The sequence below is a fragment of the Halalkalibacter alkaliphilus genome, from assembly GCF_023555415.1.
Lineage (GTDB): Bacteria > Bacillota > Bacilli > Bacillales > Bacillaceae_D > Halalkalibacter > Halalkalibacter alkaliphilus.
The window spans coordinates 1-57,671 of the sequence record NZ_JAKRYL010000022.1; the positions used below are offsets into that span (position 1 = coordinate 1).

Consider the following 57,671-nt stretch of genomic DNA (forward strand, 5'->3'; position numbering starts at 1 on the left):
GCGCATTGCTCAAAACAAAAGAAAAAAAGAAAAGCACTTTTTTTCTTTTGTTTTGAAACATCTTTTCTATTTATTTCGTAATACAATAGTGTAGGTATCGTTTTGTTGGGATTAGGGCTCATAATTATAGATGAGGAGTGAGTTTGTTGGAAGAACGTAAGATGGTTTTGAAGATGATTGAAGATGGAAAGATTACAGCTGAAGAAGGAGTTAAATTGCTAGAGGCGATGGAAAAAGGCGAATCGGGCACGGGGAATAAGAGAGAAGAATCAGCAAGGGAAGTTTCGACAAAGGTTGATTGGGATGAGGGAGAGCAATATCGTCAGCGCGCAAGGCAAGCGGCACATTCAACGGCAAACTTGTTTACCTCCTTTATTGAAAGCACGATCCAAAAAATTAAAGATGTCGATTTAGATTTTAATTTTGGGTCGTCAATTGAAGTCGATCACATTTTTCAGCATCGTGATATTTCTCCCAAATCACTAGATGTTTCGCTTGAAAATGGCTCGATTACATTTAAGCCTTGGGATGAATCAGATGTTAGAGTGGAGTGTAAAGCAAAGGTATATCGGGTAAAGGATAGTGATGAGGCACGTCGCGTCTTTTTACAAGAGTCATCGTTTCGGGTAGATGAGCGTAAGTTGCTTTTCCATACGAAAACGAAGTCCATTAAAGTCCAAACAACGGTGTATGTACCAAAAGAGTCGTTTGATCATATTAAGCTGTATACATTTAATGGTCAGGTCGAAGGTGCGTCATTTGAAACAGACACACTTGACGTTAACGCGATCAATGGTCCTCTTGCGTTTTCTTCTGTTAAAGCAAAAAAAGCGATGGCTGAAACAGTAAATGGACCGATTGAATACAAGCAAGTTGAAATCGATGTTTTTGATGCAAAAACGATTCATGGTGGCATTAGTTTACTAGGAAAGGTGCAGGACTTTGATGCAGAAACAGTAAATGGCTCAATCACGTATCATCTTGATCAGTTAACGGAATCAGGCTATGCGGATTTGAAGGCGACGACCGGCAGCATTCATCTGTTTATTCCGAAAGAAAACCGGATTGAAGGGAAGTTGAAAACAAACGTAGGTGGGTTTACGATTGACATGGGTGATTACGAAATGCTAGAAGAAAAGAAAGAGTTCGCCCAAAAATCATTGAGTTTTATTGGAAATCAACACTCGTCACCACGTGTGAAGGTGAATGCATTAACAAATACAGGGTCAGTTCTTGTGAAAGATCAGGAATAAGAACGAAATAAGGAAGGCGGAATATGATGTTTTGTCTTCCTTTATCTTAAAAAGAAAGAGGTGAGAATCAATGAAACGTTTGTTTAGGACACAATATGATCGCAAAATCGCAGGGATATGTGGTGGACTAGCACAGTATTTTTCAGTTGATCCAACGATCATTCGTTTACTAGCTGTGATTTTGTTTTTCGTTACAGGGTTTTTCCCGTTCATCATTGGCTACATCATCGCCATTTTCATAATTCCGAATGAAGAGGATGTGAGAGACTGATGAGGTGGATTATTGGGTTAATTATCAATGCTTTAATTTTGATGGGGATTGCGTATTTATTTGATGGCTTTTATGTGTCAGGCTTTGTAGCTGCCTTCATTGCCAGTTTGCTCTTATCGATCGTTAATGCTATTGTCCGCCCGGTTCTTGTTGTGCTAACATTACCGATTACTGTCCTCACACTTGGTCTTTTCTTATTTGTAATTAGTGCGATCACACTCATGTTTACGGCTGCTTTAATGGGAAGTGCTTTTGTAATTGATGGTTTCGGAATGGCTATCATAGCAGCTATTTTGATCGCAATTATCCAAACATTTGTCGTAAAACCAATGCGGAAAAAATAAGATTTGATTGTAGTTGCAAATTGCTAGTAGCATGTAAAGCACAAGCGTCCTTCATTACCCAATGAAGGACGCTTTGCATGTAACACGAGATCGAAAAAGAGCATCATGACCTTGATGAAGGACGCTTTGCATGTACAACAAAGGTGAAAAGTCCTTCATGCCTCCGATGAAGACCGTTCCCCATTAAAAACACTCCAGAAAAAGCCTTCATAAAAAATAACATTTAGTTTCAAACAAGTATAGCAGTGTAAGTACTTAGGAGATTTAGCCGAATATTGTGCAATGATCTCATACTTTAATTGGTTCACCGTGATGGCCTGACTATAAAAAAATTGTAGAAGTATGAAATGCTATCCGGTAAAACATGCTAAAATGGAAAAGGTATTCACTCCATTTAGTTAGCATAGAGATGTGAAGGTGGGATTAGCGCAGTGGCAAAAGTTACAGCAAATACTTTATTAGAGCGTTTTAACTTAGAATTAATCGCTGGAGAAGAAGGAATTTATCGCCCGATTACGACAAGTGATCTTTCTAGACCAGGGATCGAAATGGCAGGATATTTTACCTATTATCCAGCAAAACGTTTGCAACTTTTAGGTCGAACGGAGCTTTCATTCTTCGAGCATTTAAAGCAACATGAAAGAGAAGAAAGAATGTTAAAGCTATGTACATATGATACACCAGGAATTATCATTTCACGTGATTTGGAAGTACCTCCTGAGTTGGTTGATGCGGCAGAAAAAGTCGGGGTGCCTTTGATGAGATCAAGCATGGCAACAACGCGTTTAAGTAGTAGCATTACAACCTTCTTAGATAGTGAACTTGCACCTATGACCGCAGTTCATGGGGTCCTTGTCGATATTTATGGGATTGGTGTTTTGATTACAGGAAATAGCGGTGTCGGAAAAAGTGAAACAGCGCTCGATTTAGTTCGCCGTGGACACCGTCTTGTAGCGGATGATTCCGTTGAGATTCGTCAAGAGAATGAAGGGACTCTTGTTGGGCGTTCACCTGACTTGATTCAACATTTACTCGAAATCCGCGGATTAGGTATCATTAATGTGATGACATTATTTGGTGCAGGGGCTGTTCGTCCACACAAACGCATTGTTCTATGTATTAACTTAGAGCTTTGGGATCAGAAGAAAGCATATGATCGTCTAGGATTAGAAGAAGAGAAAATGAAAATTATTGATTCAGAGATCACGAAATTAACTGTACCTGTAAGACCTGGACGAAACTTGGCCGTTATTATTGAAGTCGCAGCAATGAATTTTCGATTAAAACGTCTTGGCTTTGATGCGGCTCAAGAGTTCTCGGAACGATTAACAGATGTCATTGAAGAGGGCGATCACGACGAATTTCGTTAAGAGTGTGGTATAATGGCGGCGTGTTCGATTATGAACGCGCCTTGTTTTGATATGTTAAAAGGGAGAGTGGAAACGTGGAAGAGACGATACAACCATATAGCAGGATTTTCCTGGAATTTGGCCCGTTTACGATCTATTGGTATGGGGCGTTAATTGGATTAGGTGTGTTTTTGGGGTACTTAATCGCAACGAGAGAAGCGGTGAAACGTGGCTATCCGAAAGAAACGTATGCTGATTTGCTTTTATTTGCTTTGCCAATTGCGATCTTATCAGCAAGACTTTATTATGTCATTTTCCGCTGGGAGCAATTTGCGGATAACCCGATTCGAATGTTTTATATTTGGGAAGGTGGCCTTTCGATTCACGGCGGGGTCATTGGGGGAATGCTGACAGCCTATTTCTTCTGTAAAAAACGCGGCTATTCATTCTGGCAAATTGCCGATATTACCGCACCGAGTTTGTTATTAGCTCAAGCAATTGGACGCTGGGGTAATTTCATGAACCAAGAAGTCTATGGTGGTCCGGTAACAAGAGAGTTTTTAGAAGGCTTAATGCTACCAGATTTTATTATCAATCAAATGTACATTAACGGTACATATTATCATCCAACATTTCTATACGAGTCGATCTGGAACTTGCTTGGCTTTTTCTTACTGATCTATTTAAGAAGGTTCAACCTAAAACAAGGTGAAATCTTCATGACGTACTTAGTATACTATTCATTTGCGCGATTCTTCCTTGAGATGATTCGTCTAGATTACTTACTAATTGGCGGCGTTCTAAAAACAGCACAAGTGGCATCAATTATTCTAATTGCCTTTGCTGTTATCTTTACAATCTACCGTCGAAAACAACCAAATACACCAAACTACCATGACCCGGCTATTACAGCCCAAACGAAAAAAATAACAAAAAAAACAAAGAAAAAGAAATAGTATAAAAAGGCGCACTTCCTTTTTATACTATTTCGAAGCCGCCGTAATGTCTTAAGCTTTTTGAGCGAACTTCTCAAAAAGCACACGGCGAGTGAAGCCACTGCAAAACATGTTCGCACAAATAAAAGGAAAAGGCGCACTTCCTTTTTATACTATTTCGAGAAGCGAGAAGATTTTAACCTTAACTCATTAGTTTTTTTATTATTGATTTGTTTATAAAAAACTTACCCACATAAAAATAGAACGGGAGTAAGTGGAGGGAGAGACCATTGGGGATGCTAAAACGCGGGCTTCTTGTCGGTTTACAGACGACATGGACGCTAGGAAAAATCATTTTTCCAATCACCTTAATCGTTACGATTTTAGGCTATACACCAGTCCTTGAATGGTTGGCGGGCTTATTAGCTCCAGTGATGGGGTGGATTGGATTACCTGGAGAGGCAGCAATTCCGCTTGTTCTTGGGAATGTCTTAAACTTGTACGCCGCCATTGGTGCGATATTAACGTTGGAACTTACGGTGAAAGAGGTATTCATTTTAGCGGTAATGCTCTCTTTCTCACATAATTTGTTTATTGAATCAGCGGTCGCAACAAAAGTGGGAATTCGAATGTCTGTCGTACTAGTTGTGCGAATCGGGCTGGCTCTTTTCTCGGCCTTCATGATCAATCTATTTTGGTCTGGTGGACAGGAAACAGCACAGTATGGGTTTGTTTCTACTACGGGTCAACCAGAAGTGAGTGGGTGGCTTGCCATTGCTTGGCAAGGAGTTACGAGTGCTACGCTTGGAATTCTCCAGCTTGCGATGATTGTGATCCCGCTAATGATTGTCGTTCAGATTATGAAAGAACGAAACTGGTTAAAACTAGTATCAAAAGCGATGGCTCCATTTACAAAAATGCTAGGAATCAAGGAAAATACGTCAACCACACTAGCATCTGGTCTGTTATTTGGTCTTGCATTTGGTGCTGGGGTTATGATTCAAGCCGCAAAAGAAGATGGAGTAGCAAAGAAAGATTTATACTTAGTCTTTATTTTCCTCGTGGCCTGTCATGCAGTCATCGAGGATACACTCATATTTATTCCACTAGGTATTCCGGTTTGGCCGCTATTAATTATTCGAGTCGTCACTGCGATTTTATTAACAATGGCCATTGCTTATATTTGGAACCGGTTAGAGAAAAAACAAGAGCTAGAACGAAAGGAAGCGACTTATGAACATTGATACACTATTATTTGACTTAGATGGAACGTTAATCAATACAAATGAGTTAATCATTGCCTCATTTCTTCATACGTTAGAGCAATACAAACCAGGTGAATACACGCGTGAGCATGCAATTGAGTTTATTGGGCCACCACTTCGAGATAGCTTTGAATCGGTTGATGCCACGCGTGTAGACGAAATGATACAAACATACCGTACGTTTAACCACGAAAAACATGATGAACTCGTAACCGAATATGAGGGCGTTTATGAAACGGTTGAACGCCTTCATAAAGAGGGCTACAAGCTAGCGATTGTCACGACAAAGATTAGGAAAACAGCCTTAATGGGGTTAAAGCTTACAGGACTTGATCAATTTTTTGATGTTGTGATTGGACTCGATGATGTGGAAAATGCCAAACCCCATCCAGAGCCTCTTGAAAAGGCGCTTGCAGCACTAGCTTCTTCTAAAGAATCAGCAATGATGATTGGAGACAGCCTTTTCGACGTGGAAGCTGGTAAGAATCTAGGTGTTCCAACAGCTGTTGTAGGTTGGTCGATCAAAGGGCCAGAGAAAATAAAGACATTTGAAGCAGATTATACGCTATCTAACATGCGTGACTTGTTAGCTATTGTCGGAGTGGAAAAGCAATGAGCAGAAAAACAGAGCGATACCCTGTAGAAGAGGCCAATTCGCTCTGGCAAATTTACAAGACCGTTCCTTTTTGGAAGGTTGTGAGAAATTTTATTGTGATTCAAATTGCTCGCTACACACCATGGATTAGCGTAAAAAATTGGTTATACCGGACGTTTCTCGGGATGAAAGTGGGCGATGAGACAGCGGTGGCATTAATGGTCATGATGGATATCATGTTTCCAGAACGGATTACAATTGGCCGTAACTCGATTATTGGCTACAACACAACGATTTTGGCACATGAGTATTTAATAAAAGAATACCGTCTTGGTGATGTCGTTATTGGCGATGAAGTGATGATCGGTGCGAATACGACAATTTTACCGGGAGTTACCATTGGTGATGGGGCAGTGGTCTCAGCTGGAACGCTTGTATATCGAGATGTTCCAGCTGGCGCTTTTGTCGGTGGTAATCCGATGAAAGTCATTCGAGAAAAGATGGATGACTAAGAGGGAGCTGTTGAGTAGAAAGGTGCTTGACAGCTTTTTTCGTTACGAACAGAACTCTTCCGTAATAAAAGTAAGTGAATTTGTCTAGACTTACCTACAAATTCTGTAAATCTTTTTAGTTGCTGTTGATAATAAACCGTCTGGATGGTATAGTTAGGGCTGAAATTTTATTACAAAGGAGAGTCAGATGAGCAGAACTTCTAGAAAAGTAGAGATTCTTCACGCTGCGTCTAAAATTGTCAGTGAAAAGGGAATATTCAATTTAACATTAGAGGCTGTGGCGTTAGAAGCAGGGATTAGTAAAGGTGGTCTGCTCTATCATTTCCCCTCAAAAGAAGAACTTGTTAAAGGGATGGTTGAGCATTTAGCAAACAATTATCGCGAAAAAATCGCTGGTAACGCGGAGATGGACCCGGTAGAAAAGGGGAAATGGATCCGTGCCTATGTTGATGTAACATTTAATCAAGTATATGCCAATAAGGACATGCATTCCGGTTTGTTAGCAGCAAAAGCGGTCAATTCTGAGTTACTAGACCCAATCCGTGACCTTTATGCAGAATGGCAAGAATCGATTGAAGATGATGGGATCGATCCTGTTAAAGCAACAATCATTCGTCTAGCGACCGATGGGATTTGGTTAGCTGAGCTTTTTGATATCTACCACATTGGTGATGAAAAGAAAGAGACTGTTTATAAGACGTTGAAAGAATGGGTAAATGAATAATGTGAGCAAGAAAAGTCCTTCATAAGGCAGATGAAGGACAAACTCCCCCTAAGAGGATCAAGGAAAAGTCCTTCATAAGGCAGATGAAGGACAAACTCCCCCTAAGAGGATCAAGGAAAAGTCCTTCATAAGGCAGATGAAGGACAAACTCCCCCTAAGAAGAGCAAGGAAAAGTCCGTCATGAGGCAGATGAAGGACGAAACCCTCCTAAGAAGAGTAGAGAAAAGTCCTTCATAGGCAGATGAAGGACAAACTCCCCCTAAGAAGAGCAAGGAAAAGTCCGTCATGAGACCGCAGAAGTCCTCCTCCCCCTTAAATAGTGTTCCAACAAAGAAACTTATAACAAGAACATAAATAATTTCCTACTAGGAGTACAAACTATTGATCAAGAAGTATACGTTTATATTAAATTACCTAGGATGAAAAAACATATGCATGTTCTTACTGCTATTATTAGCATCATAGCTGTTTTGATTTGGGGGGACTGGAGAAATTGGAAAAAGTATCATGCAACGTTGCTATTTTTTGCTCTTGGGAATTTAGTTTATAATTTCTTAACAGCAAATTACTTTTTGTGGCGTATGGATGCAGACTTCATTTCAAATCATACTCTTACGGAAATGCTTTATACATTTATCGTGTTTCCAGCTACAGGCTTGCTATTTTTAGGGAATTATCCTAAAGGTGTCATGAAACAAATCTTACATACATTACAATGGATTTTGATCTATGGCATTTGGGAATATGTTTTTACTGTAACAGGAAATATTAAGTACCAATATGGATGGACATTGGGATGGTCAATCTTTGCCCTCTTCCTTATGTTCCCGCTATTACGATTGCATTATAAACATCCGTTAGTTGCGTATGTAGTGTTTGCACTTGTTTGTGTAGGGTTTCTTTGGTTGTTTGATGTTCCTGTTCATTTGCCTGTTGAAGAGAGGCCAAATTATGGACAATAGAGTATGAATTTAGTCAAGGAGTGCCTCTTTGAAGACTTATAAAATGAAAGCAATCTACTCCAGATTAAGAAATAAACGCCCAGAGAGCTGCTCTCTGGGCGTTTTTATTAATTAGATTTTTAAAATTTTCACCGACAAGGGAGAAAACCTAATATGGCAGGAGGTGGAGTCGACAAAATCTCTCCTAATTCGACGAGCGAAAACCCTTACTTTTTAAAAGCACCCTTGCGTACATTACCGTCCAGATGGTATAGTTTCAATTGTGAATAAATAAACCGTCCGGATGGTTAAGTATTGAAATTGAGGATTGTACAAAGGTGACGATAGAGGAGGAGACATGATGCAAAAGAAAATTTTATTAACAGCGGCAGTGACAGGTGCGGGAGATACAACGAAAAAAAGTTCACATGTCCCTGTAACACCGAAAGAAATTGCTGAAGCTGCGATTGCATCAGCAAAGGCAGGAGCAACTGTTGCTCATGTTCATGCAAGAGATCCTGAAACAGAAGGAATTAGTCACAACGTTAATCACTACCGTGAAATTGTTGATCGAATTCGTGAGTCGGAGACAGATGTCATTATTAACATTACGTCAGGTGGAGGCGGCGACTTCATCCCTAGCTTAGCAACACCAGCTGCTGGAGGAGATGGAACGGACATGCAAACGCCAGAAGAACGTCACAAGCCTGTTGGGGAATTGCTTCCCGAAATGTGCACACTTGACTGCGGAAGCGTGAACTTTGGTGACATGATTTATTTGAGTCCAACCGATTGGCTGCGTCAACAAGCAAAATTAGTTCAAGAAAGCGGTGTGAAGCCAGAGTTAGAATGCTTTGACACAGGACATATTCGTTTTGCTAAACAACTAATTGAAGAAGGCTTAGTAGATGGTGACCCGATGTTCCAATTTTGTCTAGGGATTCCTTGGGGAGCAGATGCAGATGTCGAGACGATGTTGTATATGAAGAGTCGTCTTCCTGAAAATGCCCATTGGTCTGCATTTGGAATTGGCCGTATGCAAATGCCAATTATGCTTCAAACAGCGATGTTAGGTGGAAATGTACGAGTTGGATTAGAGGATAACTTGTATCTTGATAAAGGTGTATTTGCCAGAAACGATCAATTGGTTGAAAAAGCAGTGAACCTCATTTCTAGTAATGGCATTGGCATCATGACACCACAAGAGGCACGCAAACAGTACGGATTAAGAAACCCAAACGGAGGCGATAACAAATGACTAACATTCAACAAGAGTTCAAAAAACTAGCTGTCATCGGAACCGGAGTTATCGGAAATGGCTGGATTGCACGCTTTCTTGCACAAGGATACGATGTCGTGGCCTTTGATCCTGCTGAGGGAGCAGAGGCGAAAACGCGTAAGACCGTTTCACATGCTTGGTCGTCTTTAGAAAAATTGGGATTGGCACCTGGTGCGTCTAGGGAGCGCTTAACGTTTGTTCCTACGTTAGAAGAGGCAGTTAGTGATGCGGATTTAATTCAAGAAAATGTTCCGGAACGTGAAGAACTAAAGAAAAACGTATTAGCTAGCATCGATCAATTCGCAAAGCCAGAGGCAATTATCGGATCAAGTACATCAGGAATTATGCCTTCGGTGTTGCAGGAAGGGTTAACGCATCCAGAGCGATTCCTCGTTGCTCATCCATTTAATCCTGTATACATTTTACCGCTTGTTGAATTAGTCGGTGGTGAGGCAACAACACAAGCCGTTATAAAAAAAGCAGCTCAGTTCTATGAATTGATTCAAATGAAGCCATTGATCATTAACAAAGAAATCGAAGGTCACTTAGCTGACAGGCTCATGGAAGCACTTTGGCGTGAAGCGTTACACCTTGTCAATGACGGTGTCGCGACAACTGAGGAAGTCGATGCAGCCATTATTTATGGTGCAGGACTTCGTTGGGCACAAATGGGGCCGTTCTTAACGTTCCACTTAGCTGGAGGAGAAAAAGGGATGCGCCACATGCTAGAACAATTTGGTCCTGCTTTGAAACTTCCATGGACGAAATTAGAAGCGCCTGAACTAACAGATGAGTTGAAAGAAAAAGTGATCCAAGGCTGCGAAAGCCATGCCGGGGATGTGTCAATCTCTGAACTAGAGCAGAAGCGAAATGAATTTTTAGTAGAATTGCTAGATCTTGTTGAAAAATATTGGCCGGAATCTAACAATCTCGTAAAAAAATAAAAGACTGGAGGGAAAAGGATGTTACCGTCATTTAGCTACAAAGACCATGTCCGCAAAGAGTGGGTTGACTATAACGGCCACATGAATGATGCGGAGTATGCAAGAGTCTTTAGTTTATCTGTTGATTCTTTTATGGATTATATCGGCTTACATGAAGCAGCTCGCCAATCGCTAAACTACACGATTTTTACGTTAGAAACACATCTTTGTTATTTAAAAGAAGCACATGAGGGTGAAGAGCTAACGGTTGAGGTTCAGTTATTAGATGATGATGCGAAACGCCTGCACGTGTTTTTCATGATGAAAAATCGTGACGGTGCAGAGATTGCGACTAGTGAGCAGATGTTAATGGGGATGGATACAACGGAGGGGAGACCAGCTCCTTTCCCTCCTGAAGTCTCATCAATCATTGAAAAAATACGAAGTGCACATGAACATTTACAATCCCCAAAACAAGTAGGTAGACAGATCGGAATAAAGAAGCGATAGGCTATTACAGAGGAGAATGTTTATGAATAAGATTGAAGTAAATCATTTGACCAAGATCTTTGGTTCCCACCCAAAGCAAGGCTTAAAAAGCTTGAAAAGCGGAGAACAGAAGGCAGATATCCTTAAAAAAACGGGGATGACCGTTGGGGTCAATCAAGCCTCGTTCTCTGTGAAAGCGGGAGAAATATTCGTCATTATGGGTCTTTCAGGAAGTGGGAAGTCAACATTAATTCGTTTAGTAAATCGTCTCATTGAACCAACGGATGGGGAGATTCTCATCGATGGTGAAGACATTACCAAGATGGATAAAAAGACTCTTATAGAAACAAGACGTCAAAAATTAGCGATGGTATTTCAGCAATTTGGATTGTTACCCCATCGGACAGTATTAACGAATGTTGCCTATGGGTTAGAAATTCAAGGGGTAGACAAAGCCGAACGTGAAGAGAAGGCTTTAAAGTCAATTGAGGATGTTGGACTAAAAGGGTATGAAGAAAGCTTACCAAGCCAATTAAGTGGTGGAATGCAGCAACGTGTAGGACTTGCTCGCGCATTAGCAAATGACTCAGATATATTGCTAATGGACGAAGCATTCAGTGCTCTTGATCCTTTAATTCGTAAGGAAATGCAAGATGAGCTCCTTCATCTTCAAAATAAGCTCGGCAAAACCATCCTCTTTATTACCCATGATCTAGACGAAGCGTTAAAGCTTGGCGATCGAATTGCCATTATGAAGGACGGACAGATCGTTCAAGTGGGGACAGCTGAGGAGATTTTAGAAAATCCAGCTAATGAATATGTCTCAAATTTCGTGAAAGATGTCGACCGCTCGAAAGTCCTGGAAGCATCACATGTGATGAAAAAACCAGAAGTGTTAACGACGTACAAAGACGGCCCAAGAGTCGCTGTTAGGAAAATGGAAGAAGCCGGTGCGTCGAGTATTTTTGTTGTCGATAAACAGAAGAATTTCCAAGGCTTGTTGACAATTGATGATGCGATCAAAGCATACAAAGAGAATATTCCAATGGAGGACGTATTAATAAATTCTGCGGTACATTGTGCTGATCCTACGACACCTTTAAATGACCTGATTGGAATTGCGGCAGAAACGAAATATCCAATCGTTGTCGTTGAAGATGGAAAACTACTAGGAATCATTTCGCGTGTATCGATTCTCTCAGGTTTAGTTCTTGGAAAAGAAAAAGATGAGGTGGTATCAGCATGAATTACTTCTACTTCCCGTTAGAGGAATGGACCAATCGTTTTGTCGATGGTTGGCTGCTTCCTGTTATGAGTGGGTTCTTTAATAGCATAAGTACGGTGCTTCGTGCATTTGTCGATGCCGTAACAAATCTATTAATTACAGTCCCGCCAGAGCTTATTATGATTATTTTAGTTTTGTTATCTTGGAAAATAGCTGGTAAAGGAATTGCATTATTCGCATTAGTAGGCTGTTTGTATTTAGGGTCTGTTGATTTGTGGGAAGCTGCAATGCAAACGGTATCGATTGTCCTCGTATCAACTACTTTATCTGTATTGGTTGGAGTACCGCTTGGAATTTTAAGTGCAACAAATAAGGTAATGGAACAAATCACAAGACCAATCTTAGATTTTATGCAAACATTGCCTAGCTTTGTTTATTTAATCCCTGCGATTCTTTTATTCGGACTAGGTGGAGTGCCGGCAGTCATTGCAACGTTTGTTTTTGCTACGCCACCAGCTGTTCGAATGACGAATTTAGGAATTAGACAAGTACCGAGTGATGTCGTAGAGGCTTCAAAAGCGTTTGGTTCAACATCGCGACAGCTGCTATTTAAAGTACAACTACCACTAGCCCTGCCGACAATTATGGCTGGGGTGAATCAAACAATGATGCTCGCTCTCTCGATGGCTGTTATCGCCTCAATGATTGGAGCTCCAGGACTTGGTTCAACCGTGTTATCAGGGATCTCAACAGTTAATGTAGGTCTAGGTTTAACAGGTGGCTTAGGAATTGTTGTGCTAGCGATTATTTTAGACCGTATTACACAAGGATTAGCGAAAAAAGCATAAGAAAAAGGAGAGAAAATCTATGAAAAAGTTTTTACTAGGTTCAATGATGGCCGTATTTCTAGCAACAGCTGTTGGCTGTGCATCAGGCGAAACGAGCGGAGAAACAACCGAAGAAAATAGCAATGGGGAAACGATAACGTTTGGGGTAACACCTTGGACAAGTACAGTTCCTCCAACTCAAATTGCTAGTCTAATTTTACAAGATATGGGCTATGAAGTTGTGGAGACAAATGCCGATGTAGGAAATGTATTCATGGGGTTGTCTCGTGGTGACCTTGATGTCTTTATGGATGCATGGTTCCCAATGCACCAAGTTCATATGGAGAGATTCGAGGACACTGTTGTTGATACAGCTGTAAGTTATCCAGAAGCAGAAACAGGCTGGGTAGTACCAAATTACATGGAAGATATCAACTCTGTAGAAGACATCGTTGGCAATGAAGATTTATTCAATAACGAAATGTATGGAATTGAAGAAGGAACAAGTGCACAAGAGGAAACAAACGAAATGATTGAAGCATTAGGGTTGGATATTACACAAGTCAATTCATCTGAAGGTGGAATGTTAGCGCAAGCTCAACGCCAAATGCAGCAGGAAGAGCCAGTCATTTTCTTTGGCTGGAGACCGCACACGATGTTTAACAAATACGATATTAAAGTAATCGGTAACGACGCTGGTTTCTTTGAAACATCATCTGTTCATGTTGTAACAAATCATGAGCTGCAAGAAAAAGCTCCAGATGCCTTCGAATTTCTAAGCAACTGGAACATTTCCATTGATGATGTTGAAGAAATGATCGTACAAATTGAAGACGAAGGTCAAGATCCAGAAGAAGCAGCAAGAGAGTGGATTGACAACAACCAAGATAAAGTTAACGAAATGCTAGGTAACTAGTAAGGGGAGGCCTGAGTCGGTGAGACTCGGGTCTTTTTTTAAGCTGTTTTCGCATACTTTGTTGTTTTTATGGAGGAAGTGTTCACCACATGTTCGTTCCACCTGAGCTCCAGTCACTCGCACCCGCGGGGGTGGATGCAGTGAAATGGAACGAACACGTCACTTCAACCTAACCGATAAAAACAACAAAGTAAACAAAAATAGCTATTGAAAAATCAATGTATTTTCACCTCCTTACTATTAATTGTGAGATAATTCTATCAAAATGGTTGACGTTGTTCGGACCTCCATGTAAACTAACTATATACTTTATCTTATTAGCACATTAGCGAACTAAAGCAAAATAGACATTTTCTTGAAACAAAAACAGGTATTTTGACAAAAATCGCGAATGATAGGAAAGATAGAAAAAAAGATGTCGGAGAGCTGCACGAAAAAGCAGACAACGGAGAAGAACGAGGAGTGAAATCAATGTCTAAGCCACTTATGTTTGAGAAACCACTTGGAATGCGCGATACATTGCCAGAGATGTATGAGATGAAAAAGCAGGTACGTCAGCAATTGGAAACGGAAATGTCTGGATGGGGCTATCAAATGATTGAAACCCCGACGTTAGAATATTATGAAACGGTTGGTCTTGCGTCAGCGATTTTAGATCAACAGTTGTTTAAATTATTAGATCAACAAGGAAATACATTGGTTCTTCGCCCTGATATGACAGCACCTATTGCGAGATTGGTTGCTTCTAGTATGAAGGGAGAAGCGTATCCACTTAGGCTCTCCTATCAATCAACGGTTTTCAGAGCTCAGCAGCATGAGGCTGGAAAACCAGCAGAATTTGAGCAGCTTGGTGTGGAATTAATAGGAGACGGGACGGTTAGTGCCGATGGTGAAGTGATTGCGCTTATGGCATCAGCGTTAAAACGTGCAGGCTTGTCACACTTTAAAATTGCAATTGGCCATGTTGGCTATGTGAACGCGCTCTTAGAAGATATTGTTGGAGAGCGTGCAGATGAGCTGCGTCGTTTTTTATATGAAAAAAATTATGTTGGGTTCCGTGAACATGTGAAAAGCTTGCCGATCTCTTCCATTGATAAAGGGAGACTTCTTGGTCTTTTAAAGCTACGCGGCGGCAAAGGAACAGTGGAAGAAGCAGCGAAGCTTGTTTCTAACGAAGAAGGGTCAAAAGCGCTTGCTGAACTAACAGAGTTATGGCAAGTATTAGAGAGCTACGGCATTGAACAATATGTAAAATTAGATCTGAATTTAGTCCTTCATATGAGTTATTACACAGGAGCGGTATTTGAAGGCTATGGAAGCAATTTAGGTGTACCGCTTTGCAGTGGCGGACGTTATGATGAGCTACTTGGCAAATTTGAGCGTCCTGGTCAGGCAACAGGATTTGGCGTTCGTCTAGATTTACTTGTTGAAGCACTAGGCGAAATGAACACAAAGAAGAAAAAAACATGCATCGTCTTTAGCAAAGAAAGACGTGCCGAAGCATTCCAAGAAGCGGCAAGTCTAAGAGGAAAAGGCGAGTCCGTCGTTGTTCAAGACATTGCCGGGGTAGAAGATGTCGACGGAATGTCAGAACAATTTACTGACGTACACTACTTCATTGGTGCAAAGAAAGGAGACGCATAAGATGGCAGAATGGTTAACGGTCGCGATGCCGAAGGGGAGAATTTTTGAAGAAGCATTAGAATTGTTGCGAAAAGCAGGTTACAACTTACCGGCAGAGTTTGATGATTCTCGGAAGTTAATTATCGATGTGCCTGAGGAAAACATGCGTTTTATCCTAGCGAAACCAATGGATGTCCCTACATATGTTGAGCACGGTGTTGCCGATGTTGGAGTAGCTGGAAAAGATACGATGATTGAAGAAGAGCGCGTTGTCTACGAAGTGCTCGACCTGCAAATTAGTGAGTGTTACTTGGCAGTTGCCGGCCTTCCGAATTATGAAAAGAGAGACATCAATCCAAAGGTCGCTTCGAAATATCCGAACTTAGCAACACAATATTTTAAAGAGCAAGGTGAGCAAGTTGAGATCATTAAATTGAATGGTTCAATTGAATTGGCACCATTAATTGGGCTCGCCGATCGTATCGTTGATATCGTATCAACTGGGAGAACATTAAAGGAAAATGGCTTAGTAGAGCTTGAAACAATTGTGCCGATTACATCGCGTTTGATTGTGAATCCAGTTAGTTACCGTATGAAGGATGAGCGTATTGATGAAATGGTCGAACGTCTTTCTCGAGTGATCGAGGGGGAAGAAGCATGAAGATCGTCAAAGTTGGAGCAGAGGTAAGCATCAAGCGCGATATTGACACAGGAACAGAGCAGCAACGAGAAGCGGTCGAAGCGATTATTGCTCAAGTAAAAGAACAAGGCGATCAAGCTCTATTTGAATTAACGAAAAAATTTGATGGAGCAGAGCTTACAAGTCTTCGAGTAACGGAGGAAGAACTCGAAGGAGCGTATGCAGAGATTGATGACGAATTGATTTCAGCGTTGCGTGAGGCGATCGTGAACATTAAAGATTTCCACGAGCGTCAGAAGCGTCAATCGTGGATGACCACAAAAGAAGATGGAACAATTCTTGGACAGAAAGTCACTCCATTAGATTCGGTTGGTGTCTATGTGCCAGGAGGCAAAGCAGCTTATCCATCATCGATTATGATGAATGTCATTCCAGCGCAAGTCGCTGGTGTCGAGCGCATTGTCATGGTGTCACCAGCAGGGGCAGATGGATTGCTTCCGGCTAGTGTCCTTGTAACAGCGAAGGAACTTGGTGTGAAGGAGATATACAAAGTTGGCGGAGCTCAAGCCGTTGCTGCTTTGGCATATGGAACAGAGTCTATTCAATCGGTTGATAAAATAACTGGTCCGGGCAACATCTATGTAGCGTTAGCGAAGCGCGCTGTATTTGGAACGGTTGATATTGATATGATCGCAGGACCAAGTGAAATTGTTGTTCTTGCTGATAAAAAGGCGAATCCTCGTTACATTGCAGCTGATCTTTTGTCTCAAGCAGAGCATGATGAGCAAGCGTCAGCCGTGTTAGTAACAACATCTCAGGAGCTTGCAGAAGATGTCGCAAAAGAAGTAGAAGAGCAGCTTACGACTTTGCCAAAACGCGATATTGCTGGAGCATCGATTCGTGATTATGGCGTCATTTATGTCGCGCAAGACTTGGTTGAAGCAATCGATGTCGTAAATCAACTTGCGCCTGAGCATTTGGAAATCCTAACAGAAGAACCGATGAACTTAATCGGGAAAATTCGTCATGCAGGAGCAATTTTTGTCGGACCTTACAGCTCGGAGCCGGTTGGGGATTATTTTGCAGGACCAAACCACGTTCTGCCGACAAATGGCACTGCTCGTTTTTCGAGCCCGCTCAATGTCGATGATTTCACAAAAAAATCAAGCATTATTTCATATAGCAAACAAGCCATCGAAGAACATGGCCGCAAAATTTCAGCTCTTGCCCGTTTAGAAGGGTTGGAAGCACACGCACGAGCAATTGATATTAGGTTGGAGGAAAAGTAGATGACAGAACGTCGCGCACAAATCGAACGTAATACAGGTGAAACGCAAATTAAGTTGGACTTTACTGTGGATGGAGAAGGAAGATCAGAATTAGAAACAGGCGTACCTTTTTTAACGCACATGCTTGATCTGTTCACAAAGCACGGTCATTTCAATTTAACCGTTGATGCAAACGGAGATACGGAAGTTGATGATCATCATACGACGGAGGATATCGGCATTTGCTTAGGACATGTGTTAAAAGAAGCACTAGGAGATAAAAAAGGAATCCGCCGCTATGGAAATGCATTTGTACCAATGGATGAGACGTTAGCACAAGTCGTTGTTGACTTAAGTAACCGTCCGCATCTTGAGTTCCGCGCTGAGTTCCCAAGTCAAAAAGTAGGGACATTTGATGTTGAGCTCGTGCACGAATTTATGTGGAAGCTCGCTCTTGAAGCACGAATGAACTTACACATTATCGTCCACTATGGTCACAATACACACCATATGATTGAAGCGGTGTTTAAAGCATTAGCACGTGCCTTGGATGAAGCAACGAGTATCGATGAGCGGGTAAAAGGCGTCCCGTCAACGAAGGGAATGTTATAAGATGATCGGCATTGTTGATTATGGGATGGGGAATTTGCACAGTGTCAGTAAAGCACTGGAGCGCCTAGAGCTAGCCTATGTGGTAACAGATGATATTGAACAATTGAAAAAGGCTGATGGACTTCTTCTTCCTGGTGTTGGGGCATTTCCAGATGCGATGAAGACGTTGAATGAGATGGGCTTAACGGAATTTTTACGTGAATGGGCGGAATCAGGAAAGCCGCTTTTAGGGATTTGCCTTGGCATGCAGCTATTATTTGAAGAAAGCGCGGAGCATGGGGAGACAGAAGGGTTAAAACTTTTACCTGGTCGCGTGGAGCGCTTTGTTGGTCATACGGCAAATGGTGAAACATACAAAGTACCTCACATGGGTTGGAACAAGTTAACGTTTCATAAGCGTGAACACAAACTTTTACAAGACGTTGAAGAGGGACACGTGTATTTTGTTCACTCGTATGTCGTCAAGCATAAGGACGAGGACGTGTTAATTGCTTCGAGTGAATATGATGTAACGGTTCCAGCTGTAGTTGGCAGGGACAACGTAATGGGGACGCAATTCCACCCAGAAAAAAGCAGCAGCGTAGGTATGGCGATCCTTCGTAACTTTGGAGAGCTCATCACGCAAGGAGGAGAAAGTCGTGAGTAATTTTGTTATTTATCCAGCAATTGATATGAGAGACGGAAAATGTGTGCGTCTTGTACAAGGAGATTATGATCAAGAAACCGTGTATGGCGATTCGCCATTTGACATGGCAAAGTTATTTGCTGATGCCGGGGCACAGTGGATTCACATGGTCGACTTAGACGGTGCAAAAGCGAAAAAACGCGTCAATCATGAGCATGTGCTTCGTGTTGCTAAGGAGCTTGATGCGAAGGTGCAAATTGGCGGTGGGATTCGTACGGCTGAAGATGTCGCTTTTTATCTTGAGCAAGGGGTCGACCGTGTCATATTAGGTAGTGTCGCTGTCAATAATCCTGAGTTCACAAAAGAAATGTTAGCTACATATGGTGGTGAGCGAATTGCCATCGGGCTAGATGCGCGTGATGGCTATGTTGCCACAGAGGGCTGGCTTGAAACGTCTTCAGTAAAAGCTGAGACATTAGCGCAGGAGCTTGCTCGTCACGGGGCTGAAGTGTTTATTTTTACCGATATTTCGCGTGATGGCATGCTATCTGGTCCTAATACGGAAGCAATTACGAATTTAGCAGAAGCAACTGGCAAGCAAGTCATTGCCTCTGGAGGCGTCAGTTCGTTAGCTGATTTAACTGAACTTCGTGAGCGAAAAAATCGTGGAGTGAGTGGTGCCATTGTCGGGAAGGCACTATACACGAACCAATTTACATTAGAAGAAGCATTGCAAGGGGGCGAATAGGTTGTTAACAAAACGTATCGTTCCTTGTTTGGATGTGAAAGATGGGCGTGTCGTAAAAGGTGTTCAATTCGTCGATTTACGAGATGCAGGTGATCCAGTTGAACTTGCAGCTTTTTATGATGAGCAAGGGGCTGATGAGTTAGTATTTTTGGATATTTCCGCTTCTCACGAGGGGCGTGAAACGATGGTGGAAGTCGTGGAGCAAGTTGCAGGAACACTTGCGATTCCTTTTACCGTCGGTGGGGGGATTAACTCGCTCGAGGATATGAAACGTGTGCTGCGTGCTGGAGCGGACAAGGTATCGTTGAATACAGCAGCGGTGAAGCGCCCGGAGCTGATTAAAGAAGGGGCAGACTTCTTTGGTTCGCAGTGCATCGTTGTAGCGATTGATGCAAAATACGATGAAGAGCTTGGTTCATGGCGAATTTATACGCATGGCGGCCGTGAAGCAACAGATTGGGAAGTAACTGATTGGGCGAGGGAAGCTGTACGTCTTGGTGCCGGGGAAATCTTGCTTACGAGCATGGATCAAGACGGAGCGAAGACGGGGTTTGACCTCGCGTTGACAAAAGCGGTGAATGCCGCTGTTACGGTACCAGTTATTGCATCAGGCGGTGCAGGAAAGAAAGAAGACTTTGCTGATGTATTTCGGGATGCCAAAGCAGATGCTGCGCTAGCGGCATCAATCTTTCATTACAAGGAAACGTCGGTCGCAGAAGTGAAGACATATTTAAAAGAAAAGGGTGTGGCCGTTCGATGAGCATAGAAAAAATTCAATTTGATCAAAATGGACTCGTTCCTGCGATTGTGCAAGATGCTGTGAGCAAGGAAGTTTTGACACTAGCCTACATGAACAAAGAATCGTTACAGAAGTCACTGGAAACGAGAGAAACATGGTTTTATTCTCGTTCTCGCCAAGAGTTATGGCATAAAGGGGCAACGTCAGGCAACACACAGCAAATTGTCGACTTGCGCTATGACTGCGATAGTGATGCCATTGTCGTTCTTGTTGTACCAGCAGGACCAGCGTGCCACAAAGGGGTCTATACGTGCTTTTCTGATTCGTTGTTTGAGCAAGTTGTTCGTACGAATCCTACCCGATTTGCGATCCTTGACGAGTTAGAACAGGTCATTGCACAGCGTGAAGCGGAGATGCCAGAAGGGGCTTATACGACGTATTTGTTTGAAAAAGGTGTCGATAAAATTTTGAAAAAGGTTGGCGAAGAAGCAGGAGAAGTGATCATTGCTGCGAAAAATCGTGATCCGGAAGAATTAAAGTGGGAAGTTTCGGATTTGCTGTACCACCTTTTAGTACTCCTTCGTGAACAAAAGCTACCGCTCGACGATGTATTAGCTGTTTTAGAGGAAAGACATAAGAAGTAAAGGAGATCAAAACGGCAAAAACGAATCTTTGCCATGATTTTGAATAAATAGCATTTGCTCGTACGTTGCCGTCTATGAGGAGCCTGCTCATAGACGGCTTTTAATATGCAGAGGGACTGAAAGGGTCTCCCGCGCTGTCTAAAATGATGTTATACTATGTCTTATGATTGAGAAGCTGGAGGTAACAAAACTTCATGGGATTAAAACCAAAAGACGAACAGGAAAAGGGCAAAGTTGTTCCTTTGTTTCAAAGTGGGGATTATTTCTTTCATAGAGGAATCGAAGCGTACAGAAAGAACCACTTACAACGTGCGATCAAACTGTTAGAGAGAGCGGTTAAGCTAACGAACACTGAGCCTGTTTTTCATGTTCAATTGGCAGCAGTTCTTTCTGAAATTGGGGAATATGAACGGTCAAATGAAATATTAAAAAATGTGTTAGCAGAAAAAGAAGATGTAGCAGAATGCTATTTCTTCATGGCAAATAATTATGCTTACCTTGGACTTTTTGAGAAAGCTGAACGAATGACGTTGCGCTATTTAGAGTTAAGTCCAGATGAGCGGTTTACAGAAGATGCAAAGGATCTTTTAGAATTGCTTCGTTTTGAACGAGAAGAAGATGAGGAATGGGATGATCTTGGAGAAGACGAAGATGAATTGATCGCTCAGTTTGAACGTGCTCGTTATTTAGTGAGACGGGGCAACATTCAAGAAGCTATCCCCGTATTGCAAACGATTATTGATGAGCATCCAACCTATTGGACTGCACATAACCAGTTAGCGGAAGCTCTTTTTCGTCTAGGGGAGGATTCTGCTTTTGAAATTTGTCAAACCATCCTTGAAAAAGACCCAGGAAATCTTTTTACACTGTGTAATTTAGCTTTGTTTTACACGAAAAGTGGGAATGCTAAAGGTGCTGAAACGTATATTCAATCTTTGCGTCGTGTCTACCCAATTGATGGCGACCATTATGTCAAAGTAGCTGAAACATTATGTACGGTTGGAGAGTTTCAAGTTGCTTATGACCGACTAAAGGAATTAAGCAGGTGGGAACTAGAACAACGGTCTGAATTGCTGTTTGGCTATGCAGTAGCAATGTATCATTGTCATGATCGACATAAGGCGATCCAATTAATGAAACGTGCAGAAGAACTTGGTTCTAAGCAAGCCAAAACAACACTTGTAATTACGAAAAAGGAGCCAGTTAATCACGATCAGATCCAGTTTGATATGTGGGTTGAGTAGCTGAGCAGATAGATAGACATTCCCCAGTCAATTCGCTACGATATTAGTGAAAAGACGTAGATTTAGACAAGTGAAAAAGAGTGTTTTAAAGGAGTGGACCAATAATGAGTGAGGAAAAAATTTATGATGTTGTCATAGCTGGGGCTGGTCCTGCAGGTATGACGGCGGCTGTTTACACATCTCGTGCAGGTCTTTCAACGATCATGGTTGAACGCGGAATCCCAGGTGGACAAATGGCTAATACAGAAGACGTGGAAAATTATCCTGGGTTTGATCATATTCTTGGGCCAGAGCTTTCAACTAAAATGTTTGAGCATGCAAAAAAGTTTGGTGCTGAATATGGATATGGGGATGTGAAAGAGATCGTCGACGAAGGCGACCTTAAAATCGTCAAAGCAGGTAGCAAGGAATTCAAAGCTCGTGCGGTCATTGTGGCAACAGGAGCTGAATACAAGAAGATTGGCGTTCCAGGTGAAAAAGAACTAAGCGGGCGCGGAGTTTCTTATTGTGCTGTATGTGATGGTGCCTTTTTCAAAGGGAAAGAGCTAGTTGTTGTTGGTGGCGGAGACTCTGCTGTTGAAGAAGCTGTGTATTTAACGCGCTTTGCAACAAAAGTCACCGTTGTTCACCGTCGTGATGAGTTACGTGCACAAAAAATCTTACAACAACGCGCATTTGATAATGACAAGATTGATTTCATTTGGAACCATACAGTAAAAGAAATCAATGATGAAAACGGCAAAGTCGGAAGTGTCACGCTCGTTAGTACTGAAAATGGCGAGGAAAAAGAATTTAAAACAGATGGCGTGTTTATTTATATTGGCATGTTACCATTAAATGAAAGTGTGAAAAACTTAGGAATCACCAATACAGAGGGCTATGTTGAAACAAACGAAGAAATGGAGACGAAAGTCCCTGGAATTTTTGCGGCTGGTGATATTCGCGAAAAGTCACTTCGTCAAATTGTAACAGCAACAGGTGATGGAAGCTTGGCTGCTCAAAATGTACAGCATTATTTAGAGACGCTAGCAGAGAAGTCAAAAGCATAAGATAGCTTACAATCAAGTGTATGACCGGAAAAAGGTTTTACACTTGATTTTTTATCTGAGGTATTTTTTGGTTTCTAAGGCTCCGTACATTACAACAAAAAGGAAAAATAATCCTTTTTGATATGAAACGTTAATCCTGTTGTAACACGAGTGAAATATAAAAGGGGTAAGATATAAATAAGTAATTGACCCCCTTTTTTTATATACATTTGCACGGACGCTTACGTCCGTGCCCTTTTTTTTTCCTCAAAAGACCAACGTTCAAAAAAGTTCCCTAATTCTAGCAATTGTTAGACCTTTTAATTAATTGTATAATAAAGTAATAGAACGTGAGGTGAAGCTGTTGCAACGGATTACTAACTGTGTATTAACGAATGGAGAGCATGCATTATTATTACAAAAGCCAAGCCGTGGCTGGTGGGTAGCACCTGGTGGCAAAATGGAACTTGGTGAAACGATAAAAGAATCAGCTGAGCGTGAGTTTCGGGAAGAAACAGGTCTTCAGGTAGAAGATGCGAAGCTGCGTGCTGTTTTTACCATCGTAATACTAGAAAATGATCAGCCGGTGAATGAATGGATGATGTTCACGTTCCATGCAACGAGTTTTAAAGGTGACATGTTTGAACAATCTCCAGAAGGCAAGCTTGAATGGAAAAGTATAAAGGATGTACAGGGACTGCCAATGGCAGCCGGTGATAAGTATATGTTTGAACATGTATTACATGATCAAGGAGTCATGCACGGAACGTTTTATTATACAAAAGATTTTGATCTAGTGTCATATCGGTTAACTTCAGAATAGATATAGAGGGGTGATGAGGGTGAGTATCGAGCACGAAGAAATACAGATTGTGATTATTACAGGAATGTCTGGGGCAGGGAAGACAGTGGCCGTCCAAAGCTTTGAGGATCTTGGCTATTTTTGCGTCGATAATTTGCCCCCAGCACTTATTCCAAAATTTATTGAACTGATTGAAGGTTCAAATGGAAAAATGAATAAAGTAGCGCTTGTTATCGATTTACGTGGAAGGAAGTTTTTTGATCACCTATTTGAAGCAATCGATACGATAAGCCATGCTCCGCACTTGCAATTTAAGCTACAGATTATCTTCTTAGATGCAAAGGATGCAAAACTTGTACAGCGCTACAAAGAGACGAGACGTGCTCATCCACTAGCACCAAATGGTCTGCCGCTTGAAGGTATTCGGCTAGAACGCGAGATGCTTGAGGATATGAAGGGCAGAGCGCAGCAAATTATTGATACAACGGACATGAAACCAATCCAGTTACGTGAGAAAATCATTCAAAGATTTTCTGGAACGGAAAAGCATCCGTTTACAGTTAATATGATGTCGTTTGGCTTTAAGTATGGCATGCCAATTGATGCGGATCTCGTCTTTGATGTGCGTTTTCTTCCGAATCCTCATTATATTGACCACATGAGACCGAAAACAGGGCTAGATGATGAAGTTTCATCATATGTATTGAAATGGACAGAAACTCAACAATTTATTGAGAAACTAACTGACTTGTTGAAGTTCATGCTGCCTCAATATAAGCGTGAAGGAAAAAGTCAAGTCGTCATTGGCATTGGTTGTACAGGTGGAAAGCATCGTTCTGTGACACTTGCTGAACACTTTGGAGAAGCTTTTGCTGATGAATATGTATTGCATGTTAGCCATCGAGATATTGATAAAGATAAAGGAAAAGGTACTCATAAGTGAAAAAGAAAAATGTTGTTGTGATTGGAGGAGGAACCGGCTTATCAGTATTGCTTCGAGGATTAAAAACGTTCCCAGTTGACATTTCTGCTATTGTAACAGTTGCTGATGATGGCGGCAGTTCCGGTCGACTCCGAAAAGAACTAGACATCCCTCCTCCGGGAGACGTGAGAAACGTTTTAATTGCTTTATCAGAAGTCGAACCTTTGGTGGAAGAGCTCTTTCAGCACCGTTTTTCAAACGGAAATGGCTTGTCAGGGCACTCGTTAGGTAATCTACTACTTGCGGGCATGACGTCCATTACAGGCGATTTTTCAAGAGGCATTACCGAATTAAGCAAAGTGTTAAATGTTCGTGGAAATGTTTATCCTGCGGCTAATTGCAGCATTGTGCTGCATGCAGAAATGGAAGACGGAACGATTGTAACAGGGGAATCCCTTATTCCGTTAGAACAAAAAAGGATAAAACGTGTTTTTTTAACCCCTGAAGATATTTCACCATTGCAGTCGGCTATTCGAGCAATTGAGGAAGCCGATATTATTGTGTTAGGACCAGGAAGCCTTTACACTAGTGTTATCCCAAACCTTCTTGTTCCGGGAGTTGCTCAAGCGATCGAACAGTCTGATGCAAGGAAGGTATATATTTGCAATGTGATGACACAAAGTGGAGAAACGGAAGGCTATACAGCTGGAGACCATATCCAAGCCATTTCTGATCACTGCGGCAGTACATTGGTCGACGAAATTGTGGTTCATGGAGCGCCGGTGTCAGCTGAAGTTCGAGCGTGTTATGCGAGCGAAGGGGCTGTTCCTGTTGTTGTTGATGTAAATCGGATAAATTCAATGGGGGTATCCGTTGTACTTGATCATTTTGTAATCGAACGAGAAAATATGTTGCGTCATGATGCCATAAAAGTATCAAAGGCTATTTTACGCATGTAAGAATGACTACTGTTCGTGTAGGGAAAGGGTATTAGAGAGCTACACGGCTGAAAGGAGTGAGGACTTTGTCCTTTGCAGCCAAAACGAAAAAAGAATTAACCCAATTTGAACAAGAAGACTGCTGTGCTACAGCAGAGCTCGCTGCACTTATCCGGATGAACGGATCCCTTTCGTTCAGTCAAATGAAGCTTGGTCTAGATGTAACGACAGAGAATGCGGCGATTGCAAGGAGAATTTATACGCTTATTAAGCGAGTCTATCCTTCCATGTTTGTGGAGCTGCTTGTTCGAAAAAAAATGAGACTGAAAAAAAACAATGTCTATCTCGTTCGTATGCAGCACGAGGCAAAGGAATTGTTAGAGCAGCTTGGTATTTTAGGAGAAGGTTTTGTTTTTCTTCGAACAATCTCAAAACAATTAACAAAATCCAATTGTTGTAAGCGTGCCTACTTACGAGGAGCTTTCTTAGCGGGGGGGTCTATTAACCACCCCGAAACCTCGTCTTATCATTTAGAGATTTTCTCAATCTATGAGGAGCATAATGATTCTTTATGTGAATTAATGAACGAATATGAATTAAATGCAAAAACATTGGAACGTAAAAAGGGTTTCATCACGTATATGAAAGAGAGCGAGAAAATCACTGAGTTTCTTAATATCATTGGCGCACATCAGGCACTGCTGTACTTTGAAGATGTTCGAATTATGAAGGACATGCGTAACTCGGTAAATCGTCTTGTTAATTGTGAAACAGCTAATTTAAACAAGACCGTTGGGGCAGCATTAAGACAGGTAGAAAATATTCGTCTTGTTGATCGATTGATTGGTTTAGATCAGCTGCCAGCGAAATTGCGTGAAATTGCCGAATTACGTGTATTGCATCAGGACGTTACTCTAAAGGAACTTGGTGAGATGGTTGATGGGGGGACCGTTAGTAAATCTGGTGTGAACCATCGCTTACGAAAAATTGATCAGATTGCAGATAAATTACGAAATGGTCAAGAGATTCAAACAGAAAAATTATAAACGATTAAGGAGGAGAAAAAATGTTAAAAAAAGAAGTGACAGTTCAAAGAAAAACTGGATTACAAGCAAGACCTGCAGCATTATTTGTTCAAGAGGCGAGCCGTTTCTCGGCAGAGGTGTTTATTGAAAAAGGTGATAAAAAGGTAAATGCAAAAAGCATCATGGGTCTTATGAGCTTAGCCATGGGTCATGGAACAACATTTACGCTTATTACAGATGGAAATGACGAAGCTGAAGCACTAGAAACATTAAGTGATTTTATTGAATCTGAATAAAAGAGAAGACACCGGTCTGCCACAAGCAAGCGGTGTCTTTTTTTGGTTTTTAAAAAAAGAGATTCCAATCTGGAATCTCTCTTAATCATATTAAGCTTTCGTCGCAGGAATAACTTTGTCAATTAATCCATACTCTTGTGCTTTTGCAGCAATCATGAAGTTATCACGATCCGTATCGCGCTCGATCACTTCTAAAGGTTGACCAGTGCGCTCTGCTAAAATTTTGTTTAAGCTTTCACGCATTTCAATGATACGTTTCGCATGAATTTGAATATCAGAAGCTTGACCTTGTGTACCGCCAAGTGGTTGGTGAATCATTACTTCACTGTTTGGAAGGGCAAAGCGCTTGCCTTTTTCACCAGCTGCTAGTAAGAATGCACCCATAGAAGCAGCCATTCCAATACAAATCGTCGATACTTTTGGCTTTATGTAATTCATCGTATCATAAATGGCCATACCAGCTGTAATGGACCCACCAGGACTATTAATGTAGATCGAGATATCTTTTTCAGGGTCTTCTGCTTGCAAGAATAAAAGTTGTGCCACAATTGAGTTAGCAACGTTGTCATCGATCGCGCTTCCTAACATAATAATACGATCTTTTAATAAACGAGAATAGATGTCATATGCACGCTCGCCTCGGTTTGTTTGCTCAATAACTGTAGGGATTAAATTCATCGAAAAATTCCTCCTTTTAGGTATTAGTGAACCTTATTGTTCTACTATGTTATGTACATCATACCCAAATGGTCAAAAAAGGTCAAATGAAAACACTTCTTCAACGAGTTGGGTTAAAGTTGATGTTCTGGTATTGTTGCGCAAACAATACCTTTTAACCACTTACTACATACTATTCAATATCAAACTTATTAAACCCTCTTTTCATAATATCCGTTTTTAAATAATCTAAACGAGATAATCTATCATTAGCATAGTTTTGATTTTAGAATTCCTATATAATTAAAGATAGGAATGAAGTAAACTATAAAAGGCATATAAATTAGAAAGCGCTTACAAAAATGGTGTGCTCTTGCTTGGATGTGTAGAGTAGCAAAATTTGGATTGTTCTTAGCTAAGTGAAAGGAGGGGTAGTAACGTGCAATTTGGATTGTTTCAACAACAGACGCAGAGTTTGGTCATGACGCAGGAGTTACGTCAAGCCATTCATCTCTTACAGTATTCAGCAACAGAACTGTCAACCTTTATTCAGGAGCAAGCACTTGAAAACCCGTTAATAGAAGTGAAGGAATCACAAAAGCTAGAGGAGACATCATATTCATCCTTTAGAAACGTTTCTGAAGACCAAACCTCTCCAATTGATTATGCGCATATTGATAGAACAAGTTTGAGTGACTTTTTACTCAATCAATTACAAGACCTTCGAGTTTCAAAAAAAGACAGAAAAAATATAACGTATTTCATTTATAGTTTGAGAGAAGATGGCTACTTATCTAGGCCGTTTGAAGAAATTTGTGAAGAACTTCAAATTTCGCAAAGAGAGGGAGAAAATCTACTTGAAACACTACAGCATTTTGATCCCGCTGGAGTAGGTGCTAGGAATTTGCAGGAGTGCTTGTTGTTACAATTGCAGCGCATGGATGACCCACATTATATTGCTGAACAGATCGTTATGTTTCATATGGAGGCATTCGCCACCCGCAAGTGGAAGGAGATATCTCAGCAATTAAACATACAATTAGCAGAAGTCCAGGAAGTAAATGATTTAATAAAAAAGCTTGATCCACGGCCAGGGACACAATATATGTCGGAGCCAGTTCAATTTGTCCAACCTGAAATTAGGATTGTACCGTATGAAGGAGATTTGCTTGTTCATATAGAAGATGATTTAATTCCAAGTGTTGGTCTCAATCATCATTATGAGGAGTTACTTCGCTCGGCAGATGATGATGAAGCAAGTCAATATGCCAAACAAAAAATTCAGCAAGTTCAATGGCTAATGAAAAGTATACAGCAAAGAAAACAAACGATCGTGAAAGTGGGAGAAGCTATTGCAAGACACCAAAAGGATTATTTCTTAAAGAAAGATGGTGTGCTAAAGCCACTTACATTAAAAGAGATTGCCGATGAGATTGAGGTTCATGAATCGACTGTGAGTCGTGCTACAACAAATAAGTATGCGGATACACCAAGAGGAATCATAGAACTAAAATCTCTCTTCACATCAGCTGTTCAAAATGGCTTAGGAGAATCGACATCAAGCCGTTCGATTAAAGAATGGATGAAAGAGCTCATTGCAGCAGAAAATAAACAAAAGCCACTTTCAGATGCAAAAATTGTCAGCTGGTTACAATCAGAAAAAGGAACAACTGTATCAAGAAGAGCCATTGCAAAATATCGCGATGAACTAGGGATTCCATCCTCATCAAAAAGGAAAAGATACTGAACCAAAAGGGTGGTTTTCCCTTTTGGTTCAGTATCGAAGCAAGGAGCGAAGCCGCTGCGTCGGTGTGAGAGGTGTCTCACACCTGCAGCGTGCGGAGCCCTTGCACATCAGAGCATAAGCTAATAATAAATACCAAAAGGGCGGTTTTCGAGGCCACTGAAAAAGGTACGGTTTTGACCTTTTTCAATGGCCTTCCTCGAATTGACTAAAAAGGACTTTTTCAGTATCGTCTATAGAAGGAGCAGAGTCGCTGCGTTGGTATAAGCCTCCCTATAAATTTTTACATACTACGAATAAAAGTGAGTGATAAAGAAATGATAGAAGTAACTGTTATGTCAAAAATTGATTGCCCGCTTTGTGACAAAGCAATTGACCTAATTAAACCATTATCTGAAGAGGTTCCTTTTACAATGACCATTACCGATATTTATAAAAATGATGCCTTACTCGAAAAATATCAAATTATGATTCCGGTTATTTTGATCAATGGAGAAGAGGTTGATTTTGGTCAAATTTCAAAAGATAAGGTAAGAAAGCGTTTACTTGAAATAAATAGGCAAATATAACTTGTGAAAGGACTCCATCCTTGGTAATATGTACTTGTGGATGAGGATTTTGGTCTTTTTTTTGGAAATAACGGGACTAAAAATGTCTATGCGGGACATAATGAGTCCAGTCCTGGCTTAAAGGAGTTTGGCTCGATGAATTCATTATTAGACATACAGAAAAAATTATTACCCGATTTGCTTGACGTTATGGTCAAGAGATACCGAATCCTTCATTACATTAAATTAATGCAACCGATTGGTCGAAGAAGTTTGTCAGCAAACTTACAGCTTTCAGAACGAGTGTTACGAGGAGAGGTTACTTTTTTAAAGGAGCAAGGTCTTGTACATTTCGCTACTTCAGGTATGAGTATCACTGAAGAAGGCGAAAAATTATTTGAAAAGTTAGAAGAAATGATGAAGGAGCTTCTTGGACTTCGGGAATTAGAAGCACAGCTAGAAAAGGAACTCGGTGTAAGGCAAGTCACTGTCGTTGCTGGAAATAGCGACAAGGATGAATGGGTCAAAAGAGAAATGGGTCGAGCTTGTATTAGTCAGCTTAAGGCAATCATTAACCCGAAAGACGTGGTTGCTGTCATGGGTGGTACAACCCTTGCTGCTGTTGCAGAAATGATGAAGCCTGATGCGAAAACTAGGGAAGTTGTTTTTGTTCCGGCACGTGGCGGGCTTGGCGAGCAGGTGGAGAATCAAGCGAATACGATTAGTGCAGAACTTGCGAGTCGAGCAGGGGCACAATATCGCTTGTTGCATGTTCCAGACCAAATAAGTGAGGAAGCTTACTCATCTCTTGTATTAGAACCTTCTGTTAAGGACATCCTAAGGCTGATTAAATCAGCTTGTACGGTTATTCATGGAATTGGAGATGCAAGAACGATGGCGCTCCGGCGTGATTCAGTGAATTCGTTTATTGACAAGCTTAATCGGGAAGAGGCTGTAGCAGAGGCGTTTGGATATTATTTTAACCGTCGCGGCGAACCAATCCACAAGCAAAGAACGATTGGGTTACAGCTCGATGACCTCGGGGAGCATAAGTATGTAATTTCTGTTGCTGGAGGAGCTTCAAAAGGAGAAGCGATCGCTGCCTATATGAAGTATCAACCAAGTGATGTGTTAATTACAGATGAAGCTGCCGCAGAAGCATTATTACAATTACGTAGATAAAAGGGCATTGCTCTTTTTGATAAATTCTTTTTAAGTTACTAGGAGGAGATTGAACATGGCAACAAAGATTGGTATTAACGGTTTTGGACGTATTGGACGTAACGTATTTCGTGCAGCATTAAACAACCCAGCGGTAGAGGTAGTAGCAATCAACGATTTAACTGATGCTAACATGCTTGCACACTTACTTAAATATGACACAGTACACGGCAACCTAGATGCTGAGATTTCAGTAAATGGTAACTCACTTGTAGTTAACGGACAAGAAATCAACATCTCTGCTGAGCGTGATCCATCTAAGCTTGAGTGGGCTAACCGTGGAGTAGAAGTAGTAGTTGAATCAACTGGTTTCTTCACTAAGCGTGAAGATGCTGCTAAACATATCGAAGCTGGTGCGAAGAAAGTAATCATCTCTGCTCCTGCATCAGATGAAGATATTACAATCGTAATGGGTGTTAACGAAGACAAGTACGATGCTGGTAGCCACCACGTTATCTCAAACGCATCTTGTACAACAAACTGTCTTGCACCATTTGCAAAAGTTCTTAACGACAAATTCGGAATCAAGCGCGGTATGATGACAACAGTTCACTCGTACACAAATGACCAACAAATCCTTGACCTTCCACACAAGGACTACCGTCGTGCGCGTGCAGCTGCTGAAAACATCATCCCAACATCTACAGGTGCTGCAAAAGCGGTTGCTCTTGTTCTTCCTGAACTTAAAGGTAAATTAAATGGTGGAGCAATGCGTGTACCAACTCCTAACGTATCTTTAGTTGACTTAGTTGCTGAGTTAAACCAAGACGTTACAGCTGAAGATGTAAACAATGCACTTCGCGAAGCTGCTGAAGGTCCATTAAAAGGAATCCTTAACTACAGCGAAGAGCCACTAGTATCTAGTGACTACAATGGTAACCCACATTCTTCATCAATCGATGCCCTTTCAACAATGGTTATGGAAGGCAGCATGGTTAAAGTAATTTCTTGGTATGATAACGAGTCTGGTTACTCTCACCGTGTTGTAGATCTTGTTGATTACATCGCTAAGCAAGGACTATAATAGGTAACAGTTGGTGGAGGAGGAAGATGATAGAGGTTTCCTCCTCTTTCCGCTGTAAAAAATTGCAATCCAAACAGGAGGTCTAGCCAAAATGAACAAACAAACGATTCGTGATATCGACCTTAAAGGGAAAAAGGTATTTTGTCGAGTTGATTTCAACGTGCCAATGAAGGATGGACAAGTAACGGATGAAACTCGTATCCGTGCGGCGATCCCAACAATCCAAGCATTAGTAGAACAAGGTGCAAAAGTCATTCTTGCTTCTCACCTTGGTCGTCCAAAAGGAGAAGTAGTAGAAGAATTGCGTCTTACTCCAGTTGCAGCTCGTTTAAGTGAGTTACTTGGTAAAGATGTGAAGAAGGTTGACGAAGCATATGGTCCACAAGCAGAAGAAGCTGCAAATGCTCTTTCTGAAGGCGATGTATTGTTACTTGAAAACGTTCGCTTCTATCCTGGGGAAGAGAAGAATGACCCAGAACTTGCAAAAGCGTTCGCTGCTTTAGCTGATGTGTATGTAAACGATGCTTTTGGTGCGGCTCACCGTGCACATGCATCAACTGAAGGAATTGCACACCACTTGCCAGCCGTTGCAGGTTTATTAATGGAAAAAGAGCTAGATGTTCTTGGAAAAGCATTATCAAATCCTGAGCGTCCTTTTACAGCGATTATTGGTGGAGCAAAGGTTAAAGATAAGATCGGTGTTATTGAAAATCTGTTAGATAAAGTAGATAACTTAATCATTGGTGGCGGACTTGCTTACACATTTGTAAAAGCACAAGGCCATGAAATCGGGAAGTCTTTACTTGAAGAGGACAAGATCGATCTTGCCAACTCATTTATGGAAAAGGCAAAAGCAAACAATGTGAATTTCTTATTGCCTGTTGATGTAACGGTTGCTGATGATTTCTCAAACGATGCAAATACTAAAGTAGTAGATATTGATTCTATTCCTTCTGATTGGGAAGCATTAGATATTGGACCAAAAACGATTGATACATATCGTAAAGTCATTGCAGAATCAAAGCTTGTTATTTGGAACGGACCAATGGGTGTATTTGAACTTGAATCATTCTCTAAAGGGACAAGAGGTGTAGGAGAAGCTCTTGCTGATAGCACGGATACATATTCTGTTATTGGTGGAGGAGACTCTGCAGCTGCTGTTGAAAAGTTCGGCATTGCGGATAAGATGAGCCACATCTCAACAGGCGGCGGTGCGTCTCTAGAGTTTATGGAAGGCAAAGAGCTTCCAGGGTTAGTTGCACTTAACGATAAGTAATAATGGGGTCAGACCCCGCTTTAATCTAATAAAGAGGTGAAGTACTATGCGTAAGCCAATTATTGCAGGTAACTGGAAAATGAATAAAACGCTTGGAGAAGCGAAGCAATTCGTTGAAGCGGTAAAAACGAGTGTTCCAGCTAACAGTGAAGTGGATGCAGTTGTTTGTTCACCGGCGTTATTTTTAGAAAGCTTAGTGAGTCAGACTGAAGGAACAGATCTTAAAGTTGGTGCACAAAACGTTCACTTTGAAGAAAATGGTGCGTTTACAGGTGAGATCAGCCCTGTAGCTCTAGCTGACATGAAAGTAGAGTATGTCATCATTGGGCACTCTGAGCGTCGTGAAATGTTTGCTGAGACAGATGAAACAGTAAACAAAAAAGTTCACGCGGCGTTTAAGCACAACTTAGTACCAATCATGTGCTGCGGTGAGACAGATGAAGAGCGTGAAGCTGGAAAAACAAACGATGTCGTAAAGGTACAAGTAGAAGCTGGACTAGCTGGCTTGTCAAATGATCAAGTGAAAAACACAGTTATTGCTTATGAGCCAATCTGGGCGATCGGAACAGGGAAATCTTCTTCTGCAACAGATGCTAATGATGTTTGCTCATACATCCGTAAAGTGGTAGCTGAGGCGTTTTCTCCAGAGGCTGCTGAGGCAGTTCGTATTCAGTACGGCGGCAGCGTGAAGCCTGCTAACATTAAAGAATACATGGCCGAGTCTGATATTGATGGAGCACTTGTTGGTGGAGCGAGTTTAGAAGCTGACTCATTCCTTGCACTTTTGGAGGAAGGTAAATGAGTAAGAAACCAGTAGCTCTCATCATCCTTGATGGATTTGCGATGAGAGATGAAGTAAAAGGTAATGCAGTAGCTCAAGCGAAGAAACCAAACTTTGACCGTTACTGGAACCAATACCCGCATGCAACTCTTGAAGCACAAGGGGAAGCGGTAGGTTTACCAGAAGGTCAAATGGGGAATTCGGAAGTAGGACACTTAAACATTGGTGCTGGACGAATTGTTTATCAAAGCTTAACACGCGTGAATTTATCGATTCGTGAAGGTGAATTTTTTGAAAATGAAACGTTCCATGCCGCTATGAACCATGTGAAAGAAAAGAACAGTGCCTTACATGTCTATGGACTTCTATCAGACGGAGGAATTCATAGCCATATTGAGCATTTGTTTGCACTACTTGAACTTGCGAAGCGTGAAAACGTGGAAAAAGTTTATGTTCATGGATTTCTTGATGGGCGTGACGTTGGCCCAACTTCAGCTGAAGTGTACATTCGTGCCCTGCAAAGCAAGCTTGAAGATTTAGGTGTAGGTGAGATTGCATCTATTCACGGCCGTTACTATGCGATGGATCGCGACCGTCGCTGGGAGCGTGTTGAGAAGTCATACCGTGCGATGGTATATGGCGAAGGTCCTGCGTACACGAATCCGATTGACGTTGTGACTGATAGTTATAAAAATGAAATTCATGATGAATTTGTCATTCCTTCTGTTATTACAAAGGAAGACGGAACGCCAGTAGGGACAGTTGGAGACGATGATGCGGTTATCTTCTTTAACTTCCGTCCGGACAGAGCAATTCAAATGTCTCAAGTATTCACAAACGAAGACTTCCGCGGATTTGATCGTGGTGACATGCATCCAAGAAATCTTCATTATGTGTGTTTAACGAAATTTAGTGAGACAGTTGATGGATATGTCGCATTCAAACCGACAAATCTAGATAATACACTTGGTGAAGTGTTATCACAACAAAATTTCAAACAACTGCGCATTGCGGAAACGGAAAAGTACCCACATGTGACGTTTTTCTTTAGCGGCGGACGTGAGGAGCCATTCCCAGGTGAAGAGCGAATTTTAATCGATTCACCAAAAGTAGCAACATATGACCTGAAGCCTGAGATGAGTGCATACGAAGTAACGGACGCGTTACTTGCAGACATTGAAGCTGATAAACATGATGCAATTATTTTAAATTTTGCAAACCCTGATATGGTTGGGCACTCAGGAATGCTTGAGCCGACAATTAAAGCGGTAGAAGTAGTTGATGAGTGTTTAGGAAAAGTCGTTGATGCGATTATCGCTAAGGGTGGCGCTGCTGTCATTACCGCTGATCACGGAAATGCAGATGAAGTGCTAACAATTGAAGATAAGCCAATGACAGCTCATACAACAAATCGTGTGCCAGTCATTGTAACTCAAAACGGCATTGAGTTGCAGCAAGACGGGAAACTCGCTGATTTAGCTCCAACGTTATTAACACTTTTAGGTGGAAAACAACCAGAAGAGATGACAGGTGTTTCATTAATTAAGAAATAATTTTTTTAAAAGCAGGAATTTCCTCATTTCAGTTGAATCATAATACGGTTGGCTGAATGAAATAACCATTTTTGACCGAAAATAAATTGATAAATTTTAAGGAGTGACTTTACAATGACAATGATTACAGATGTTTATGCTCGCGAAGTATTAGATTCTCGTGGTAATCCAACAGTTGAAGTAGAAGTATACCTTGAATCAGGTGCAATGGGACGCGCATTAGTACCAAGTGGTGCTTCTACTGGTGAATACGAAGCAGTTGAATTACGTGACGGTGGAGAGCGTTATATGGGTAAGGGAGTTCTTCAAGCAGTTGACAACGTTAACGAAGTAATTGCTCCTGAGCTTATCGGTTTCGACGCTTTAGACCAACTTGGTATCGACCAATTAATGATTGATCTTGACGGAACAGAGAACAAAGGCAAATTAGGTGCAAACGCAATCCTTGGTGTATCTATGGCTGTTGCTCACGCTGCTGCTGATGCTCTTGGTGTACCTTTATATGTTTACCTTGGTGGATTCAACGCGAAGCAACTTCCAGTACCAATGATGAACATCATCAACGGTGGAGAGCACGCGGATAACAACGTAGACATTCAAGAATTCATGGTTATGCCAGTAGGTGCAGAAAACTTCCGTGAAGCACTTCGCATGGGTGCGGAAATTTTCCACAACCTAAAGTCAGTACTTAAAGCAAAAGGCTACAACACAGCTGTAGGTGACGAAGGTGGATTCGCTCCAAACCTTTCTTCAAACGAAGAAGCTCTTTCAACAATTATCGAAGCAATCGAAAAAGCTGGTTTCAAACCAGGTGAAGAAGTTCAACTTGCAATGGACGTTGCTGCTTCTGAAATTTACAACAAAGAAGATGGCAAGTACCACTTAGCTGGTGAAGGCAAGAGCCTTACATCTGAAGAAATGGTTACTTTCTACGAAGATCTTTGCTCGAAATACCCAATCATCTCAATTGAAGATGGCTTAGACGAAAACGACTGGGAAGGTTTCAAACTTTTAACTGATAAACTTGGTGGTAAGGTTCAACTTGTTGGTGATGACTTGTTCGTTACAAATACACAGAAGCTTGCTGAAGGTATCGAAAGAGGAATTGGTAACTCAATCCTTATCAAGGTTAACCAAATCGGTACATTAACTGAAACGTTTGAAGCAATCGAAATGGCGAAGCGTGCTGGTTACACAGCAGTTATCTCTCACCGTTCTGGTGAAACTGAAGATGCAACAATCGCTGACATCGCTGTTGCAACAAACGCTGGTCAAATCAAAACAGGTGCTCCTTCTCGTACAGATCGTGTGGCGAAGTACAACCAACTTCTTCGCATCGAAGACGAGCTTGCTAACGTAGCTACTTACGGCGGCTTAAAAGCATTCTACAACTTAAAGAAATAATTTAACTGATAAAAGACGTGCCTTCTTCGGAGGGTGCGTCTTTTTTGTGCGATTTTTGGGGGTGCATGCCAAGGGTAGGGGGGAGAGTCTCCATTGGTGTTTATGAAGAATAAGAACTGGACCTTTGTATGGTGAAAAGGCACTCATCGGGATTATGAAGACCAAATGCGATCGCCTGCCGAGAGAAAACGAACTTCATCGATCATATGAAGACCTTAAGCGAGAACAGAAGAGGATAAAAGGGACAGATCAGCTCAATGAAGTCCACACTCCTTAACTCCTAAGCAATACCTCTCTCCAACAAAACCCCTGTAACCCAAAAAAATTACTGGACTGCTGCAAACCTTACAAGCTACTAATAAAAGTATGTGAGATTTAATAACCGATTTTACCAAACATGACGAGATATCGATTACTCTTAAGCTACGGAATTGGTAATTAAGAACCAATACTTCGAACTTTAGAGTAAGATACTTTGTACAAGAGGAGAGATTTACACCAATGACGAAACTCATAGATTTATCTCAGGAGATTTACCAAGGAATGCCGGTTTTACCAGTTCAACAACAAACCGTCATTTTTCCTAATATCTCCCATGAAGATACGAAGCAAAAACTAGGATTTGAATTTGCTACAAATAGCATAATTATTAATGAGCACGTGCCTACCCACAGCGATGCCATTTATGAATATGATCCAGATGGTCCGACGATTGACGAAATGGATTTAGCTTCATTTTATGGTCCTGCTATTTGTTTAGATGTGTCTCATATTTCTCCTGAAAAGTTTATTATGAAACGTGATATAAAAGATGCACTGAAAAGATCGAACGAGTCGGTGAATGAGGGGGATATTGTCCTTCTTTATACAGGGCATTATGAACGTGCATATGGAAAGGAGGATTGGTTTACGCGCCATACTGGCTTGCATTATCAGGCAGCGAAATGGCTTGCTGAATTAGGTGTGAAAAATATAGGAGTGGATGCACCGTCTATTGACCAATCAAATGACAAAAAGTATTCTGGACATCTTGCTTGCAGAGAATATCAAATAACAAACACTGAAAACCTATGCAATTTAGGAAAGATAGTAAATAAAAGGTTTCTATACATAGGTCTTCCATTAAAAATTCGTCACGGTACGGGGTCACCAATTCGAGCGATTGCCTTGTTAACGGAAGAATGAAAGAAAACCCGGGTATATTAAGAGGGCACTGAAAAGGTACAAATCAACCTTTTTCAGTGCCCTCACTCATATCAAAGCCGGTTTTACGAAGGATTTCGTTTAGCTGCTCTCATGTTTTTTATTTCGGAACTTTCGTCTATTAGGATCAGCTGGTGGCAATGGTTCCTTTTTAATCATTTTCACGAAAGCAAAAATAATAATGAAAATAATGATGGTAAAAGGGAGGGCAGCAATTAATGATGCCGTTTGTAAGGCATCTAAGCCACCAGATACGAGTAACACGGCAGCGATGGCAGCCATTAATACTCCCCATGTTAGTTTGACAATCGTTGCTGGCTTCAAGCTTCCTTTAGAAGACATGCTACCGAGAATATACGTAGCTGAATCAGCAGACGTAATTAGAAAGGTCAAAATTAGTAGAAACGACAATAGTGACAGAATGGAGCTTAAAGGCAGATGAGCATAAGTCTCAAATAAGGCAACCGTTACGTCATTATTTACAGCTTCTGCAATCGTAGTTCCACCAATCAAATCACTATGAAGAGCTGTTCCGCCAAATGTTGCAATCCAAAAGCAGGCAATTAATGGTGGAATCACTAATACCCCTAATATAAACTCTCGAATTGTTCTTCCCTTAGATACACGGGCAACAAAGGCTCCAACGAATGGAGACCAAGCAATGGCCCAAGCCCAGTAGAAAATTGTCCAATCTCTTACCCACGTTCCGCCGCGGTAAGGGGATAAACGTAAACTATATTCAACGAAATTATTGATATAGTCGCCAATACCTAAAGTAAAAGCATTTAAAATAAAAACAGTAGGTCCGGCAAAAAGGACAAACACTAACAAAAGCAAGCATAAAAACAAATTAATATTACTAAGCCACTTAATCCCTTTGTTCAGCCCAGTACTTGCTGACAATGAGTAAAGCAATAGCAGTACGGCCATGATGACTAGTTGAACCCACATGGTGTTAGGGATTTGGAAGACGGATACTAAGCCACCGTTTAATTGCATGATACCAAGTCCGAGTGAAGTAGCCACACCCATTACAGTTGCTATAATTGCTAACACATCAATGAAATGTTTAATGCCTTTGTTAGTACCAACAACGGGTTCAACAGCAGTAGATACGAGTCCATCTTCGCTTTTTCGAAACTGTAAAAAGCCGATCATTAATCCAACAAGAGCAAAAACAGACCACTGACTAACACCCCAATGAAAAAAGGAATACCCCATTGCAACACGTGCTGTTTCTTCTGTTAAAGGATCTAGGTCTCGAAAAGGTGGGGAGAAAAAATGACTCATTGGCTCAGCTACCCCCCAAAACACAATCCCTACACCGAAACCAGCTGAAAATAACATCCCTATCCAAGTGAAAAAGGGGAATTCTGGTTTAGATTCCTGTGGTCCAAGCCTTATTTTTCCGTATTTACTTATGGCTAGTCCGAGTAAAAACAAAACGAAAATAAAAACGGAAATTAGATAAAACCAGCCAAAGTTTTCAGTAGTGAATAAAAAGAGGTTCTCAGCAACAGTACCAAACTGCCTAGGTGCAATTGCCCCTATAAGTACAAGAATAAATATTAAAATCGCTGACACTAAAAATACCGGGTTCCGAAAAGCTTCTGTTTTCATCTTCGTATTCCTTTCCAACGTATTTTCGTTCATGGATAATAAATGACAATATTGGAGGTCTCTAATATTCTGCCCTTAATGGTTTAATTATTCATTTTTGCTTCCTTTATCCTCTTAAAATTAAGACAAGGTTCGTTTTTAAGTGAAATAAAAAAATTAGTTTTCATAACTACGAAATTTTATAACATGAAATTTTTGAGCGTAATGATGGTTGCGTTAGGAAAGAGTTGTGTATATCTCTGTATTTCATAAAACATCGTTTTATTAGTCAATGGTCACAAAAAGACAGTATTTCGCTAAGCTAAGTAAATTCAGCCAGCAAAAAAACACTGAGAGGTTATCTTACGGTTTACAACAAAATTCCAATTTTAAAAATTACCCTAAACATATATTTGAATTATCTAAAAACTGTATTTGTTTTTGTGGATTGTAACTAGAGACCGCGTAAACGCGTAAGGAGATTGGTTCATTTTCCTGGTTATATGAGCAGACATGTAAAGGAGGAGTATGAATGAAGGCGAGTAATATTAACGAGATTTTCATCAACATCCGAAACAGCTCAAGTATACCGACTACAAACAAAGGTGGTGCTACGCATGTCTAGAGAAGCCATAAATAGACCCGGTCAAATTGTTTTAAATAATTCAGCGGTAGACGCAGTGAATAAGAAGAGAGTGAATTAATGAAAAAAGCTCTTCCTCCTGTTGTGGCTCTCATTTCTTTTCTAGTCTTTTGGCAAGTAGTATTCACTTTAAAAACTCATTGCTTCGGGGGTTTCTCAAAAGGTCAAAAACAGACCTTTTTTAGAAACCGCCTTTAAAAGAAAGGAATACGATCTTTATAAGCTTCCATTAATTTCCGATTATGCTCATCGGATCCATCTATGTTTCCGCTTTTAAAAACAGGAGGCTCAATGTCAAGCTCTATTAATCGTTCAATCGCACCTACGATGATACTATTGATGATAGTTAATCCTATAACAGATGAACTTGGGCCATAGGAGATTCCGGTTCCATCAATTGAGATCACACCGTCTCCTGGCTTGGTGTGGTTGTTAATAACTAAATCTACTGTGTCATATAAAAATTTTCCGCTTTTATGCCTAGATGATTGTTTTTTGGAATAAGAAAGCGAGGTGATCCCCACTACATAGGCACCTTGTTGCTTTCCATGAAGCGCTACATCGATGGGGACAGGATTCCTTCCAGAAGTTGAGACAACGATTAAGATGTCATTTGGGCGAATATCTAGATCATCTAGAAAGGTACAGGCAAAGTCTGCGCTGCGTTCGAACATTGAAGATTGAACGGCTCCTTTATGCAGCATCACTTCTTCTATCAAAATTGGATGAACGGGAGCAAGTCCACCTGCACGGTAAAACACTTCTTCACCAATTATATGAGAGTGACCACAACCAAAAATGTGAACAATTCCTCCGTTTACGATTGCTTCAGCTGTTTTATGGGCCGCTTTTTGAAGAGAGTTTTTTTCAACCGTTTCAAGATTTTCAAATAACTCTCTGATCTCAGATAGATAAGCTTGTATCATTACACACCTCCAGGTTAGGTTGTTTCAAAAGGCGACAACTATTTTACCGTTTTAAATGAGAAATAAATTTATAGCGGTCAGCTCGGTAAGATGATCGTACAATTTCAAAAGGAGTTCCATTCGTTAAAAAGGTACAGCGTTCAATCAACAGAATAGGGGAACCCTTTTTGATCTTTAATAACTCTGTTTCTGTTTCGTTAGCTAAAGAAGATTCGATGATTTGGGTTGCTTCGCCGATATCAAGTTGAAGCTTTTCTTCGATATACTTATAAATCGAGTGACTAACAATTTCTTCTGTTAATCCTTTTACTAAATTAGCGGATATATAACAGGTTTCTAAGGCCATCGGAATTTCATCGGCTAAACGAATACGTTTCATTTCATAGACGGGTGTGTTTTCAGCAACCTGTAAGGTAGCGGCTACCTGAGGGCTGGCTGGGATGATTTCAAAATGAAGAAGCTTACTACTAGGTGTTAACCCTCTTGCTTTCATATCTTCTGTGAAGCTAGTTAACCCTTGTAAAGCTTGTTCGAATTTCTTTTCTGCCACAAATGTACCGCTTCCTTTTTTACGATAAAGGTAGCCGTCGTTTACAAGCTTGTTTATCGCTTGTCTAATCGTCATCCGACTTACTTGAAACAGTTGAGAATACTCACGTTCAGATGGAAGGACATTACCAGGCTTTAACTCTCCTTTTTCAATCCGATCTTTAATATACTCTTCTATTTGATGATAGATCGGCAGTGGTGAATTTTTATCGATTAACAAAATATAATCGTCTCCTTTCAGTGCATAACGCCAATACCTTTTAGTGCCTTTTTATCTGCAATTATTGTAACATGAGGATGCTTTTTCAAAATAGAAGCAGGGAAGTCTTCAGTAGGTTCTTCCTCAGTAAGCAGTCGTTTCAAAGCAGCGTTTTTATCCTCACCTGAAACAAGTAATAAAATTTCTTTACTAGCTATAATTGACGCAATTCCCATTGTAATGGCATGAGTTGGCACATCGTGAATAGAGTCAAAAAAACGAGCATTTGCTTCCCTTGTTGATGGGGCTAATTCTATGACGTGAGTTGTGCTGAGAAAAGGTGTACCAGGTTCGTTGAAGCCGATGTGTCCATTAGCGCCAATCCCGAGAAGCTGGAGGTCGATGCCACCCTGAAACTTGATTTTCTCTTCATATTCTCTGCATTCTTGTTCCATCTTCAAAGCTAGTCCGTTTGGAATGAAGATGTTCTTACGGTTAATATCAATATGATTAAAGAAAGTTTGGTTCATATAGTGATGATAACTATTTGCATTTTCTGGATCCAGGCCGATGTACTCATCTAGATTAAAGGTGGTGACGCTGTTGTAGGATGTTCCGTTGTTTTTATGATCTTCTATTAACAACTCGTATGTTTTTTTCGGAGTTCCGCCTGTTGCTAAACCAAGAGTTAGATTTGGTTTTTTCTTAATTTTATCGCTAATATAATTTGAAGCTAATTGGCTTAGCTCTTGATATTGCTTCGTTTCAATAACTTTCATTTGTTACTTCCTCCTTCGTAAGCAATTTTGCCGTTACATAATGTGAAAACTACATTTAAATGTTTATCTAGTATTGTTAGATCAGCATCTTTTCCAACAGCAATACTCCCTTTTTGATTCCACACCCCAATTTGCTTTGCTGGATTCTCAGATGCCATAACGGTAATCTCTTGCAGTGAACAACCTGTATATTGAATCATATTTTTAATTGCGTCGTTCATCGTTAAAATACTTCCGGCTAACGTTCCATCTGATAAGAGAGCTTTTTGATTGGAAACTTGTACCTTTTGTCCACCAAGATCATAAGTTCCATCTTTAAGCCCTTTTGCGCGCATAGCATCAGTGATCAAAATGATCTCACTTGCGCCTTTGGTGCGATAAGTGCTCTTAACGATAGCTGGATGAATATGAATTCCATCGACAATCATTTCCACCTTGAGCTCATGATGTGCTAGTGCTGCACCAGCAACTCCAGGTTCACGATGGTGAAATCCACGCATTCCATTGTATAAATGAGTAACATGGCTAAGGCCTTTTGAGATAGCTTCTTGGATTTTATTATAAGATGCATCAGAGTGACCAATTGAGGCAATAACACCTGATTCTGTTAGATAACGAAGTAGTTCCAAGCCATTTTCTCTTTCTGGAGCCATCGTCACTAGTTTGATTAATCCACCTGAGAGTCGTTGCCATCTCTCAAAAAGAGATAAATCTGGCTCTTGAATAAATGAAAGAGGCTGGGCACCTGCTCTCTCAGGCGATATGAAAGGGCCTTCTAGATGAATGCCGAGCATTTCAGCGGCAGGCTCCTCTTTAATAGTAGATGAGTAAGTGGCAGCGTTTGATAGGGCTGCTTCAATTTTATCGCTTGATTGTGTAATCGTTGTTGCTAAGAAGCTTGTTGTTCCTTCTCTAGGAAGAGAACTAGCCATAGTGGAAAGGGCTGATGGTGTTCCGTCCATTGTATCTGCACCTTTCACACCGTGGATATGAATGTCAATGAACCCAGGAATGAGTGAGAAATCAGGTGTTAAAGTAATGATTTCGTCTGCTTTTTGATCAGCATTGTCTGTGAAAGGACCGATATTGATAATTTTTCCTGCTTTTATTTTGATAAATCCTTGTTCGAAAACTCCACCTTCGTGATACACTGCTATGTTCGTAATCAATAAAGACTTATTTTTATTCATAATCTCCCCCTGATAAATTCTAAAATCCCTTTGTAATTATTCTACCGCGCGCACTTAGAGTTGTCTATACCAATTTTGAGTTATAAGAATATTTACTATGTTTAATTCTGTACAAACCCTATTTTATACTGTTTAAGGCTTGTGGATAGGTATAGACAACTATACTTTGTGGTGGTAAGATAATTTCATTATTAACAACTATTTTTTACTAAGGAGATGAACAACATGCTTAGTTTTCTTCAAAAAATTGGTAAGTCGCTCATGCTGCCAATAGCCGTTCTACCTGCAGCCGCCCTACTATTGAGACTAGGGCAAGAGGATTTATTAAATATCCCCTTTATGGCAGGTGCTGGAGCTGCAATTTTTGATCATTTAGCTCTTATTTTTGCGATTGGGGTTGCGATTGGTTTTGCTCATGATAATAATGGATCTGCTGCTTTAGCTGGTGCAATTGGATATTTTGTGCTTGTCAACGGAACACAAGCAATAGATGAAAATATTAACATGGCGGTATTAGGTGGGATCATAAGCGGGATTATTGCTGGACTTTTATATAACCGCTTTCATAACATTCGCCTCCCACAGTGGCTTGGCTTCTTTGCAGGAAGACGCTTTGTTCCAATTATCACAGCTGCTACGATGGTTGTACTAGCTGGAGTATTTGGAATTGTTTGGCCTCCGATTCAAGATCTTATAAATGGACTTGGACAGTGGATTATTGAAGCAGGTGCATTTGGAGCTGGGGTGTTTGGTCTCTTAAATCGACTTTTGATTCCGATTGGTTTGCATCATGTTTTGAATAGTTTAGTTTGGTTTGTATTTGGTGAATACAACGGGGCTACTGGAGATTTGAATCGTTTCTTTGCAGGTGATCCGACTGCAGGTATTTTTATGACAGGTTTCTTTCCAGTTATGATGTTCGGTCTTCCAGCTGCTTGTTTGGCGATGATCATGACAGCTAAAAAGGAGAAGAAAAAACAAGTAACCGGTATGTTTATTGGTTTAGCTTTCACTTCATTTTTAACCGGGATTACGGAGCCGATTGAATTTTCGTTTATGTTCTTATCTCCAATTTTATACGGTATTCATGCGATCTTGACAGGCGTATCGATGTCTTTAACTTATGTACTTGAAATAAGACATGGCTTTGGATTTTCAGCTGGATTTATAGATTATATGTTAAACTTTGGAATCGCTCAGAAACCGTTATTTTTGTTAGTCATTGGCTTAGCTTATGGGGCAGTATATTTCGTGATCTTTTACGTAGTCATTCGTGCAATGGATCTAAAAACACCGGGACGTGAGGATGATGAGGATGGAGAGGCTAGCAATCCTGAAACCTCTGGAGATCGCTATAGCATTATGGCAGCTACGTTTATGGAAGCACTAGGTGGAAAAGCAAATGTGAAAGCAATTGATAACTGCGCAACGCGATTAAGATTGCAAGTAGTGGACATGGAAAAGGTAGATGAAAGCATGCTTAAGAAAAATGGTGCAAAAGGAGTCATGAAACTAAATAAGACAGATATCCAAGTCATTGTCGGAACCGATGTCGAGTTTGTCAGTGATAAAATGAAGCAGCTATAAGGAAGAAATGATTTAAGTAAGTAGTTCCGTTTTCGTGGAGAAACACTGCAAATAGCATCCGAATTATATTGTTGATATATCAACGTTTTATAGACATGTGACTCATAATAACATAGAAAATAGCACCCCGAATGACATACTGACAATGGCTGTAGTCATCGTGTAAAAGAGGGGGCTATTTTACTTGTTATTTTGTTTATGTGGTAAACATAGTTGAAGTCCAACTAACGATGGAGGATTGTTCAATAGTTCAAAGAAAGTAGAGGAAATTCAACTTTAATAAGAGGTATGGAGAGAGCCAATTAGCGGAGATTTTTCAGTTAGACTGCAGACTAGAGACGGTTCGGGGTATATAAGCGGAGATTTTCCGATTAAGCAAAGCAAAATGATCCATTTTCACGTTTTTCGAGTAAATAGTCGGAATCTTTCCGTCTATTTAAGCTATTTCAGTGCTATTTCCTAATTAAGGGGAATTTCTCCGCTTATTTATCAAATTCGCTTTAGCGTCAGCGTCAAATATGAACTTGTAGAATCGGGAGCTTTAGATTAATAAGTACATTACATTAAGGCATAACCTCACATTTTTTTGTGAGAGCTATGCCTTATTTATTTATGAAGCCTATAGGCTGCTCTGTAAAAACAAAATTTAGTTATCATAAATGTAAGATTTTATTGGAACTGATTTTTGAATAGAACGACGAATGTGTGGGATTAATCCTTCATTAGTTAATACTTACAAAAAGTCTAAGTAACTGTCTGCTAGTAAAAAACATTGAGAGGTTATCTAACTATTTACAACAAAATTCCAGTTATTTAAATTACTCTTACCATATATTCGAACTATCTAAAAATTGTACATGTTTTTGTGGATTGTAACTAGGGTTCTCATACATGCGAAAGGGAATGGTACTTTTTCCTAGCTAATGAGGGACTTGTATAATCAAATACAAAAGGAGGAGTATGATGAAGACGAGCAATATAAACGAGATATTTATCAATATCAGTACAAGTTCAAGTATACCCAACACAAATAAAGGTGGTGCTATTCATCATGTCTAGAGAAGCTGTAAATAGACCGGGTCAAGTTGTTGTAAATAATTCAGCAGTAGACGCAGTGAATAAGAAGAGTAGTGAATTGATGAAAAAAGCTCTTCCTCCTGTTGTAGCTCTCATTTCTTTTATTGCCTTTTGGCAAGTGGCGGTCACCTTAATTGGTACACCCCATTATATTTTGCCAAAGCCAACAGATATTTTTGATGCAGCTGTGAAAAATTGGAGCAATCTATCAGCCGCTTTAATGACAACGATTGTGAGTGCCGTTTCAGGCTTTCTACTAAGTGTGGTAGGCGGGATTGGAGTGGCTGTGTTAATGGCAAGTTCCAAACTGATTGAAAGAAGTTTTTACCCATATGCCATTATCCTGCAAACAATTCCGGTTGTAGCGATTGCACCGATTATTGTCATTTGGTTCGGCTCCGGAATGAACGCCATTGTGATCATTGCTTTTACGATTGGATTTTTCCCAATGTTATCAAATACGTTAATTGGTCTAAATGCAACAGATCATAATATGAAAAATTTGTTCTACCTTTACAATGCTTCTAAGTGGCAAGTTATGTGGAAGTTGCGTTTTCCGGCAGCACTTCCATACATCATAGCAGGAGCGAAGATATCTTGTACGTTAGCTGTTGTTGGTGCGATTGTTGGTGAATATATTGCAGGTGTTGGCGGTGGAGCTGGTGGTTTGGGATATGCCATTACCGTTGCTGCCTCAAGGTTACAAACTTCTTATTTGTTTGCATTAGGATTATCAGCGGCAGTGCTTGGAATTGCTTTCTTTTTACTAGTTAGTTACATCTCAAGAATGTTCTTAGCTTCTTGGCATGAATCGGAAATGGAACAAGAGTAGGAATGAAACTTTATTTGAGAGGGGTTTGGGGATATGGAATTAGCAACTTTGGAGATGAAAGAGAGTACGAAAGAACAAAGCTCTATACTACGAATCAACAATGTTAGTAAAATTTATAACGAAACTATTACAGCATTGAGTGAAGTTAATTTAGATATACCTGAGGGGGAGTTTGTCTCTTTCGTTGGTCCATCAGGTTGTGGAAAATCAACAATATTTAAAATTATAGCAGGCTTAAGTGAACCAACATCAGGAAAAATTGAGATGGTCTCGCCATCTCAGCAAGAAAAGACGATAGATCGAAATGAAGTAGGATTTGTGTTTCAGCATGCTACTTTACTACCATGGAAATCTGTGTTGGATAATGTGGCTCTTCCACTCGAGTTAAAAGGGGTACCAAAAAAAGAGCGCCAAGAGAGAGGAAAGGAAGTTCTAGGAATGGTTGGTCTAGAGGGGTATGAAAAGGCACTACCAAGACAACTTTCAGGTGGGATGCAGATGAGAGTCTCTATTGCTCGTTCGCTCATTGCCAAGCCGAAGCTTCTTTTAATGGATGAGCCGTTTGGGGCACTCGATGAAATGACGAGACAAAATTTACATTACGAGCTCCTTAAAATTTGGAAGAGAACAGGGATGACCGTTCTATTTATTACTCATAACGTCTTTGAGTCTGTATTCTTATCAACGAAAATTGCTGTTATGAGCGCTAGACCAGGACGAATTACAAATGTATTTGACGTACCTCCTTATGAACGAGATGACTCATTTCGTAGTACTGCTGAGTTTAGCCATCTCGTTGGTGAAATTTCAAAAGGACTGCAACACTAATTGTTGCAGCTGCCAAAGGGAAACCCACCCTTTGTCCTGATAAGAGCGACCATGTTGCGCTGGCTTCACTCGCCGTGCACTTAAAGGAGAACCCCGCTCCTTTAAGCTTAAAAGATAACGTCGGCTCCGCTCATCGCTAAGATGCAGCTGCCAAAGGGAAACCCACCCTTTGTCCTGATAAGAGCGACCATGTTGCGCTGGCTCCGCTCGCCGTGCGCTTAAAGGAGAACCCCGCTCCTTTAAGCTTAAAAGATAACGTCGGCTCCGCTCATCGCTAAGATGCAGCTGCCAAAGGGAAACCCACCCTTTGTCCTGATAAGAGCGACCATGTTGCGCTGGCTTCACTCGCCGTGCGCCTAAAGGAGAAACCCACTCCTTTAGGCTTAAAACAAAACGTCGGCTCCGCTCATCGCTAAGATGCACCTACCAAAGGGAAACCCACCCTTTGGTAGGTGCATATTTCTATTGTTCTTTAGCTTATTTTTGTGGTACATTAGTATAAGCGCAAACTGTGCTTGGAGGTGTAGATATCGTGCAAATGTTCGCAACAGTTTTACTCGTTATTGTATCAATTAGCTTGATTGCAGTCGTTTTATTACAATCTGGAAGAAGCGCGGGTCTTTCAGGAGCGATTTCTGGTGGAGCGGAACAGCTTGTTGGAAAGCAAAAAGCTCGTGGGATTGATGCGGTATTAATTAAAGCAACTGTCGTTTTATCTGTGTTATTCTTTGTCCTAACCGTTACGGTTGCATATTTCTTGTAATGTTCAAGCAGTAGGTGCGATGCCTGCTGCTTCTTTGTTATATTTTCTAACATAAAAAGGGCAGCCTAAAGGATTAATGAGGTTAGGGATACATAGAATAAGGGTATGAAGGATAAGTACGGGGGAATAGCTTCTACTGGATATATGTCAACAGAAAGCGTCGAATTCTTAATCAGCAATGATTAGAAGGGTGTGAGAGAATATGATTGGCTGTCTATGTTTGCATGGCTTCACTGGGGAACCGTGGGAAGTAGAGCCTGTTTCAACATATTTTCTTGAGAACAAGCGTTGGCTTGTATATACGCCAACGTTGCCAGGGCATGGTCCAAAGGGGGATTTGCGTGATGTTACATACCAGCAGTGGGTGTTTACAGCGGAGGTTGCCGTATGTGAATTGTTAAGTCGTTGCGAAAAAGTATATGTGATTGGATTTTCGATGGGCGGGATGCTTGCATGTTACATTGCGGCTAAGTACGAAGTGTCGAAACTTGTTTTGTTGAGTGCAGCAGCATACTACGGAAATCCGCAGCAACTTTTGCAAGAGCTGAAGGACAAAGTGCGCCTCCGAGTGCTTGGTGAGCTTGACCAAGATGAGCATTATTTATTATATAGGAAAAAAATTATGGATACTCCGATGACGGCTGTCTTTCAATTTATGCAGGTCGTAAAAAAGATTAAGCCCTATATTAACAAAGTATCAATTCCAACGTTGATATTGCAAGGGGAACAAGACGGGATTGTTCCGCGTAAAAGTGCGCTTTACCTTTATGAAACAATTAGTTCTGAACAAAAAAAGTTAAACTTTTTACCTGAGTCTAAGCATTTGATTTGTCATGGCTTTGAAAAAGAGTTACTAATTAATAAGATTGAGGCATTTTTGTGTAGAGAGGAAGATGAAGATGAAAGTGGTTGTACCTAAGCCATTTACGTTTGAAGGAGGAGACCGGGCTGTTTTGCTGCTTCATGGTTTTACTGGAACAACAGCTGATGTCAGAATGCTTGGTAGACATTTACAGAAGCTCGGATATACTTGTCATGCACCATTATATAAAGGACATGGTGTCCCTCCTGAAGAATTAGTACATACAGGTCCAGAGGATTGGTGGAAGGATGTAGTAGAAGGGTATGAGTTCCTAAAGAGCAAAGGCCATGAAGAAATTGCTGTTTGCGGGCTTTCACTCGGAGGGGTATTCTCATTGAAAATAGGGTACACTCTACCTATAAAGGGCATAGTGCCGATGTGTGCACCGATGAAGCCGAAAACAGAAGATGCTATTTACAAAGGTGTGCTTGCTTATGCCAAACAATATAAGCAGTTAGAAAAGAAGGCGCCAGAGCAAATTGAAGAAGAGATGGCTGCGTTCGCTGATTCGCCAATGGGAACCTTAAATGGCTTGCAAGGATTAATAAATGATGTAAAAGATCATCTTGATTATATTTATTCTCCTATTTTTGTTGTCCAAGCAAGACATGATCAAATGATTGATATAGAGAGTGCCAACATTATTCACGACCATGTTGAGTCTGATCAGAAGTCATTAAAATGGTACGAAGATTCAACGCATGTTATTACATTAGATAAAGAAAAAGAACAGCTTCATGATGATGTGTATCAATTTTTGGAGTCACTTGATTGGACCGTCTAGACAAACATAGAAAGAAGCTGTTAACGAAAGGAGAAGAAAACATTGAATGAAGAATTGATTCAACAACTGTTGTCGCACTTTCGCGAAACAGCGGAGAAACCTCTTTCTATAAAAGAAATTGAAGATTCGTTTAATATTAAAAGCAGTGATGAATTTAAAGAGTTAGTCAAAGCGTTAAATGAGTTGGAACATAGGGGGCTCGTTGTTCGAACAAGAACGGACCGTTACGGGATTCCAGAAAAAATGAATTTAGTGCGTGGACGTGTTCAAGGCCATGCAAAAGGCTTTGCATTTATTATTCCTGAAGAACCAGGAATGGACGATGTGTATGTGACAAGTGGAGATTTGAATAGCGCTATGAATGGTGATACTGTCCTCGTTCGATTAAATCAAAAGTCATCAGGATCAAGACCAGAAGGACAAGTCGTTCGGATTGTCGAGCGCGGGACGACTGATGTCGTCGGTACGTACCAAGATCAAGGGTCATATGGCTTTGTTATTGCTGATGATAAGCGCGTTGCTAATGACATTTTTATACCTCAAGAACAAGCAGCAGGCGCAGTGGATGGACATAAAGTTGTTGTTAAAATAACAAAGTATCCAGAAGGAAGGATGAGTGCAGAAGGGAAAGTCATAAAAGTACTTGGGCATAAAAATGATCCAGGTATGGACATCCTTTCGATTATTTACAAACATGGGATTCCTATTGAGTTTCCGGATGAAGTGATTGAGCATGCTAATTCTGTGCCAGACAGCATTGATCCTGATGATTTAAAGGATCGCCGTGACCTTCGCGATGAAACGATCGTAACGATTGATGGAGCCGATGCTAAGGATTTAGATGATGCTGTTCATGTAAAACGCTTGGAGAATGGAAACTACTTATTAGGTGTTTCGATTGCAGATGTCACTCATTATGTGAAAGAAGGATCGCCAATTGACCAAGAAGCGGCTGACAGAGCGACAAGTGTCTATTTAACAGACCGCGTCATTCCAATGATCCCACATAGACTTTCCAATGGAATATGTAGTTTGAATCCTAAAGTTGATCGATTGACGCTTACGTGTGAAATGGAAATTGATGCTAATGGCCAAGTGGTTAGCCATGAGATTTTCCAAAGTGTCATCAAAACGACAGAACGTATGACGTATTATGATGTGAATAAGATTTTAGTTGATAAAGATGAAGAAACACGTAAGAACTATGAGTCGTTGGTTCCGTTTTTTGAGGAAATGGAAGAATTAGCAGCAATCTTACGGAAGAAGCGTTTTGAGCGTGGGGCGATTGATTTTGACTTTAAAGAAGCAAAAGTGCTTGTGGATGAAGAAGGAAAGCCGACAGATGTTGTTATTAGAACAAGATCTGTAGCAGAGAAGCTTATTGAAGAATTTATGTTAGCAGCGAACGAAACAGTTGCTGAGCATTTTCATTGGCTGAAGCTTCCTTTTGTTTACCGAATTCACGAGGACCCAGATGCCGAGAAACTTGGCAAGTTTCTAGAATTCATTACGAATTTTGGTTACGTTGTGCGTGGGAATGCGAATACAGTTCATCCGCGCGCTCTTCAAAAATTATTGGAGGAAATTAAAGGCGAGCCAGAAGAAACGGTTATTAGTACAGTTATGTTGCGTTCAATGCAACAGGCGAAGTACGATACGAACAGTCTAGGGCACTTCGGGTTATCAACAGAGTTTTATACGCATTTTACGTCGCCGATTAGACGTTACCCCGATTTGCTTGTGCACCGCTTAATTCGCACGTATTTGATCAAAGGAAACGTAGATGAAGCAACGCAAGAGCATATGAATTCGGTATTACCTGAGTTGACGCGCCACGCCTCGGAGATGGAGAGGCGTGCTGTTGAAGCAGAGCGCGATACAGACAGTATCAAAAAAGCTCAGTATATGGAAGATAAAATTGGTGAAACGTTCACTGGTATGATCAGTGGAGTAACAAATTTTGGGATGTTCGTTGAGCTTGAAAATACAATTGAAGGTCTCGTTCACGTTAGTTACTTAACAGATGATTATTATCATTATGATGAAAAGCAATATGCGATGATTGGTGAGCGTACAGGGAAAACGTTCCGCATCGGTGATGAAATCGAAGTAAAAGTGACAAATGTGAATGTTGATGAAGCGTCAATTGATTTTGAAGTCGTCGGAATGAAACCGCGCGAACGCCGTGAAGTACGAGATCGCCCGAAAGTGATTGTCGGCGGTAAACGTGAAGGTCGCGGCGGTGGTCGAAATGCTGGTGGGAAGGGCCGTGGCGGTCGCGGAGGCCCAGGTGGAGATCGTAACGGTAGCAAAGATGGAACTAAGAAAGACGATAAAGCTGGTGGGAAACGTAAAAAGAAAAAGTTTTACGAGAATGCACCTAGTGTGAAGCGGAAAAAAGGGAAGAAGCGTCGGAAGTAGTAAGTGCAAGTTGCCTAGAGAGAAGAACCCAATTCTCTCTAGGCTTTTAAAGATGTAGTTACTCGAATGATAAAAAAGAAGATGCGGACTTTCGTCTTAATAGTGCGAACCTGCTTGCGATGGCTACGCTCACCGCAAAGAGTGCACGGAAAAAGGAACCCGCCTTTTTCTTAATAAAGAGGCAATGGCTACGTACAATGCGCCTAGAGAGAAGGACCCAATTCTCTCTAGGCTTTTAAAAGATGTAGTGACTCGAATGATAAAAAAGAAGGGCGGATCTTTCGTCTTTAATAGTGCGAACCTGCTTGCGATGGCTACGCTCACCGTGCGCTATTTAGGAGAACCCCACTCCTAAATAGCTTAAAACATAACGGTGGCTTCGCTCATCGCAAAGAGTGCACGGAAAAAGGAACCCCACCTTTTTCCGTGCACTCTTTGACTTTCGTCTATTTCTTTTGCTATCATAGAAAGAAATGTCGCATGAATAAAAGGGTGTAGGAGATGGCTGTAAAAGATAAAGATCGTAATGTAATTGCTCAAAACAAACGAGCCAGTCATGATTATTTTATTGAAGAAACCTATGAAGCAGGTATTGTTTTAAAGGGAACAGAAATCAAATCAATGCGAGCAGGTCGGATGAACTTGAAAGATTCGTTTGCCCGTATTTCTAATGGAGAAATGTATCTTCATAATGCGCATATTAGTGAGTATGAACAAGGGAATCGTTACAACCACGAGCCAACCCGTGCGCGTAAGCTGCTGCTTCATAAGAAGCAGATCAATACGTTAATTGGTCAAACACAGCAAAAAGGCTATGCGCTTGTTCCGCTGAAAGTGTATATTAAAAATGGATTTGCCAAAGTTTTAATTGGTCTTGCTAAGGGTAAGAAAAATTTTGATAAGCGTGAGACATTGAAACGTAAGGATGCTAAGCGTGAAGTCGAGCGTGCATTAAAGGATCGAATGAAAGGCTAAAGATGCAATTGGTTCTACTGGTAGTTAATTACCAGTTGCAACGATTAGTCAGTATGCTATAATAATAAGTGTCCAGAGCGAGAGTTACTTAATACCTTTTGTTCTGGACGATTGATTTTATAGCACTTAGTTTGCGAGTGAAAACCTCACAACTAACTTTAACTTGGGGACGTTTTGGATTCGACAGGGATAGGTCGTGCTTACGTGGCGAGTCGAGGGGGTCGGCCTCGTTAAAACGCCAAAGCCATTAACTGGCAAAGAAAACAACAACTTCGCAGTAGCTGCCTAATAGCACTCTGCGGTTCCACCCTCCATCGCCCATGTGGTAGGATCTGGGACTCACTCTAAGTGGGCTACGCCGGTTACCCTCCGTCTGAGGGTGAAGGAAGAGAACAATCAGACTAGCCTCATGGAAGCCTGTCATTGGGCCGAAGTGTTGGCGAAATGCTAATACAGTGACTACGCTCGTAGAAGCGTAAGTGTCGTTATTCTTGGACGTGGGTTCGATTATGGAAATAGTCGCCTCGTGTGGTGACACATGAGTGATAACTTGGCTTTATCGATGAAGTCTACGTCATCTATTGATGATAAGGTAACATCGAGCGGTATGTGGAGTAATCCAACAGCCGTGTATCGACTTATAGGCTGCCTATTTAAGTTAGGTAGTACTAGGATGGAGCATTCAGTCAGGAATCTGGCAAATATATATGCTTCATAATACGCCAAGGGACTTGATGGTGATCAAGTTCAAGATATAGTCAGTGCCAATGCGAAAGCTTGGAAAAACATGTCCCACCGTCTCCACCAAAACCATACCGTGAACCGCATGACTGCATAGGTCATGCGGTTCTTTTTATTTTATAGATAAAAATTCTTTTTCAAATTGTTGTTTTAAGAGTAGTTTTTCTGGAGTGTGTTTACCGTTTCGGGGAGTCAGTTCATCATATTTTTGTAAAATTAGAGTTGCTCTTTTTTCTTTTGGGTAATCACGAGATAAGGAGTAATATAATTAAGTACTTTTTATAGTTAATACGAAAGAGTTTTTATGCAATGAAGGTTTGTAATTTTTCTTGCTAGTAATATACCCGCCAACTAACTGTTGAATATAGACGAGCAATTCTTTGTCAGTACTAGCAATGGAAATAATCGGTCTTCTATTCTCGTTGCGGTGCATTTTAGTTAACGTGATGGTACCTTCCCCATCTACAATTCCTGCAAGATAAGCGGCTTCTGTTAAAGTTAACATCCTATTACCCCCTCGAATGGGAATGTATGTTCTTTTTTTATTATTAAATGAATTTTAGGGGGATATAAAGGAATTTATTAACAATAAAATAAGCAATAATTTTTAGATATCAACAAATAATCAAGTTTAGTATTAAAAAACTACTTGCTAATTAATTAAAAATATAGATAGTAGTAAAAACACCAAGTAAATTTTACTTGGTGTTTTTACTTATTTTATAGTTGTGTCATATTTAATTGTTGAATTTATAACTGTTTTTAATAATATACCACCTATAATGACAAATTTTTAGTAAAAAAGTAAACAAAAAGACAGTAAAAAAATAGTTGTTAAACCGTTTTCAATCTGTTAAACTAAAAAAAAACGGTAAAATAAAACAAAAGTTTACCAGTAAAAAGTGGGGATATGATGGCTACAATAAAAGAAATAGCTGAAAAAGCCAATGTTTCGATATCGACAGTCTCTAGAGTTTTGAATAATGACGAAACGATTACTGTGATGGAAGAAACTAGGAAAAGAATTATTCAGGTAGCAAAAGAATTGAACTACATTTCTAGAAAGAAAAATGTAACGCCGATTCAACCGAAAAAAGAAAGCGTAAACATTGGTCTTCTAATGGGGTGTAACCAAGAAGATGAATTTGACGATCCCTATTTTGTAGCTATACGAAAAGGAATAGAAGAGCAGTGTATTCGCAAAAATATGAAAATATCGAAGTTTATTCGCCTGAAAAATCGGACGGATGATCAGTCACTTGAAGAATTAGATGGGTTAATCGTTGTTGGCTACCGAAACACTGATAAAATCGAGGAACTATATAAACAGAGCAAAAATATTGTTTTTGTGGATAGTGAATCACCAGGTTATGACTGTGTAATAAGCGACCTGAAAGAAGCGTCTGATAAGGTCATGAATCATCTATATCAACTAGGACATAAAAAGATTGGTTATATTGGTGGTCCAATCAACGATCCGGAAATGAAGCCTAATAAAGATAATGATGTTGCTGAATGGAATGTTAGAAAACAGGTGTATGAAGCATTCATGAAAGAAAAAGGCTTATTTAATCAGGATGATCTTTACATTGACCAATGGGGAACTTCTAGAGGATATGAAGTTATGAAAGAGGTTATCGCAAAAGGGGACGTCCCAACTGCCTTTTTTATTGGAAGTGATCCAATGGCCATTGGTGCCATGCGCGCGTTAAATGAGGCTAAGAAGAAGATACCTGAAGATGTAGCGATTGTTAGTGTTGATGGCATTGAAGTGTCTAAATTTGTGAATCCGCCTCTTTCAACTGTGAAGATCTATACTGAACAGATGGGGAAAACAGCAGTCAATTTGCTTCAAGAGCGTATGGAGGGGAGGAAGATTCCTCTTAAAGTCATTGTTCCTACAGAGTTACTAGTTAGAGAGTCATGTGGAGGCAACGCTTAAAAAACTTACATTTTAGGGGGAAATAGAGATGAAAAGAATAGTAGGTACAGTTTTATCAGGAGTGCTAGCAATAGGATTATTAGCTGGTTGTGGTAGTGGGGGAGGAAGTGGTGCTGCAGACGGTACGGTCACTTTAGAGTTCTTCCAATTTAAATCAGAAGCTGTTGGTACGTATGACAAATTAATTGAGAAATTTGAAGAAGAAAACCCTGGAATTAAAATTGAACAAAATCATGTTCCGGAATCAGACACTGTTATTTTATCTCGTTTATCACAAGGGGACGTCCCTGAAATTGTAGCAACAAATGGAAACAGTGTGTACGGTGAGTTAGCGCGTGGAGGAGCGTTTGTTGACTTCACTGATGATGAACAAGTAGACCGTATTATTCCGGCTTACATTGATATGATTAACCAACTATCAGATAACGGACAAACTAATGCGCTTCCACATTCTGCAAACGCAAACACAGTCCTATACAACAAAACAAAGTTTGAACAATTAGGCTTAGAGATTCCTACAACATGGGATGAGTATATGGAAATTGTAGAAACAATTGAAGC

The 57,671-nt window shown here is 40.6% G+C and carries 57 protein-coding genes and 1 other RNA gene (1 of these 58 running past the window's edge); 51 read left to right on the forward strand and 7 right to left on the reverse strand.

What is annotated here, in order from left to right:
• The first annotated feature begins 137 nt into the window (after positions 1-137).
• The 31 genes from MF646_RS17765 (at position 138) to MF646_RS17915 (ending at position 27,002) form a co-directional block, all read left to right on the forward strand.
• Positions 138-1,253, forward strand: coding sequence for a DUF4097 family beta strand repeat-containing protein (locus MF646_RS17765; protein WP_250097858.1), 1,116 nt, complete (start codon positions 138-140; stop codon positions 1,251-1,253).
• Positions 1,254-1,323: 70 nt separating this feature from the next.
• Positions 1,324-1,524 (forward strand): PspC domain-containing protein, encoded by a 201-nt coding sequence (locus MF646_RS17770; RefSeq protein WP_250097859.1) that lies wholly within the window; start codon positions 1,324-1,326, stop codon positions 1,522-1,524.
• Positions 1,524-1,868 carry a phage holin family protein gene (locus MF646_RS17775; RefSeq protein ID WP_250097860.1) on the forward strand — a complete coding sequence of 115 codons (345 nt, stop codon included), beginning with the start codon at positions 1,524-1,526 and terminating at the stop codon, positions 1,866-1,868. Before MF646_RS17770 ends, MF646_RS17775 begins: the two co-directional genes overlap by 1 nt.
• 431 nt (positions 1,869-2,299) lie before the next feature.
• Complete coding sequence (gene hprK, locus MF646_RS17780; RefSeq protein WP_250097861.1) at positions 2,300-3,238, forward strand: HPr(Ser) kinase/phosphatase; 939 nt, start codon at positions 2,300-2,302, stop codon at positions 3,236-3,238.
• Between the two features lie 74 nt (positions 3,239-3,312).
• Positions 3,313-4,173, forward strand: coding sequence for a prolipoprotein diacylglyceryl transferase (lgt, locus tag MF646_RS17785; protein ID WP_250097862.1), 861 nt, complete (start codon positions 3,313-3,315; stop codon positions 4,171-4,173).
• A gap of 269 nt (positions 4,174-4,442) precedes the next feature.
• Positions 4,443-5,396 (forward strand): nucleoside recognition domain-containing protein, encoded by a 954-nt coding sequence (locus MF646_RS17790; RefSeq protein ID WP_250097863.1) that lies wholly within the window; start codon positions 4,443-4,445, stop codon positions 5,394-5,396.
• Positions 5,386-6,033, forward strand: a complete 648-nt coding sequence (gene ppaX / locus MF646_RS17795; RefSeq protein WP_250097864.1) for a pyrophosphatase PpaX — start codon at positions 5,386-5,388, stop codon at positions 6,031-6,033. The genes MF646_RS17790 and ppaX overlap by 11 nt, the downstream gene beginning before the upstream one ends.
• Entirely contained in the window at positions 6,030-6,524 is a 495-nt protein-coding gene (locus MF646_RS17800; RefSeq protein WP_250097865.1) for an acyltransferase, read from the forward strand. Before ppaX ends, MF646_RS17800 begins: the two co-directional genes overlap by 4 nt.
• A gap of 187 nt (positions 6,525-6,711) precedes the next feature.
• On the forward strand, positions 6,712-7,248 hold the full coding sequence (locus MF646_RS17805; RefSeq protein ID WP_250097866.1) for a TetR/AcrR family transcriptional regulator: 537 nt from the start codon (positions 6,712-6,714) through the stop codon (positions 7,246-7,248).
• Between the two features lie 431 nt (positions 7,249-7,679).
• Positions 7,680-8,210, forward strand: coding sequence for a CBO0543 family protein (locus MF646_RS17810; RefSeq protein ID WP_250097867.1), 531 nt, complete (start codon positions 7,680-7,682; stop codon positions 8,208-8,210).
• Positions 8,211-8,550: 340 nt separating this feature from the next.
• Positions 8,551-9,447, forward strand: a complete 897-nt coding sequence (locus MF646_RS17815; protein ID WP_250097868.1) for a beta-keto acid cleavage family enzyme — start codon at positions 8,551-8,553, stop codon at positions 9,445-9,447.
• Positions 9,444-10,412 carry an L-carnitine dehydrogenase gene (locus MF646_RS17820; protein ID WP_250097869.1) on the forward strand — a complete coding sequence of 323 codons (969 nt, stop codon included), beginning with the start codon at positions 9,444-9,446 and terminating at the stop codon, positions 10,410-10,412. The genes MF646_RS17815 and MF646_RS17820 overlap by 4 nt, the downstream gene beginning before the upstream one ends.
• Positions 10,413-10,430: 18 nt before the next feature.
• On the forward strand, positions 10,431-10,901 hold the full coding sequence (locus MF646_RS17825; RefSeq protein ID WP_250097870.1) for a thioesterase family protein: 471 nt from the start codon (positions 10,431-10,433) through the stop codon (positions 10,899-10,901).
• Between the two features lie 22 nt (positions 10,902-10,923).
• A complete protein-coding gene (locus MF646_RS17830) occupies positions 10,924-12,126 on the forward strand; it encodes a quaternary amine ABC transporter ATP-binding protein (protein ID WP_250097871.1) in 1,203 nt (400 codons plus the stop codon).
• Positions 12,123-12,953: an ABC transporter permease gene (locus MF646_RS17835; RefSeq protein ID WP_250097872.1), complete on the forward strand. Its 831-nt coding sequence runs from the start codon at positions 12,123-12,125 to the stop codon at positions 12,951-12,953. The genes MF646_RS17830 and MF646_RS17835 overlap by 4 nt, the downstream gene beginning before the upstream one ends.
• Positions 12,954-12,972: 19 nt before the next feature.
• Positions 12,973-13,848, forward strand: a complete 876-nt coding sequence (locus MF646_RS17840) for a glycine betaine ABC transporter substrate-binding protein (RefSeq protein ID WP_250097873.1) — start codon at positions 12,973-12,975, stop codon at positions 13,846-13,848.
• A gap of 471 nt (positions 13,849-14,319) precedes the next feature.
• Positions 14,320-15,492: an ATP phosphoribosyltransferase regulatory subunit gene (locus tag MF646_RS17845; RefSeq protein WP_250097874.1), complete on the forward strand. Its 1,173-nt coding sequence runs from the start codon at positions 14,320-14,322 to the stop codon at positions 15,490-15,492.
• Position 15,493: 1 nt separating this feature from the next.
• Positions 15,494-16,132, forward strand: coding sequence for an ATP phosphoribosyltransferase (gene hisG / locus MF646_RS17850; RefSeq protein ID WP_250097875.1), 639 nt, complete (start codon positions 15,494-15,496; stop codon positions 16,130-16,132).
• Complete coding sequence (gene hisD / locus MF646_RS17855; protein ID WP_250097876.1) at positions 16,129-17,400, forward strand: histidinol dehydrogenase; 1,272 nt, start codon at positions 16,129-16,131, stop codon at positions 17,398-17,400. Before hisG ends, hisD begins: the two co-directional genes overlap by 4 nt.
• Positions 17,401-17,991, forward strand: coding sequence for an imidazoleglycerol-phosphate dehydratase HisB (gene hisB / locus MF646_RS17860; RefSeq protein WP_250097877.1), 591 nt, complete (start codon positions 17,401-17,403; stop codon positions 17,989-17,991). It begins immediately after the preceding gene.
• 1 nt (position 17,992) lies between these two features.
• Complete coding sequence (gene hisH, locus MF646_RS17865; RefSeq protein ID WP_250097878.1) at positions 17,993-18,637, forward strand: imidazole glycerol phosphate synthase subunit HisH; 645 nt, start codon at positions 17,993-17,995, stop codon at positions 18,635-18,637.
• On the forward strand, positions 18,630-19,364 hold the full coding sequence (hisA, locus tag MF646_RS17870; protein ID WP_250097879.1) for a 1-(5-phosphoribosyl)-5-[(5-phosphoribosylamino)methylideneamino]imidazole-4-carboxamide isomerase: 735 nt from the start codon (positions 18,630-18,632) through the stop codon (positions 19,362-19,364). Before hisH ends, hisA begins: the two co-directional genes overlap by 8 nt.
• 1 nt (position 19,365) lies before the next feature.
• The gene (hisF, locus tag MF646_RS17875) at positions 19,366-20,124 is read left to right on the forward strand and encodes an imidazole glycerol phosphate synthase subunit HisF (RefSeq protein WP_250097880.1); all 759 of its coding nucleotides are present in this window, start codon (positions 19,366-19,368) and stop codon (positions 20,122-20,124) included.
• Positions 20,121-20,747 carry a bifunctional phosphoribosyl-AMP cyclohydrolase/phosphoribosyl-ATP diphosphatase HisIE gene (gene hisIE, locus MF646_RS17880; RefSeq protein WP_250097881.1) on the forward strand — a complete coding sequence of 209 codons (627 nt, stop codon included), beginning with the start codon at positions 20,121-20,123 and terminating at the stop codon, positions 20,745-20,747. The genes hisF and hisIE overlap by 4 nt, the downstream gene beginning before the upstream one ends.
• A gap of 194 nt (positions 20,748-20,941) precedes the next feature.
• Complete coding sequence (locus tag MF646_RS17885; protein ID WP_250097882.1) at positions 20,942-21,991, forward strand: tetratricopeptide repeat protein; 1,050 nt, start codon at positions 20,942-20,944, stop codon at positions 21,989-21,991.
• 104 nt (positions 21,992-22,095) lie between these two features.
• Complete coding sequence (gene trxB, locus MF646_RS17890; protein WP_250097883.1) at positions 22,096-23,040, forward strand: thioredoxin-disulfide reductase; 945 nt, start codon at positions 22,096-22,098, stop codon at positions 23,038-23,040.
• A gap of 343 nt (positions 23,041-23,383) precedes the next feature.
• Positions 23,384-23,842: an NUDIX hydrolase gene (locus MF646_RS17895; RefSeq protein WP_250097884.1), complete on the forward strand. Its 459-nt coding sequence runs from the start codon at positions 23,384-23,386 to the stop codon at positions 23,840-23,842.
• Between the two features lie 19 nt (positions 23,843-23,861).
• On the forward strand, positions 23,862-24,764 hold the full coding sequence (rapZ, locus tag MF646_RS17900; RefSeq protein WP_338035514.1) for an RNase adapter RapZ: 903 nt from the start codon (positions 23,862-23,864) through the stop codon (positions 24,762-24,764).
• The gene (locus MF646_RS17905; RefSeq protein WP_250097885.1) at positions 24,761-25,702 is read left to right on the forward strand and encodes a gluconeogenesis factor YvcK family protein; all 942 of its coding nucleotides are present in this window, start codon (positions 24,761-24,763) and stop codon (positions 25,700-25,702) included. Before rapZ ends, MF646_RS17905 begins: the two co-directional genes overlap by 4 nt.
• A gap of 65 nt (positions 25,703-25,767) precedes the next feature.
• Complete coding sequence (gene whiA, locus MF646_RS17910) at positions 25,768-26,727, forward strand: DNA-binding protein WhiA (protein WP_250097886.1); 960 nt, start codon at positions 25,768-25,770, stop codon at positions 26,725-26,727.
• Between the two features lie 20 nt (positions 26,728-26,747).
• Entirely contained in the window at positions 26,748-27,002 is a 255-nt protein-coding gene (locus MF646_RS17915) for an HPr family phosphocarrier protein (RefSeq protein WP_250097887.1), read from the forward strand.
• A 90-nt stretch (positions 27,003-27,092) separates the two neighbouring features.
• On the opposite strand, the gene clpP is transcribed toward MF646_RS17915, so the two are convergent.
• On the reverse strand, positions 27,093-27,680 hold the full coding sequence (clpP, locus tag MF646_RS17920) for an ATP-dependent Clp endopeptidase proteolytic subunit ClpP (protein ID WP_034626778.1): 588 nt from the start codon (positions 27,678-27,680) through the stop codon (positions 27,093-27,095).
• 418 nt (positions 27,681-28,098) lie between these two features.
• Between clpP and rpoN the strand changes: the two genes are divergently transcribed.
• From rpoN to MF646_RS17965, 9 genes are all read left to right on the forward strand, one after another.
• Positions 28,099-29,406 (forward strand): RNA polymerase factor sigma-54, encoded by a 1,308-nt coding sequence (gene rpoN / locus MF646_RS17925; RefSeq protein WP_250097888.1) that lies wholly within the window; start codon positions 28,099-28,101, stop codon positions 29,404-29,406.
• Between the two features lie 314 nt (positions 29,407-29,720).
• Positions 29,721-29,972 carry a glutaredoxin family protein gene (locus MF646_RS17930; protein WP_250097889.1) on the forward strand — a complete coding sequence of 84 codons (252 nt, stop codon included), beginning with the start codon at positions 29,721-29,723 and terminating at the stop codon, positions 29,970-29,972.
• A 135-nt stretch (positions 29,973-30,107) separates the two neighbouring features.
• Positions 30,108-31,133, forward strand: a complete 1,026-nt coding sequence (locus MF646_RS17935) for a sugar-binding transcriptional regulator (protein WP_250097890.1) — start codon at positions 30,108-30,110, stop codon at positions 31,131-31,133.
• 55 nt (positions 31,134-31,188) lie between these two features.
• On the forward strand, positions 31,189-32,196 hold the full coding sequence (gap, locus tag MF646_RS17940) for a type I glyceraldehyde-3-phosphate dehydrogenase (RefSeq protein ID WP_250097891.1): 1,008 nt from the start codon (positions 31,189-31,191) through the stop codon (positions 32,194-32,196).
• 91 nt (positions 32,197-32,287) lie between these two features.
• Positions 32,288-33,472 carry a phosphoglycerate kinase gene (locus MF646_RS17945; protein ID WP_250097892.1) on the forward strand — a complete coding sequence of 395 codons (1,185 nt, stop codon included), beginning with the start codon at positions 32,288-32,290 and terminating at the stop codon, positions 33,470-33,472.
• A 46-nt stretch (positions 33,473-33,518) separates the two neighbouring features.
• On the forward strand, positions 33,519-34,274 hold the full coding sequence (gene tpiA / locus MF646_RS17950) for a triose-phosphate isomerase (RefSeq protein WP_250097893.1): 756 nt from the start codon (positions 33,519-33,521) through the stop codon (positions 34,272-34,274).
• A complete protein-coding gene (gpmI, locus tag MF646_RS17955; protein WP_250097894.1) occupies positions 34,271-35,806 on the forward strand; it encodes a 2,3-bisphosphoglycerate-independent phosphoglycerate mutase in 1,536 nt (511 codons plus the stop codon). The genes tpiA and gpmI overlap by 4 nt, the downstream gene beginning before the upstream one ends.
• A gap of 114 nt (positions 35,807-35,920) precedes the next feature.
• Positions 35,921-37,210: a phosphopyruvate hydratase gene (gene eno / locus MF646_RS17960; RefSeq protein ID WP_250097895.1), complete on the forward strand. Its 1,290-nt coding sequence runs from the start codon at positions 35,921-35,923 to the stop codon at positions 37,208-37,210.
• A gap of 501 nt (positions 37,211-37,711) precedes the next feature.
• A complete protein-coding gene (locus MF646_RS17965; RefSeq protein ID WP_250097896.1) occupies positions 37,712-38,395 on the forward strand; it encodes a cyclase family protein in 684 nt (227 codons plus the stop codon).
• A gap of 99 nt (positions 38,396-38,494) precedes the next feature.
• Here the strand turns inward: MF646_RS17965 and MF646_RS17970 are convergent, their stop codons facing one another.
• The 5 genes from MF646_RS17970 to nagA all read right to left on the reverse strand — a co-directional run bounded on the left by MF646_RS17970 (position 38,495) and on the right by nagA (position 44,298).
• Entirely contained in the window at positions 38,495-40,033 is a 1,539-nt protein-coding gene (locus tag MF646_RS17970; RefSeq protein ID WP_250097897.1) for a BCCT family transporter, read from the reverse strand.
• A gap of 816 nt (positions 40,034-40,849) precedes the next feature.
• Positions 40,850-41,581: an SIS domain-containing protein gene (locus tag MF646_RS17975; RefSeq protein WP_250097898.1), complete on the reverse strand. Its 732-nt coding sequence runs from the start codon at positions 41,579-41,581 to the stop codon at positions 40,850-40,852.
• Between the two features lie 43 nt (positions 41,582-41,624).
• Entirely contained in the window at positions 41,625-42,350 is a 726-nt protein-coding gene (locus MF646_RS17980; protein WP_250097899.1) for a GntR family transcriptional regulator, read from the reverse strand.
• 17 nt (positions 42,351-42,367) lie between these two features.
• Positions 42,368-43,108 carry a glucosamine-6-phosphate deaminase gene (nagB, locus tag MF646_RS17985; RefSeq protein WP_250097900.1) on the reverse strand — a complete coding sequence of 247 codons (741 nt, stop codon included), beginning with the start codon at positions 43,106-43,108 and terminating at the stop codon, positions 42,368-42,370.
• Positions 43,105-44,298, reverse strand: a complete 1,194-nt coding sequence (gene nagA / locus MF646_RS17990) for an N-acetylglucosamine-6-phosphate deacetylase (protein WP_250097901.1) — start codon at positions 44,296-44,298, stop codon at positions 43,105-43,107. The genes nagB and nagA overlap by 4 nt, the downstream gene beginning before the upstream one ends.
• Positions 44,299-44,523: 225 nt before the next feature.
• Here nagA and nagE point away from each other — a divergent pair, with 225 nt between their 5' ends.
• The 9 genes from nagE to ssrA all read left to right on the forward strand — a co-directional run bounded on the left by nagE (position 44,524) and on the right by ssrA (position 54,937).
• Positions 44,524-45,885: an N-acetylglucosamine-specific PTS transporter subunit IIBC gene (gene nagE / locus MF646_RS17995; RefSeq protein WP_250097902.1), complete on the forward strand. Its 1,362-nt coding sequence runs from the start codon at positions 44,524-44,526 to the stop codon at positions 45,883-45,885.
• A gap of 1,051 nt (positions 45,886-46,936) precedes the next feature.
• Complete coding sequence (locus MF646_RS18000; protein ID WP_250097903.1) at positions 46,937-47,794, forward strand: ABC transporter permease; 858 nt, start codon at positions 46,937-46,939, stop codon at positions 47,792-47,794.
• 33 nt (positions 47,795-47,827) lie between these two features.
• Positions 47,828-48,622 (forward strand): ABC transporter ATP-binding protein, encoded by a 795-nt coding sequence (locus MF646_RS18005; protein WP_250097904.1) that lies wholly within the window; start codon positions 47,828-47,830, stop codon positions 48,620-48,622.
• A gap of 532 nt (positions 48,623-49,154) precedes the next feature.
• Positions 49,155-49,385 (forward strand): preprotein translocase subunit SecG, encoded by a 231-nt coding sequence (gene secG / locus MF646_RS18010; protein ID WP_250097905.1) that lies wholly within the window; start codon positions 49,155-49,157, stop codon positions 49,383-49,385.
• Positions 49,386-49,587: 202 nt separating this feature from the next.
• On the forward strand, positions 49,588-50,304 hold the full coding sequence (locus MF646_RS18015; RefSeq protein WP_250097906.1) for an alpha/beta hydrolase: 717 nt from the start codon (positions 49,588-49,590) through the stop codon (positions 50,302-50,304).
• The gene (locus MF646_RS18020) at positions 50,285-51,031 is read left to right on the forward strand and encodes an alpha/beta hydrolase (RefSeq protein WP_250097907.1); all 747 of its coding nucleotides are present in this window, start codon (positions 50,285-50,287) and stop codon (positions 51,029-51,031) included. Before MF646_RS18015 ends, MF646_RS18020 begins: the two co-directional genes overlap by 20 nt.
• A 42-nt stretch (positions 51,032-51,073) precedes the next feature.
• The gene (gene rnr / locus MF646_RS18025) at positions 51,074-53,452 is read left to right on the forward strand and encodes a ribonuclease R (RefSeq protein WP_250097908.1); all 2,379 of its coding nucleotides are present in this window, start codon (positions 51,074-51,076) and stop codon (positions 53,450-53,452) included.
• A gap of 501 nt (positions 53,453-53,953) precedes the next feature.
• The gene (gene smpB, locus MF646_RS18030) at positions 53,954-54,427 is read left to right on the forward strand and encodes an SsrA-binding protein SmpB (protein WP_250097909.1); all 474 of its coding nucleotides are present in this window, start codon (positions 53,954-53,956) and stop codon (positions 54,425-54,427) included.
• 173 nt (positions 54,428-54,600) lie between these two features.
• Positions 54,601-54,937, forward strand: a transfer-messenger RNA (tmRNA) gene (gene ssrA, locus MF646_RS18035).
• Positions 54,938-55,436: 499 nt separating this feature from the next.
• Here the strand turns inward: ssrA and MF646_RS18040 are convergent.
• Entirely contained in the window at positions 55,437-55,673 is a 237-nt protein-coding gene (locus MF646_RS18040) for an LAGLIDADG family homing endonuclease (RefSeq protein ID WP_250097910.1), read from the reverse strand.
• A 408-nt stretch (positions 55,674-56,081) separates the two neighbouring features.
• Between MF646_RS18040 and MF646_RS18045 the strand changes: the two genes are divergently transcribed.
• Together MF646_RS18045 and MF646_RS18050 are read left to right on the forward strand one after the other, a co-directional pair.
• Positions 56,082-57,110, forward strand: coding sequence for a LacI family DNA-binding transcriptional regulator (locus MF646_RS18045; RefSeq protein ID WP_250097911.1), 1,029 nt, complete (start codon positions 56,082-56,084; stop codon positions 57,108-57,110).
• 28 nt (positions 57,111-57,138) lie between these two features.
• Positions 57,139-57,671, forward strand: partial view of an ABC transporter substrate-binding protein gene (locus MF646_RS18050; RefSeq protein ID WP_250097912.1) — the start only. The gene runs 703 nt beyond the window's last position; the window shows 533 of its 1,236 coding nt (coding positions 1-533); it begins with the start codon at positions 57,139-57,141; its stop codon lies beyond the right edge, outside the window.

Excerpts from the sequence above, each read along its gene's own strand:
- MF646_RS17770 (WP_250097859.1), top strand. The coding sequence starts at position 1,324 with ATGAAACGTTTGTTTAGGACACAATATGATCGCAAAATCGCAGGGATA.
- MF646_RS17775 (WP_250097860.1), top strand. The coding sequence starts at position 1,524 with ATGAGGTGGATTATTGGGTTAATTATCAATGCTTTAATTTTGATGGGG.
- ppaX (WP_250097864.1), top strand. The coding sequence starts at position 5,386 with ATGAACATTGATACACTATTATTTGACTTAGATGGAACGTTAATCAAT.
- MF646_RS17800 (WP_250097865.1), top strand. The coding sequence starts at position 6,030 with ATGAGCAGAAAAACAGAGCGATACCCTGTAGAAGAGGCCAATTCGCTC.
- MF646_RS17805 (WP_250097866.1), top strand. The coding sequence starts at position 6,712 with ATGAGCAGAACTTCTAGAAAAGTAGAGATTCTTCACGCTGCGTCTAAA.
- MF646_RS17810 (WP_250097867.1), top strand. The coding sequence starts at position 7,680 with ATGCATGTTCTTACTGCTATTATTAGCATCATAGCTGTTTTGATTTGG.
- MF646_RS17815 (WP_250097868.1), top strand. The coding sequence starts at position 8,551 with ATGCAAAAGAAAATTTTATTAACAGCGGCAGTGACAGGTGCGGGAGAT.
- MF646_RS17820 (WP_250097869.1), top strand. The coding sequence starts at position 9,444 with ATGACTAACATTCAACAAGAGTTCAAAAAACTAGCTGTCATCGGAACC.
- MF646_RS17825 (WP_250097870.1), top strand. The coding sequence starts at position 10,431 with ATGTTACCGTCATTTAGCTACAAAGACCATGTCCGCAAAGAGTGGGTT.
- MF646_RS17830 (WP_250097871.1), top strand. The coding sequence starts at position 10,924 with ATGAATAAGATTGAAGTAAATCATTTGACCAAGATCTTTGGTTCCCAC.
- MF646_RS17835 (WP_250097872.1), top strand. The coding sequence starts at position 12,123 with ATGAATTACTTCTACTTCCCGTTAGAGGAATGGACCAATCGTTTTGTC.
- MF646_RS17840 (WP_250097873.1), top strand. The coding sequence starts at position 12,973 with ATGAAAAAGTTTTTACTAGGTTCAATGATGGCCGTATTTCTAGCAACA.
- MF646_RS17845 (WP_250097874.1), top strand. The coding sequence starts at position 14,320 with ATGTCTAAGCCACTTATGTTTGAGAAACCACTTGGAATGCGCGATACA.
- hisG (WP_250097875.1), top strand. The coding sequence starts at position 15,494 with ATGGCAGAATGGTTAACGGTCGCGATGCCGAAGGGGAGAATTTTTGAA.
- hisD (WP_250097876.1), top strand. The coding sequence starts at position 16,129 with ATGAAGATCGTCAAAGTTGGAGCAGAGGTAAGCATCAAGCGCGATATT.
- hisB (WP_250097877.1), top strand. The coding sequence starts at position 17,401 with ATGACAGAACGTCGCGCACAAATCGAACGTAATACAGGTGAAACGCAA.
- hisH (WP_250097878.1), top strand. The coding sequence starts at position 17,993 with ATGATCGGCATTGTTGATTATGGGATGGGGAATTTGCACAGTGTCAGT.
- hisIE (WP_250097881.1), top strand. The coding sequence starts at position 20,121 with ATGAGCATAGAAAAAATTCAATTTGATCAAAATGGACTCGTTCCTGCG.
- MF646_RS17885 (WP_250097882.1), top strand. The coding sequence starts at position 20,942 with ATGGGATTAAAACCAAAAGACGAACAGGAAAAGGGCAAAGTTGTTCCT.
- trxB (WP_250097883.1), top strand. The coding sequence starts at position 22,096 with ATGAGTGAGGAAAAAATTTATGATGTTGTCATAGCTGGGGCTGGTCCT.
- MF646_RS17915 (WP_250097887.1), top strand. The coding sequence starts at position 26,748 with ATGTTAAAAAAAGAAGTGACAGTTCAAAGAAAAACTGGATTACAAGCA.
- clpP (WP_034626778.1), bottom strand. The coding sequence starts at position 27,680 with ATGAATTTAATCCCTACAGTTATTGAGCAAACAAACCGAGGCGAGCGT.
- MF646_RS17930 (WP_250097889.1), top strand. The coding sequence starts at position 29,721 with ATGATAGAAGTAACTGTTATGTCAAAAATTGATTGCCCGCTTTGTGAC.
- MF646_RS17935 (WP_250097890.1), top strand. The coding sequence starts at position 30,108 with ATGAATTCATTATTAGACATACAGAAAAAATTATTACCCGATTTGCTT.
- gap (WP_250097891.1), top strand. The coding sequence starts at position 31,189 with ATGGCAACAAAGATTGGTATTAACGGTTTTGGACGTATTGGACGTAAC.
- MF646_RS17945 (WP_250097892.1), top strand. The coding sequence starts at position 32,288 with ATGAACAAACAAACGATTCGTGATATCGACCTTAAAGGGAAAAAGGTA.
- tpiA (WP_250097893.1), top strand. The coding sequence starts at position 33,519 with ATGCGTAAGCCAATTATTGCAGGTAACTGGAAAATGAATAAAACGCTT.
- gpmI (WP_250097894.1), top strand. The coding sequence starts at position 34,271 with ATGAGTAAGAAACCAGTAGCTCTCATCATCCTTGATGGATTTGCGATG.
- eno (WP_250097895.1), top strand. The coding sequence starts at position 35,921 with ATGACAATGATTACAGATGTTTATGCTCGCGAAGTATTAGATTCTCGT.
- MF646_RS17965 (WP_250097896.1), top strand. The coding sequence starts at position 37,712 with ATGACGAAACTCATAGATTTATCTCAGGAGATTTACCAAGGAATGCCG.
- MF646_RS17970 (WP_250097897.1), bottom strand. The coding sequence starts at position 40,033 with ATGAAAACAGAAGCTTTTCGGAACCCGGTATTTTTAGTGTCAGCGATT.
- MF646_RS17975 (WP_250097898.1), bottom strand. The coding sequence starts at position 41,581 with ATGATACAAGCTTATCTATCTGAGATCAGAGAGTTATTTGAAAATCTT.
- nagB (WP_250097900.1), bottom strand. The coding sequence starts at position 43,108 with ATGAAAGTTATTGAAACGAAGCAATATCAAGAGCTAAGCCAATTAGCT.
- nagA (WP_250097901.1), bottom strand. The coding sequence starts at position 44,298 with ATGAATAAAAATAAGTCTTTATTGATTACGAACATAGCAGTGTATCAC.
- nagE (WP_250097902.1), top strand. The coding sequence starts at position 44,524 with ATGCTTAGTTTTCTTCAAAAAATTGGTAAGTCGCTCATGCTGCCAATA.
- MF646_RS18000 (WP_250097903.1), top strand. The coding sequence starts at position 46,937 with ATGTCTAGAGAAGCTGTAAATAGACCGGGTCAAGTTGTTGTAAATAAT.
- MF646_RS18005 (WP_250097904.1), top strand. The coding sequence starts at position 47,828 with ATGGAATTAGCAACTTTGGAGATGAAAGAGAGTACGAAAGAACAAAGC.
- MF646_RS18015 (WP_250097906.1), top strand. The coding sequence starts at position 49,588 with ATGATTGGCTGTCTATGTTTGCATGGCTTCACTGGGGAACCGTGGGAA.
- MF646_RS18020 (WP_250097907.1), top strand. The coding sequence starts at position 50,285 with ATGAAAGTGGTTGTACCTAAGCCATTTACGTTTGAAGGAGGAGACCGG.
- smpB (WP_250097909.1), top strand. The coding sequence starts at position 53,954 with ATGGCTGTAAAAGATAAAGATCGTAATGTAATTGCTCAAAACAAACGA.
- MF646_RS18040 (WP_250097910.1), bottom strand. The coding sequence starts at position 55,673 with ATGTTAACTTTAACAGAAGCCGCTTATCTTGCAGGAATTGTAGATGGG.
- MF646_RS18045 (WP_250097911.1), top strand. The coding sequence starts at position 56,082 with ATGGCTACAATAAAAGAAATAGCTGAAAAAGCCAATGTTTCGATATCG.